This is a genomic window from Embleya sp. NPDC127516 (genome assembly GCF_044765325.1).
GTDB lineage: Bacteria > Actinomycetota > Actinomycetes > Streptomycetales > Streptomycetaceae > Embleya.
Window position 1 is genome coordinate 131,201 of the sequence record NZ_JBIWJT010000001.1, and the last position, 57,553, is coordinate 188,753.

Here is a 57,553-nt window from a genome sequence, read left to right on the forward strand (position 1 = left end):
GTCGGGTCGGTCGGGTCGGTCGGGTCGGTCGGGTCGGTCGGGTCGGTCGGGTCGGTCGGGTCGGTCGGGTCGGTCGGGTCGGTCGGGTCGGTCGGGTCGGTCGGTGACGTGCCGTCAGGGCCCGGGTATCCCCCTCGGATACCCGGGCCCTGAGGGTGTGTCAGGCCGCAGGGCACCCCTGTCGGACGCCGACCGACGCGACCGGGTCGACCCGTTCGGTGGCGGCCGATCGCTAGTGCAGCAGGCCACCCGTGGCGGGCTTGCGACCGTGCTTCATCACCAGGGCGATCACGAGCGCCAGCACGCCGCACACGATCAGGACCCAGAACCCGGTGGTGAAGGCGTCCGTGGTGTACGTGCAGCCCCGCTCGTTGCACGCGTCGTTGGTGGCCAGGCCCTGGCCGCTCGGTGCCGGGCCGGTGATCTTCAACCGGTTGTCGGTGAAGATCGGGGACAGCAGCGCGACCCCGACCGACGCGCCGAACGACTGGGCGACGACCAGCATGCTGGATGAGATGCCCTGCTGCTCCTGCGGTACCGCCTCGATGATCAGGTTCGGCGCCGCGGCGTAGTACATCCCGAAGCCGATGCCGTAGACCACGCCGCAGAGCAGCATCAACTGCCACGAGTCGTGCAGGAACAGGTACATGAAGCCGGCGACGGTCAGCGTCCCGACGCCGACGATCATCGGCATCCGCAGCCCTCGGCGCTGGCCCCACAGCCCGGCCAGTGGGCCGGCGATCATGCTGGACATCGACTGCCAGATCAGCACGTGCAGGGCGAGCCCGAGCAGGGTGAAGCCGAGCGCGTAGTCGAGCGAGTCGTTGAACGAGACAGCCGCCTTGACCTGGTCGGCGATTCCGGCCCACATCGCCTCGGGCGCGCCCATCGCCTTCGCGCCTTGGACGGCGCCGTCGGCGTACTGGTCGAGCGTGCTCTGCTTGACGTTGTCCGGGGTCAGGCCCATGTAGCTGGTGAGGTAGTTCTGGATGCCGATGATCATGTTCGCCAGGAACGCGATCCCGAGCACGAGCGCCACACGCGGGGCGGTGAGCAGCTTCAGGTCGATGATCGGGTTCTCCACCCGCTTCTCCCACAGTGCCCACAGCGCGATCACGAGCACGCCCAGGAGCGCGTATCCGAACGCGGAGGGCTTGCTCCAGCCCCAGGATTGCCCTTGGCTGATGTAGAGCAGGATCAGCGCGAGCCCGACGCCGAGGATGACACCGCCGACGTAGTCCACCTTCTGCGGAACGCGCAGCTTGGACTCCGGCACCACGACCAGCAGCAGCGGGATCAGCACGAGCATGTAGACGACCAGGAACCAGAACAGCGAGCGCCACGAGTAGTGCTCGGTGAGCAGCCCGCCGACCACCGGCGCGAGCGCGGCCGAGAGACCGAGGCCGGTGGCCGAGATGCCGATCGCGACCGGGATGAACTTGCGCGGCATCAGGTCGCGGATGAGCCCGTACACGACGGCGGTCATCCCGAACGCGACCGCCTGGAGCGCACGGCCGACCAGGAACAGCGGCCACGAACTGGTGAGCGCGCAGACCAGCGAGCCGACCAGGAACGAGACGCTGGTCGCGAGCAGCAGTCGCTTCTTGCCGTAGACGTCGGAGAGCTTCCCGATCAGCGGGCTCACCGCGCCGCCGACCAGGCCCAGGATCACCACCATCCACGAGATGCTCTCGCCGACGGACCGGAACGACGGGGCGATCTCGGGCACGGCAGAGGAGATCATCGCGTACTGGAGCGGCACGACCTCGGAGAACATGACCACGACGGCCAGAACTGCGAAGACCCGGCCCTTGGACACCCCTTCGAGTCGACCGGTGTCGACCGAGGACGGGTCCGATTCGGGCTCCGGCGGCTTCGCGGGTACTTCAACGGTCGCAGACATACCGGTACTTTCCGTTCTGTGCAGAGGCGCGCGCCGGACACGTGTCACCACTGCGACACGTCCGGTTTTGTACGGAATCTTTGGGGGCAAAACGCCGCTCGGCCTCGATGGGGCGGGCGCGTCTCGTGGACGGTGCCAACCGGATCGGTGCACTCCAGCCGAACTGATTGACAGTGTTTAGCACGGCGCACGGGCACGGGGAAGAGTGATCACCAGGAGTGCGTACGTTTTGAGGTCATTTGTGATAGAAATTCCCTGACGGCCCGTCAGCTAACTGTCGCGGTCGAAGGGTTGGCCCAAGTCGGGAATCGGGGCGCGAGTCGGGGTCGTCGCAAGGGTTGGAAAAATCCGGCGAGGCGAGGCGGGGCGAGGTCGCAGCCGGGCAGAAAAGCGACCGTCGGTGGCGGGAGAGGGCGAGACTCCGATTGGGCCCGCCGAGGAGCCTCCCGCGCGAGTGACCCATGCTCTCCACAGAGAGCACTGCTCTCGGCCTTCGTTGCGCGATGGCCGGGCCGGGGGCTGCCGGCTTTGCGCTCATAGGTTGGCGGCAGCGGCCGGTGTCGATCAGCCCTGTTCCAGGTCACCGGTGGTCTGGGGCCCGAGTTCTCGCCGGCAAGACGCGAGCTCGCTCGCGGGAAAGGCACCCGCAACGACGGCGGGGGTGGGTGGTCGGTGAGGTTCGTCGAGGGCCTTGCCGAGTGGGTCGGCCGGTCGAACCATGCGCCGAGCCTCGGTGGGAGCAGGCATGGGCGGCCTTGTACGCACCGATCGACGTACGCCGATGCCGGTCGGCCCGGCCCCAGGTCACCGGCGCCAGGAGCCATGGGCCCTCCGGCGAGACGCGGGCCTTGCTCGTCGGGAGGCGCCCGCGACTACGGAGGGAGAGAGCGGTCCGGTGAGGTTCGCCGGGGCGCCTTCCCGGGTGGGATGGGGCGTTTTGGGTGCGGCGAGTGGAGGTGACGAGGTGTCACGAAGCCGGATGGCGTTGCAGGTTGCGGCTTCACCCGGGTTGAAACCGCAGGTCCGGGTGAGCGCGGAGCGAGACGCGGACGTCGGGATCCGGGTTTTGATCCCTGCGGCGGTACTTGCTCGGGTGTAGCGGTGAGTTGTGCCGACGGTGCGCGAAGCCGGCACTCGGCAAGTTCTTGTTTGCGCCGTCCCACCGAAACCGGAGGTCGCGCAGGCTCGCAATGTCCGCAACCGTCACCGTGATCCGGGTCGAGATCGCCGCCGGCCCGGGCTCGGGTGATCTGGTCGCTGTCACGGATGGGTTGTGCCGAGTTGTTCGTAGTCTCGGGTGACGGGCTGTCGGCGTGCTGTCTGTGGCACTGGACGCGGGAGCCGGCCTCGGGCGTGGCCGAGGCGCGGGCTTGGCCGCGTATGCGTGTGGTGCCGGTCGTCCCGCAGGTGCCGGATGTGGGACCAGCGGGACGGTTTGGTGGCGGTCAGTTCTGGTCGGCGTCCTGGAGGATTCGGTCGATCAGGGCTGCGGCCTGCTCCGGGTGCTGTTCCAGCCACCTGGCGAGGTGTTCCCGGACGGCCTGTGCAACGCAGGCGCGTACTTCGGCGTTGCCCAGTACGCCGCGCGTGGAGCCCTCGAACTCGGGATGGTCCAGCTTCACCGACACGACCGCAGTCAGTCCCTCGCCGATCCGGTCGGCGCCGAGATCGGGATCCGTCGCCGTCAGGAGTCGCCGTGCCCGCGCGTACGCGTTGACCGCAGCGGCCAGTCCATCACGCAAGCCATTCGCGTGGGTTCCGCCGCAGGAGGTGGGCCGGCTGTTGGCGAAGCTCCGGATCCGCTCCTCGCCGGAGCCGCACCACCGGAACGCCACCTCCATCGTCCCGGCCATCCGTGGGTCTTCCTGTTCGAAGCCGATGATGTCCGGGTAAGCGGGTGCCGCCTCCTGTGCGTCGAGGAAGGCGACGAACTCCCGTGTGCCGTCCGAGGACCGGAATCGAACCGACCGGGACTCGGCCGGGCGGCGCAGATCTGTCAGCGAGATCTCCAAGTCCCGGTTCAGGAAGGCCAGTTCCCTGAAGCGGTCCGCCAGGGTGTCGAACGAGCATTCCGCCGTCCCGAAGATTTCGGGGTCCGGTCGGAAGGCGATGGTGGTGCCGCTTCCGGTCGACGGCTCCGCGTCGGTGAGCGCCGTGATCGGGACGCCGCGCGCGTACTCCCATCCCCAATGGACCCCTTCGCGCCACACCTCAGCCGTCATTCGACTCGACAGGACGTTGGCGACGAAGAGCCCGATACCGCCGTAGAGGGGCATCACGTCGTAGCGGCCACTGGGCCCCGGCCCGCAGTGCATGCGTGTCAGCAGGGCTTCGAGATTGGGACCGCCGGTGTCCTCGCCGTCCTCGATGGACAGAGCCGGCCCGTCATCAGCGACGCGCACGCCGCCGTCGGGTGTGAGCGTGATGTCGACGCAGCCGGCACGGTCGGTCAGGACCTCGTTCACCGCCCGGTCGACGACATCGAACACCACGTGGTGCAGACCATGTTCACCGGTCGAGCCGACGTACATACCGGGTCGCTTCCGAACGGCTTCCCGCGGCTCCAGCACCTGGATGTCGGCTGCGTCGTACCTGATCGCTTCCCCACTCACGATGTCCCCTCCGAGGGTGTGCGGCAGAAGTCATCAGCCTAGGTAAGCTCCGGGAAACCAGCAGCTCAGAGCCGGTTTACCGAAGGTGTGGACGGCTGCGTGAACGCCTGTCCGAAGGCCGTCGACCCTGGGTTCGAGACCCGCCTCCAAATTGCGACCGGGGGCCCACCGAGCCCGCGCACGACGCCATTCCCAGCGACCTCGAGGCCACCAATCTCGATGCATTTCGCCGGAGCGTCGTGGGCTCCCGAACCGCTGGTCACCCGGGACCGGCCGACCAACACCGGCCAACGCCGCCCGGTGAGTACAAAGCCACCCGCAGCCGTTCTCGGCTTGGCGCGACGCATACCGCGGGCACCGCACTCCGCAACCACCCGACCCACCCGGGAAGGCACCGGCCAACCGCACCGGACCACCCGCTCCGGCGCCTCCCCGGCGAGGCAAGCGGGCATCTCACCGGAGAACTCAGGGCTCCTGACCGCCGACGTCCCGAGACCGGGCCGACGGACAGCGCCCAACGCCAACCTGTGGGCACGAGGCGGTCCCGCGGCCGACCCCACCAAGGCGCGACGCACGCCGAGAGCAGTGCTCTCCATGAAGAGTCGGGCCACTCGGGAAGGCGTTTCGGGGAAACCTCGGCGGACCAGCCCACTCCCTCCGCCGCTGCGGGTGCCTTTCCTGCCGAGCATCTCGCCGGAAGGCTCAGGCTCCACCAGCGGCGACCTGCAACCGGGGCCGACCGACACCGCCAACGCCGACCGGCGAGCACAAATCCACCCGCACCCAGCCCCCCAACACGCGACGCATACCGAGAGCACTGCTCTCCGCAAACAATCAACCCACTCGGGAACGCGCCCCGGCCGGCCCCACTGGCCTACCCACCCCCGGCGTTGTCGGAGCCTTCCTGCCGAGCAAACCGCGTCTCACCGGAAAACTCAGGCTCCACCACCGGCGACCCAAGGCCAACCGACGTCGGCCAACGCCAACCCATGAGCACAAAGCCACCCGCATACCGCCCCACCAATGCGAAGTGCACACCGAGAGCAGTGCTCTCCGTCAAGAGCACTGGTCACTCGCGAACGCGCCCCGGCCGGCCGCACCGGGCCGCTCACTCCCTCCACCGTCGCCAGCGGCCGTTCCTGCCAAGCAAAGCCCGCATCTCGCCGAAGAACTCAGGCCCCACCACCGGCGACCCGGGACCGGACGACCGACACCGGCCAACGCAGACCCTGAGCAAAAGGCCGGCCCGCTCGACCCCGCCGACGCGCAACGAACGCCGAGAGCAGTGCTCTCTATGAAGAGCACTGGTCACTCGGGAGGCTGCTCGACAAAAGCTCGACCGAAGACCCGCCCCTCCTGCCACCGTTGGTCGCTTTTTCTGTCGGCTCAGCCCCCGGCTCGCCGGACGACGCAACATCCTCGACAACCCCAAGCAGGCTTCATCCCGAGCCGCCCCGGCCGCGCGCACCGCGTCTCAGGACCACCTGCCCCGCCCAGCCGGGTGAAGCGCCTCGGCCTTGCGCCGCCGCGACCGGCCGCTCTCACGCCAGTTCGTGGAACGCGGCTGCGACCTCCGTCCAGCGTTCCACCGCGCCGGTGTCCTCGCGCCAGGTGCTGACCGCCGAGTACGCGACCACGCGGGTCGCGACGCCGCGGTAGCGGTTCATCAGGGCTTGGGCCAGGCCGTCCCACGGGGCGCTCACCGTCAGGCTGTCCAAGACCTCGTCGTCGATCGCGGCGGCCATGCCCGCGCGGTCCTTGGCGGCGAAGAGGCGGTTCAGGCGGGGTTGGAGGTCGTCCCAGCCGTGGGTCTCGAAGACCTTGGCGTAACCGGGCGTCGAGCCGTAGAAGGCCAAGCGCAGGCGCAGCTTCTCGCGTTCGGCCTCGATCTCCTCGTCGGTGTCGCCGGTCGCGGTCATCACCGGGCAGACCAGCGCGAAGTCGTCGGCCGCGCCGCCGGCGGCGAGTTGGGGGCGGACCACCTCCTCGATGTAGCGCACGCTGTGCAGCGGGTGGACGTGCAGGCCGTCGGCCACCTCGCCGATCATCCGCAACATCCACGGGTTGACCCCGGCCAGGTAGATCGGCGGGTCGGCGATCGAGCCGCCCGGCGTCCACTCCGGCGTCATCAGCGTGAAGCGATAGAAGTCGCCCTTGAACCGCAGTCGTTCCTCACCCCGGAAGGCCGCCCAGATCGCCCGCAACGCGCCGACGTACTCGCGCAGTCGCGGCCCCGGCTGGTCGAACTCGGCCGAGTAGCGCCGCTCGATGTGCGGTCGTACCTGCGTACCCAGGCCCAGGACGAAGCGTCCGCCGGTGGCCTCGGCGAGTTCCCAGGCCGCCGACGCGGTGACCATCGGGCTGCGGGCGAAGGCGACCGCGATGCCGGTGCCGATGGTCAGGCTTTCGGTGGCCAGCGCCGCGGCGGTCGCGGCGGTGTACGCGGTGCGGCCGCCTTCGGTGAGCCATAGCCCGTCGAAGCCGGCCCGCTCGGTGGCGGCTGCGGCGCGTTGCATGCCGCGCAGGGTGAGGCCGGCTGCCATGACATCGAGCTGAGGGGGCGTCACTTGTTCTCCTGTACCGAGGATTTCGCGGTTTCCGCTTCGTGTACACGGTCCCACGCGCCGGTGACCGTGCCGGTCCAGCGCGGCGCGCGCCGTTCCGACCAGGCGCGCGGGCCCTCGCGCGCGTCCTCGGTGCCCATCAGGATGCGGTGATAGGCGGTTTCGAGCCGCTCGACCTCGTCCGGGCCGGCGTCCGCCCACAGCAGGCGTTTGGTGAGCGCGGCCGACACCGGGTGCACGTTGGTGGCGATGTCGCGGGCGATCTCCAGCGCGGCGGGCAATACCTCGGCCGCAGGCAGCGCGCGCGAGGCGAGCCCCAGCGCGAGTGCCTCGCTCCCCCGGAACGTACGCCCGGTCAACAGGATGTCGGCGGCCACCGCTCGCGAGGTGGCGGTCGGCACCGTCCAGTGCGACTGCGCGTCGGGCACCATGCCGCGCCGCACCTGGGGAATCGCCAACTTCGCGTCCTCGGCCACGATCCGGATGTCGCACTGCATCGCCAGCGTGAACCCGATGCCGATCGCGTGCCCGTTGATCGCCGCGATCACCGGCTTGCGCACGGCCCAGGCGGGCGGCCGAACCGGCGACGCGCTGAACTCCCGCGCACGCGCAGGCGCACGCCCACCGGACCCCGGCTTCGGCTTCGGCTCCGGTCCGTGCGCCGACCCCGGCGCCGCCGTCGACCCCGGCCCGGACCCTGACCTCGGCTCCGGCCCCGCAAAAGTGTCCGCAGCCGGCGACATATCGGCCCCCGCGCAGAACGCCCGCCCCGCGCCGGTCAGCACCACAACCCGCACCGCGTCGTCCGCATCGCAGCGCGCGTACGCGTCTCCCAGGGCGATGCCCATCCCGCCGGAGAACACGTTCAGCTTCTCGGGCCGGTCAAGCGTGATGACGGCGATGCCGTCGCGAATGGCGAACTGGATCACTCTCGGACGGTAGGCCGATTCCTTGACAAGGTCAAGCGAAGGCTTCGAGGTCGACTCACCAGATCGTTGACCGAATCAAGGGATGCTCCTTAGGGTCTGACCAACCAATGTCACGAGGGGACTCCACACCATGACCAACCCGTTCGGGTTCGAAGGTAAGCGCGTTGTCGTCACGGGAGGCTTCTCGGGTGTGGGAGCCGCCCTGGTCGAGGTGCTGGCCGAGCAGGGCGCCGAGCACATCACCGTGCTCGACCTCAAGGAGCCGACCGGCTCGGCGCACACATTCATCCGGACCGACCTGTCGGACGCCGCGTCGGTCGACGCCGCCGTCGACACGATCGACGGCCCGGTACACGCGCTGTTCAACAACGCGGGCGTGGCCGGCACGCTGCCCGCACCGGCGGTGTTCGCGATCAACTACCTCTCGTTGCGCCGGTTGACCGAGGCGCTCGTGGCCAAGGGTGCACTGCCCGAGGGCGCGGCGATCGTGAACACCGCATCGATCGCGGGGATTTCGTGGCCGGCCCACCTGGAGGCGATCAAGCAGTTGATCGCGATCGAGGACTGGGACGCCGCGCAGGAATGGCTCGCGAGCAACGAACTCGGCAGCGACGCCTACAGCTACAGCAAGGAGCTCGTGCAGGTTTACACGATGCACTACGCCCGTACGGCCGCGGCGAAGGGCCTGCGGATCAACAGCGTGTGCCCCTCGCCGATCGACACCCCACTGCTGCCGGACTTCCGCAAGACGATCTCCGACAAGGTGATCGACTGGAACATCTCCCAGGGCAACGGACGCCTCGCCACCGGCCGTGACGTCGCCCTCGCGCTCGCGTTCCTGGGCGCGGACGCCTCGGGCTTCCTCAATGGCGTGAACATCAACCTGGACGGCGGCTTCAACGCCGGCCTGACCGTCGGCAACCTCGACTTCTCCGGCCTGGCGTAGCGCGCGCGACACCCGACACGACGCCCCGTCACCCGCCGAACCGGGCGACGGGGCGTGCCTCCTAGCCTCTGGTGCGCGGGGCCGGCAAGGGGGCGCCGGCTCGGCGGCGAAATCGTCCCATCAGGTTCACGTCGCCGGCGCCATCCGTACGGCCCGAGGCAAGGCGCACGAGGTGCCGGGGCCGGCGTTCGAGCCGGCAGGGTTCCGTGGCACTCGGACGATGCCTGATCTGCGGTGTCCCGATCCACACCCGAATACTGAACACCCGAACTACTGTGGATGTCATGCCGACGGCTTACGAGGACGTGCCCTTCAGCGAGCTGCTCCACCATCCCGCCGCGACCACGCGCAGGCTGGACTCCGTCCGCGCGCTACGACTGCGCTGACGCGACGCCGGGGACCTCGCCCTGATGCGTGTCGACCAGATGGAGCAAGACACCTCGGTGATGGGTTTCGCGTCACGCCTGCCGGCCGGTCTGGCGCGAACCGAGAACGTCGCCGCCTTGCGCCAGGCACTACCCGAAGCCCTGCCGTGGAGCACGTTCCTACCCGCCGACGACATAGACACCCTGCTGTCCGAACTGGTGGATACGGCGCGCGGCGCGGTGGCCCTGGACAACCTGGCCCCGATCGCGCTCCTGCTCACCCAATGGCGGCACAGTGCGGAGATCCACGCGGATCCCACCCTGCTCTCGATCCTCACCCGCGAGCCGGATGGCGACCTCGGACCGGTGCCCATGCCCGAGGCAACGGGGTGAGCCCGAAGCGCGGAGCCCGCGCCGCGCCGCCGCCGTTCGGTGACGAAGACGACCTTCGCTTCGCCAACGGCGAGGCAGCCGACGGCTGGGAACACACTCGAGCCGCCAGGCAGCGGGCAATGTGCGCCGCGCGTTCGAGAAGATCCGGGTCGCTCCCCGCGCCGTCGACAACCCCAACCGTCAGCACCGCCTCAAGGGCAAACTAGGCATCAGCACCTTCAAAGGCCACGAACTGGAACGTTGGCGATACGAGGTCACCGGCGGTGGACGTATCTGGTATCTCCTCGACGACGTCAACCACATCGCGTGGATCACCTACGCGGGTACGGGCCATCCCAAGGCCACGGACTGAAGCCGTTCCACACTCACAACCACCGCGGGATCGAACCGCGTTGGGGGTGTAGACGTGATGTCGAGCCGCGGATTCGACGTCGAATGGGCCGTCGAAGCCTCGACCTCTCCGGACACGCCTGGACGGCGGGTTCAACGCCGGACTGACCGTCGGAAACCTCGACTTCTTTGGTCCGGCGTAGCGCGAGCCGCGCACCGACGGGACGATGCCCCGTCACCCGCCGATTCGGGCGACGGGGCAGGCCGATTGCCTCAGCCGCGCAACGACGCCGTGAGCACACCCCACGAACCCGCAGACACGACCAGGCAACCCATGCTGGGGTCCTTGCTGTCGCGAACGGGGACGAAACCCGGGAAGCCATCGGCCACTTCGACGCACGCACCTTGATCCGAGTTGCTGTGGCTCGACTTGCGCCAGGTCGCGGCGCTCAGGTCGGGAGTTGTGTGCATGCCTCGTGCTCCTTCCGGACGGCGGTTCAACGCCGGACTGACCGTCGAAGACCTCGACTTCTCCGGCCTGGCATGGCGCAGGCCGCACCCCGACACGACGCCCCGCCACTCACCGAACCCGGCAACGGGACAGACTGATTGCCTCAGCCGCGCAACGCCGCCGTGAGCACACCCCACGAAGCGACAGGAACAACCAGACACCCGACGCTCGGGTCCTTACTGTCGCGGACCGGGACGGCGCCGGGAAAGTCGTCGGAGACCTCGACGCACGCGCCCTGGTCAGGGTTGCTGTGGGTCGACTTACGCCATGTGAGTGCGCTTATGTCGGGAGGTGTGAACATCCTTCGTACTCCTTTAGAGCTGCACGGATCATGACCGCCGATTCCCTCGGGTCAAGGGCGTAGGCGCATGCGCGATCGTAGGCCAGCCGACGTACTCGGATGGTGTCCGGATCTTCAACGATCTGTCCGAACATGCCCCCCTCAACATAGACGACAGTCACGTCTTCCAACTCGACCACGATCTGGGTTACGTCACTGATGCCAAACCCGGCATTGCGGTAGGGCAGCACCCTGATCATCCCGTGTTCGTGATCCATGAGCGCCAGGAGAGATTCGAGTTGTGCGCGCATCACCTCCGCTCCGCCGATCCACCGGTATAGCACCGCCTGATCGATGAGGGCCATGAAGTAGGAGCCGCTCTCCCTGTCGAAGATGTGGCGTCTACCCATTCGTGCGGCTACACGGACGTCAAGCTCCTCGTCGGTGGCTCCCAAGTCCGCGTTTTGGAACAGGGTACGAGCGTAGGCCGGCGTCTGAAGCAGTCCGGGGATGTACAGCCCCGCCCACTCGCCGAGGCTCAGTGCCTCGTTCTCCAGGCTCATGTACTCCAAGTACCGATCCGGGAACCGCACTCCGCGCAGCATCTCGAACAGAGCGGTGAACAGGCCGTTCGTACCGAACGCCGCGTCGAGCTTCGGGCACAGTTCTTCCGGGACCGGACTGTCGCACGTCTCGAATCGGCTCATCGACGCCTTGCTGTAGCCAACGACGTCGGCCAACTCCGTTACGGACATGCCGGCTCGCGTTCGATGCTCGCGAATCTGGGCGGCCACGCGCTGACGAGGTGATCCGTTTGTCGGATCGGTCCGATGCTCCCGGAATCGCACACCCGTACCCCTCTTCGTTCCAATTGCATCCGCAACGGTGGCCTTCTTCAAAGACTAGGGCGATTGGCCGATCCTGAACCACAGAGTGGCCGAATAACCACCCACCGCAACCGCTGGGGTCACTCCGGCGCGGGATGGACTTCCGCGTGCGTCAAAGACCGTCCCGACCGACCGTGCGGGGCGAGGGAGTCGGCACAGCCGTTCCGTGGTCGAGCGGCGGTCCGACGAGGGATGGGAGGTAGGGGGCGAGTGAATGCCTGGACAGCGCCTCGCCCCCTGCGTGCCCCGAAACGAGAAAGGACACGTCATCACGATGACAGATCGCATCGGATGGACCCAACGAAGCTCGACGCTCGTGTCGACACCGGAACGCGACGCGCAAGACGAGCAGTTGCGCCTGCTCGTCCGGAAGTGGGTCGACGAAGCGGACTTCTGCGCTCTCCGACCTGCCCCGCGTGCCCCGCACCCGACGCCGGTCCTTCGGCACCTGCGTTCTCAGCGTCGTTGGTGGAGGACTTGGCGGACCTGGCAGACCCGGCGGGTCTCGCGGTTGACGGTGCGGTTTCGCACGTCGCGCTCGGGTGGACGGGACGGGCGATGACCGCCTCGTCGAAGCGGAAGCAGCTTGCGGGGAGCACGCAGCGGGACCTCGACAGAGGCCGCGCGTTCTTCGAGCGCTACCGGCACGCGTGGTGCCGCGACGCCTACTCCGGTCGTGAAGGCGTGCTCACGGATGTATGGGGCCGGCAGGTCCACCTGCGCCTGCGAAGCGGCATCGAATTCACGTGTCGAATCCGGGACCTGGTCATTCTCCGGCTCCCCCGGCCGGTCCTGTACGAGCGCGTCGCGTACGTCGGAGCGGAGGACGCGAAGGAGCGGCCGGTCGGCGCGGTCATGGAGTTGTGGGCCGTGGACAAGGGCACATTGGCGATCGTGCAACCGCCGACCGGTCCCGCCTGGTTCGCGCTGTCGGCGGACCTCGAACCGGTCGACCGCCCTATGGGCCTCGTGGCGGATTGGGCGAACCCCCCGTTTCCGAATGGAAGCCCGAGAGCCGTGGACAACGTCGCGCCGTCCCCGATCGGCGGCGAATACGGCCTCGACCGCACCGATATCGGGGCTACCGACGGCACGTAGGACTTTGCCGGCGGTCCGATCCCGAACCCGGGCGTCGGATAGCGGACAGTCGAAACCCGGATACGGATGCGGCCGGCTTTGTGGACAAGTCGATGGCTCACGCAAATTGCCGGGGCTTCTCGCAACGAGAAGCTCCGGCAATTTGGGGTATGACGAATTGTCAGGCACGCCACCCGAAGGCGTCGGTCGTGCTCAGACGGCGGGGTCCTCGACGGCGGCGGGAATCTCGCCCTCTGCCATCTCCTCGACGAATCGCTGCAACAGGGTGGCGAACGTCTCGCGGTCCGTGTCGCTCCAGCGGTCGAGCATCTCGCTCATCCGCCGATCCATGACGTCGTTGAGCCGGCGCCGGACCGAGTCGCCGCGCGGCGTCAGCGAGACGAGGCTGACCCGCCCGTCGTCCGGGCTGGGCGAGCGCCGTACGTAGCCGTCCCGCTCCAGTTGGCCCACCTGGCGGGCGGTAGCGCCCGGGTCCATGTTGGTCATGCGCGCCAACTCCCCCATGGGGAGCGGACCTTGCTTCTCGATTCGGCGCAGCAGCACATAGGCGGGCTGCGAGATGGTCGCGCCCGCCGCGGCGGCCTGGCCCGCGTACACTCGGCGGCTGGCGTGGCGCCGAAGCAGGGCCTCCAGCGCCCGCTGGATCGCTTCGACGTTTTCGGTGGAGTTCACCCGACCATGATAGCAGTCCTTGACTGCGTCAATTTAATACTGTGCGATAACGTGCATATCTCGGGCCGGATTTCGAAGCCGGGTCGGGTTGGGTTGTACACCGCGACTAAAGGCTCGGCATTGCGAACCCGCGAACGGGGCTTCACATCCAGGGAAGGCTCACGGAGAGCCGAGGAGCGGGGTCTGCGATACGTACGCGACGCACCCGCGATCATGTGTGATCACACATGTTGCTTTCTGCGGCCCGGCGGCGGGCCTAAGCGACTCGGCTAAGCGGTCGCCTCGGTCCCGACGGAGGAAACGAGACCGAGACGACCTGCCCATGGACTATGTCAGTCGTCAGACGATCAGACAATGGCAACCGGATTGATGGGGCTACCCGTTGCGCCGGTGACCGGAAGCGGCGCGACACACAACAGGCACGAATAGGCGCCCTCCTCCGCCATCGCCTCGGCGAGCTCGCTCAACCACAGGTGTTCGAGAAGCGGGACTCCCGATTCGACCAGCAACGCGATGTGTACCGACAGGAACCGATCGTCGAACGGAATGCACTCGATCGCACTATTGTCCGCGCCCACGACGCTGATGTCCCGCGCCCGGACGTACTCCACCGCGTCGAGCGACAGGCCCGGCTGCGCGAACGACGGTTCGCGGCCCGAGGCCGTGATGGCGCGGTACTCGTCGAGGTAGCCGGTGCGGACCAGCAGCGCGTCGCCGGGGCGGACCTCGACGCCCTGTCGCTCGGCGCAACCGGCCAGGTCGGCGCCGGTGATCTTGTATCCGCCCTCCAGATACTCGATATCGAAGTACCGAGGCAGGTCCAACAGCACCGCCCGAGTCGCGAAGGCGCCGAGCTTGTCGATCCCGCAGCGGCCGGCGCCGGTGTGCGAGCGGAACGTCTCGGCCGGGAAGCCGTTGTAGAAGCGGCCCTTGGCCTGCACGTGGCACAGCGCGTCCATGTGCGTGAGGTTGTGCGACGGGATGATCAGCACGTCCTCGTTCGAGCCGACGTCGTCACCGCCCTCGAACCCCTCGAACATCGCGTCGGTCTGGCTGACCAGGGTGAGCCGCTGCGGTGAGCCGCGGAAGTCGAAGGCGGGCTGGTTGCCGCGCGTGATGGGCAGCGCGAGCGAGTACGAGCGCCCGGTCCGAATCTCGTGCGCGGCGGCCCGGACGCCCGCCGGTTCGATCAGGTTGAGCGCCCCGCGCTCGTCCTCGGGGCCCCAGCGGCCCCAGTTCCCGGCGGCGGGCACCGGCTCGTCCGTACCGGGTCGGGTGTCGTCCGTCATGGGTCGGCGGTCCTCTCGGGCGGCCGGCCGGATCGGCGATCCGCAACCGGCGGGCGGGCCGGTCGGATCGGCGATCCGGCCGGTCGATCCGGGCCGGGCGGGCCTCAGAACGCGATGACGCCGCGCGCGATCCGGCCGTTGTGCATGTCGTCGAGCACGTCGTGGAAGCCGTCGGCGGGATAGACCTTGGAGACCAGCGCGTCCAGGTCGAACTTGCCCTGGCGGTACAGCTCGACGATCGCCCGGATGTCCTCGTGCGGACGCACCCCGCCTGCGCGCGTGCCCAGGATGCCCCGGTCGCACTGGAGCAGATTGGCAATCCGGATGTTGGCGGTCGCGGTCTGCGCGGGCTGGCCGACGGCGATCAGCGTGCCGCCCCAGTCCAGGGCCTCCATGGCGTTCTCCAGTACCGACGGGATGCCGGTGCACTCGAAGATCCAGTCCACGCCGCCCGCGCCGAATACGCCGACTTTGACCTCGTCGCTGTACGGGAACAGGGTGCGGATCTCGTCCGCGACGTCCACGTCCTTCCCGGACTTGACGAAGTCGGTCGCGCCGAACTTGCCGGCCAGTTCGAACTTGCCGGGCACGGTGTCGATGCCGACCACGCGGCCGGCGCCCTTGAGCCGGAGCGCCTGGACGGCGGACAGGCCGACGCCGCCGAGGCCGATCACGGCCGCGGTCTGACCGGGCAGTACGTTCGCCCGGTTGAGCACCGCGCCCGAGCCGGTGACCACGCCGCACGGCACCAGGCACGCGGAGGTCAGCGGCACGTCCTTCGGGATGGTCACGCACTGGATTTCCTTGACCAGGGTGAGCTCGGCGAAGGTGGACGCACCGGCGAAGTTCCACACCGGCTCGTCGCCGATCGCGAACGGCGTGCCCCGGTTGCCCAGCGTCTGGCGGCAACGATTGGGGTGGCCGGTCTGGCAGTGCCGACACATCCCGCACGCGGCGATCGTGGTGATCACCACGTGGTCGCCGGGCGCGACCGTACCGACGCCCGCGCCGACCTTCTCCACGATCCCGGCGCCCTCGTGCCCGAGCACGGACGGCGTGGGCCACTCGATGACGCCCTCCAGCACGCTGACGTCGCTGTGGCAGACCCCGGTCGCGACGATCCGTACCAGAACCTCACCGGCCTCCGGGTCACGTACGGTGACATCGTCCCGGATCTCGGCGCCCGTGGCGGTGTGCAGGATCGCGCGCATGTACCGTCTCCTCGTTCCGGGCGGACGGCCCGCCGCGAGGTGTGTTCGCCGCGCACCGGACCGGCCCACCCCAAGCCGAACTTCCACATCCTTGATCACTACAACGATGTCGATTATTCACCGCGCGCCGAAGAGGTCAAGGCATAGCGGGCCTGGGATCTGACGACCCGTCGGACGTTTGACGACGGCGGTCGCCGGGCGCGGAGGCGGGCGCGAGCGGCGATCGTGGGCGCGTCGAGGGCGCTCCTCGAAGGGCGCGCCCCGCCGACCGCGATCCGTCGGATGCACGTCTTGCTCGACCCGCCGCGGTCCGGAGCCGTGCGCGTCCCGCTCGAACCACCCGCGGCACGGAGCCGTGCGCGCCCCGCTCGACCCACCGCGGTCCGGGGGCACCTCTGGCCCGCGACCCGCCTCGACCCACCCCGACCCTCAAGCGCGCGTCCGCTCAGTCCACCGTCGGACTGCGGCGTTCCAGGAGGATGACATCGCGCCAGCGGCCGTGGTGCCGGCCGACCCGCTCGCGGGTGCCGATGGTGCGGAAGCCCAGAGCCGCGTGCAGGGCGAGGCTGCCGGTGTTCTCCGGGAAGACGCCGGCCTGGATGGTCCACACGCCGGCCGCCTCGGTCGAGGCGATCTGCGCGCTCAACAGGGCGCGGCCCACTCCCCGGCCCGCCGCGTCGGGATGGACGTAGACAGAGGTCTCCACCACACCGCGATAGACCGCGCGCTTGGACGTCGGGCTCGCGGCCACCCAACCCAGCACCGTGCCGGTCGCCCCGTCGAGCGCGACGAAGCGGTGCTCGGGCAGTTTGCCCGCGTCGAATTCGGCCCAGTCCGGCGCGCTCTCCTGGAAGGTGGCGTCCCCGCCGTCGATGCCGAGCTGATAGATCGCGAGCACCTGGTCGGCGTGCTCGGCACGCATCGGCACGATGGTCGCGGTCGTGGTGGCGGTGGTCATGATGCTCTCCGGGGACGCGGTGGCCGGCAGAACCACCATCCTCACCGAATGGACATGCGCCTTCGCACCCGCCCCGGTATAAATCGCCGAATGGGATCACAGGCTGCACAGGACGTGGAATCGACGGTCGCACACGCCGTCGCGGTGTTGACCGAGGCAACCGAGAGCGAACGGGACTGGTCACGCCCGGCGGGCGAATTGGAATGGGACTGTCGTTACACCCTGGTCCACATCGTCGGCGATCTGTACGTGTACGCCGGCCAGATCGCGTCGGGCCGGATGGACGACTACCTCCCGGTGGACATCGAGGCCGACGCCGACGCGACGCCGGCCGAGATCCTGCACGCGGTCCGGGCCGGCGGGGCGCTCCTCACCGCCATGGTGGCCACCCGGCCCGACTCGGCCCGCGCGTTCCATCCGTACGGGATCTCCGACCCGGACGGCTTCGCGGGAATGGGCATGATCGAGGTCATGGTCCACATGCACGACCTGGCGGCCGGGCTCGACCTGGCCTACCGGCCCGATCCGCAGATCTGCGCCCGCGTGCTGGCACGGATGTTCCCCGACGCGCCGACCGGTTTCGACGCCTGGCCCACCCTGTTGTGGTGCACCGGCCGTACCGAACTCCCCGGTCACCCGCGCCGGGTCGGCAAGTGGCGCTGGCAGGGCCTCCCCGCGACGTAGGCCGGGGCCGTCGAATCCTCCGGGTGGAGGACGTCGATCCAGGCGCCCCGCGTCTACGCTGCTCGCGTCCGAGCGCCGCATCGCACGCCCGGAGCCGAGTACCGCACGCGCGGTGCCCGGCGCCGACACCGGGTACCCGTCGCGCGTCGCATACCCGACCGCACACGCCCGTCGGAGGTACGCACCATGCCCGCACCGTCCCTGGATGGACTCGGCTTCGCCCCGCTCGATCGTCCCGAGCACGGCGAGGTGGACGCTTCCACGTTCTTCACGTACCACGAGCGCGACGGCGTGGTCTGGGCCGAATACAGCGGCGGCGACATCGTGCGGGGCCACCTGATCGGCACTCGCGAAGCGGACACGCTGGACTTCCGCTACACGCAGCTCAACCGGTCCGGCGCCACCGCTTCGGGGCACTGCCTCAGTGCCGTGGTCGTGTTGCCGGACGGGCGGATCCGGCTGGAGGAGACCTGGGAGTGGGAGTCCAGGCCGGGCAGCGGTACGAGCGCCGTGGAGCAGGTCCCCGAGGCGCGGACCTGACACCCGGTCGGTTGTCGGACGCGGTATCTACGTTGAACCCCGACGGACATCGCGACCGAAGGGGTGGGCCATGGGATTCAACGGGGACATCGTCGTATTACGCGCACAGACGCCGTTGACGGACCTGGCCCCCTTCGTCGGCGGAAGCGGACATCCGGTCTACGGCGAGTGGTCCTACCTCGACGGCTGGCGTGCGGTGCACGTGCGGCACTTCGAGGATCCGTACGCCTTCCAGGGGCCGTGGCTGACCGACTTGGCCGCCCGGACCGGCTCTCCCGTACTGGTCTGCGGCGTGTTCGAGAGCGATGTCGCGCACGTCCAGGGGCTGAGCGGGACGCACTTCTGGGAGGGCTGGCTCGACCCCGGCACCGCCGCCTCGCGGTTGGCCCAGGACCGGTGGGAACGCGCGGGCGGGCGGGGCGACTTCGCCCGGGTCCGGGACGAGGCCGCCGCGTGGCTGGAGGAGGATCGGCCCCGCGTCGCGGAGGCCGCGGTCCGGTGGGCCGCGGCGGCCGGGTACCAGGTGCGGCCCGAGCCCGTCCTGGAATTGTTGGCCCTGAAGCGGGATCCGTTCGTCGAGCGGTTGTTCTTCGAACTGCTGACCCGCCTCGGCCTGGTGGCGGCGCCCGCGCGGTAGGTCGATCGCGGTCCCGGGGCGCTCGCGGCTCACGCGGCCCCGGGCCGCTCGCGGCTCATTCGACCTTGCGCACCTCGGTATCCTCCGGCCGGATCCGCCGGCCGTCCGCGGCGTGCACCTCGAGCGCCCGCAGCGGCCGGCCGTCGCGGCGGTCCAGCAGGCTGGACTGCGGCTCGGCCGGCTCGAACCAGTGCGCCTCGCCCCACTGCCGCAGAGCGACGATCACGGTGAACAGGTCGCGGCCCTTGGCGGTCAGCACGTACTCGCCGTAGGCGCTGCCGTCCGACGCGGGCACCACCTCCATGATCCCGCCGGCCACCAGCGCGCGCAGTCGTGCGGTCAGGATGTTCTTGGCCACGCCCAGGCTGCGCTGGAACTCGCCGAACCGCCGGCTCCCGTCGAACGCGTCGCGCACGATCAGCAGCGACCACCAGTCGCCGATCGCGTCCACGGACCGGGCCACCGGACACGTGCTGTCGTCGAACCGCGTGCGCTGCACCATGCCTCGTCCTCTCCTGCCGGGCGATCACCCACCATCACCCTGGTTGCAACATGCTACCAAGCTCGTCTAGCGTGCATCTGGTGGCAATTTGCAACCAGATGCACGAGGGGCGGGACATGGCAGCCGAGCACGACGTGCCGGAGCACACCGAGGAGCGGAACGAACACAGCACCGCGGAGAGGACCGAAGCGCGCACCGGGAAGGGAACCGACGCGGGAACAGGGAAGGGGACCGAAGCCCGAACCGGCGCGCGAATCCGGGAAGCCGTGGGCACCGCGTCGACCGCCGGATCCGGCTCGCTCTCCCGTGCGCTCACCCTCGTCTTCGCGATCGCCGCCGGCGTCGCCGTCGCGAACGTCTACCTCGCCCAACCGCTCCTGGTGACCATGGGGCACGACCTCGGCCTCGCCGCAGGCACCGTCGGGGTCGTGGTCACGCTGACCCAGGTCGGCTACGGATTCGGCCTGTTCCTGCTGGTCCCGCTCGGCGACCTGGTCGACCGTCGCCGGCTACTCGTCGGCCAATTCGCGCTGCTGGCCGCCGCGTTGGCCGGTGTCGGGCTGGCCGGCAACGCCGCATCGCTGTTCGTCGCGATGATCGCCGTGGGCCTGCTCGCGGTGGTCACCCAGGCGGTCGTCGCCTACGCCGCCGCACTGGCCGCGCCGGCCGAACGCGGTCGCGTCGTCGGTTCGGTGACCAGCGGCGTGGTCACCGGCATTCTGCTCGCCCGAACGGTCTCCGGCACGGTGGCCGACCTGGCGGGCTGGCGCGCGGTGTACCTCGGCTTCGCCGCGCTGACCCTGGCGCTGGCCGGGACGCTGTACCGAGTGCTTCCGCGTCGGCGCGACGATCGGGTGCCCGCTTCCGTCGACACGCCGCCGTCCGACCGCAAGGCGCCACCGTCCTATCGCAAGCTGCTCGTCTCGACGGTGACGCTGTTCGTCGAGGAACGCCTCTTCCGGGTCCGCGCGCTCTTCGCGCTGCTGATCTTCGCCGCCTTCAGCACCCTGTGGAGCAGCGTCGCGCTCCCGTTGAGCGAGCCGCCGCTGTCGCTGTCGCACACCGCGATCGGCGCCTTCGGCCTGGCGGGCGCGGCCGGGGCGCTCGGCGCGATCCCGGCCGGGCGGCTGAGCGACCGAGGACACGCGAACCGGGTCACCGGAATCGCGCTCGTGCTGCTCACCCTGTCCTGGCTGCCCCTCGCCTTCACCCGCCAGTCGCTGTGGGCACTGGTCCTGGGCACCATCGTGCTCGACCTCGCCGTACAGGCGGTGCACGTGACCAGCCAGACGTTGATCCACCCGCTGCGCCCGGACGCCGGCAGCCGGCTGATCGGCGGCTACATGATCTTCTACTCGATCGGCAGCGCGGGCGGCGCGATCGCCTCGACCACCCTGTACGCGGCGGCCGGCTGGCTCGCGGTGTGCGCACTGGGCGCGGCCTTCGGAGCGCTGGCACTGCTGGTGTGGGTGCTGGAACTGGTGCGCGCACACCGGATGGAGGGCAGGTCCGCGGCACCGCCCGTCACACCGTGATCAGTACGTTCACGACCACGCCGACGACGAGCAACAGCAGCAGCCAGGACCACGGCGGACGCAGCGCCGGACGCGGTCGGGAGGATCGGTCGCTCACGGTCGACTCCTTCGTCGTTGCCGCCGACCGCTCCGGGTGAGCCGCCGACCTGCACAAACGTAGGATTTCGTGGCGGTGTCCCGGCAGCCCGCACGCGCCCGTTCCGATGGTGGTGCGCGCACCACCATCGGGACACCCGCGGCTCGGCTACCTCTCGCGCGCGGCGGCGGAGACCATCGAACGAGCCCAGGAAAGGGGTCGAGCGGTGCACACGAAACCCGAACCGCCCGAAGCACGCGCCGCGCTCCCCACAGGGCGAGCCGCACTCTCCGGCCTGCCCGCAGCCCGCGCCGCGCTTCGCGGCCTGCCCACCCGGCTGGGTCTGCTCGCGCGAGCCGGCGGCACCGGCCTCCTCGCCCTGCTCGCGCTGCCCGTGGTCCTCATGTGCGCGTGCCTGTACGTCGCCGGCTTCGGCCTGCCCCTGCTGACCCCGCTGCTGCGCGGGGTGCGGCGACTGGCCGGCGCCGAACGCCGTCGGGTGGGCGTCGTGCTCGGCGGCCCACCGGTGCCCGAGCACTATCGCCCCCTCGACGGCCCCCTGCTCACCCGCGCGCGCATCGCGCTGACCGACCCCGCCGGCCGACGGGACCTGCTGTGGCTTCCGGTACACGGCCTGAGCGGCACCCTCGCCGCCGTGCTCGGCCTCGGCCTGACCATCAGCGCCGTCAACAACCTCACCATGCCGCTGTGGTGGTGGGCCGTGCCGGGTCGGGCGCCGTCCGGCGTCGGCTTCGCGGTCGATTCGTGGTGGAAGGCCGCGGCGATGCTCCCGATCGGCGCGGCGGTCGCGGTGCTCGCGGTCGCCCTGGCCGCACCGCTGCTGCGCGGCCAGGCCCGGCTGACCCGGCCGCTGCTCACCCCGCCGGACGGGTCGGTGGTCGAGCGGCTGGCCGAGGTCACCGCGAGCCGAGCCGCCGCACTGGACGCGCACGGCGCCGAACTGCGGCGGATCGAACGGGATCTGCACGACGGTACGCAGAACCGACTGCTCGCCGTGGTGCTGCATCTCGGGCTGATCGAACGGGCCCTGGAACGCGATCCGGAGCAGGCGCTGCCGCTGGTCCGACGCGCTCGACGGGCGGCCGGCGACGCACTGGACGAGTTGCGCGACGTGGTGCGCGGCATCCACCCGCCGATCCTGGCCGAACGCGGCCTGGACGGCGCCGTCTCGGCCTTGGCCGCCCGCTGTCCGGTGCCCTGCGTCGTGCACACCGCCGGGCTGACCCGCACACCGGCCGCGGTGGAGACGGCCGCGTACTTCGTCGTCGCCGAGGCGTTGAACAATGTGGCCAAGCACAGCCGCGCCGCACACGTCGAGGTCCGGCTGACCCGCGAGGAGGACACGCTGGTGATCGAGGTCGAGGACGACGGGCGCGGTGGCGCGGACGAGCACGCGGGCAGCGGCCTGGTCGGCATCAGGCGGCGCGCGGCCGCGCTGGACGGCCGGTTGAGTGTGCACAGCCCGGTCGGCGGACCGACCCGACTGCGCGCGGAGTTGCCGTGCGGGTGGTGATCGCGGAGGACGACGCGCTGCTGCGCGAGGGCCTGGTCCTGCTGCTGACCGGTGAGGGCTTCGAGGTCGCGGCGGCGGTCGACAACGGCGCCGACTTCCTGGCCGCCGTCGCGGCGCACGGCCCGGACGTCACGGTCGTCGACGTGCGACTGCCGCCGGACTTTCGCGACGAGGGGCTGCGGGCCGCGATCGAGGCCCGGCGGCGCCGGCCCGGGCTGCCCGTGCTGGTGTTGTCCGCCTATGTCGAGGACCGGTACGCCGCGGAGTTGCTCGCCGACGGCAAGGGGGCGACCGGCTATCTGCTCAAGCAACGGGTGGGCGACGTCGACGAGTTCGCCGACGCGCTGCGTCGGGTGGCGGCGGGCGGCACGGTGATGGATCCCGAGGTGGTGGCCCAACTCCTGGTCCGGCGCCGCTCCGACGACCCGCTGCGTGAACTGACCCCCCGCGAGCGCGAGGTGCTCGCACTGATGGCGGAGGGCAGGTCGAACACGGACATCGGCCGGCTTCTGGTGATCAGCGAGGGCGCGGTGAACAAGCACATCCGCAACATCTTCGCGAAGCTCGGGCTGGCCCCCGACGACGCGGGGCATCGACGGGTGCTCGCCGTACTCGCCTATCTGAACGGCTGAGCGAACGAGCACCCGCCGACCGAGTGCCGGGAGGCCGGGGAGGCCGCGGCCTCACGCGTCGAAGGACTCCTTGCGGGTGCGCGGGCGCTTGCGCGCGGCCGGGATCGCTCGCGGTGCGGCGCCCTCGACCACGGTGTTGGTCAGCGTGCCGATTCCCTCGACCGTGAGCGCGACCGTGTCGCCCGGTCGCAGCGGCGGCAACTCGCGTCCCAGACCCCACAGTTCACCCAGGCAACCGCCATTGCCGCAGGTGCCGGTGCCCAGTACGTCACCGGGTCGGACCCAGGTGCCACGCGACGCGTAGGCGACCAGTTCGGCGGGCGGCCAGCCCATGTTGACCAGTGAGTCCCGGCCGACCTCGACGCCGTTGACCGACGCGCGCATGGCCACGTCCAGGAAGCCGTCCGCGTCCCGGTGGACCTCGAACTCGTCGGCGGTCACCAGCCACGGGCCGAGCGTGGTCGCGGTGTCCTTGCCCTTGCACGGACCCAGGCCCACCCGCATCTCACGGGCCTGGAGGTCGCGCGCCGACCAGTCGTTGAAGATGGTGTAGCCGATGATGTGCTCCGCCGCCTGCTCGACCGTCAGGTCCTTGCCCGCGCGGCCGATCACGATGCCGACCTCCAACTCGAAGTCGAGCACGTTCGACCCGGGCGGCATCGGCACCACGTCGCTCGGGCCGATGATCGCGTAGGGGTTGGTGAAGTAGAAGGTGGGCAGCTCGTACCACTCCGGCACCACGGTCGCGTCCGGGCCCTGCACGGTGACCGCGACGCCCTCGACGTGTTCCTCGAACGCCACGAAGTCGCGGACGGTGGGCGGCTGTAGCGGCGGCAGCAGCCGCACCTCGGCGAGCGCGACCGCCGGCTCCGACAGAGCCCGCTCGCCCGCCGCGCGCAATTCCTCGGCGCCGCGCTCGATCAGGCCGAGCAGCGTGACGCCCACCGGCAGCGGGTGCACGACGGCGTCGCCCGCACCGGCCACGACTCCGCAACGGGTCGAGCCGGCCAGGTCGAAGGTGGCGAACTTCATGCGATTGCTCCCTGTTCCGATACGTGCCGAGCACCGGCGACGCGGCGTCGGTATCGCTGAATGATCACAGGTAAATGATCACTGCCCCATGATCATCGCCACATGATCACAGAGCCACAGGGGTCGGCCCACCGTGTCAGGACAGCAACTTCGCGCCGGTCTTCGCGCGCACCTCGTCCTCGGTGACGTCGGGAGCCGTCTCGACCAGGAGCAGGCCGCGGTCGGTGACGTCGATCACCGCGAGGTCGGTGACCACGCGCTGGACGCAGCGCCTGCCGGTGAGCGGCAGCGAACACGTCTCGACGATCTTGTGCTCGCCCTTCCGGGACACGTGCTCCATCAGCACGATCACCCGACGGGCGCCGTGCACGAGGTCCATCGCGCCGCCCATGCCCTTGATCATCTTGCCGGGGATGGTCCAGTTCGCCAGGTCGCCCACCGCGCTGACCTGCATCGCGCCCAGGATCGCGGCGTCGATGTGACCGCCTCGGATCATCCCGAAGGACAGCGCCGAATCGAAGAACGAGGCACCCGGCAGGACCGTGACGGTCTCCTTGCCGGCGTTGATCAGGTCCGCGTCGACCTCGTCCTCGCGCGGGTAGGGTCCCACTCCGAGCAGCCCGTTCTCCGAGTGCAACACCACGTGCACGCCGGCCGGGATGTGGTTGGGCACCAGCGTGGGCAACCCGATGCCGAGGTTCACGTACGACCCGTCGGCCAGCTCGGCCGCCGCCCGCGCGGCCATCTCGTCCCTGGTCCAGGCCATCAGTCGCGCACCGTCCCCCACGCCGCCGGCGCGGTGATCGTGGTCTTCTCGATCTGCTTCTCGGCGGCCTGGGCCGCGCTCAGGACCACCACCCGTTGCACGAACACGCCGGGCAGGTGCACCTCGTCCGGGTCGAGTTCGCCCGGTTCGACCAGTTCCTCGACCTCGGCGACGGTGATCCGCCCGGCCATCGCGGCGAGCGGGTTGAAGTTGCGCGCCGACTTGTCGAACACCAGATTGCCGTGCCGATCGCCCCGGGCCGCCCGGACCAGCGCGTAGTCGGTGGTGATCGACTCCTCCAGGACGTACTCGACCCCGTCGAAGACCCGCACCTCCTTCCTCGGCGAGGCCACCACGACCGCGCCGGCCGCGTCGTAGCGCCACGGCAGACCGCCCTCGGCCACCTGGGTACCGACGCCGGCCGGGGTGAAGAAGGCCGGAATGCCGCACCCACCGGCCCGCAGCCGTTCGGCGAGCGTGCCCTGCGGGGTGAGTTCGAGCTCGATCTCACCGGACAGGTACTGCCGGGCGAACTCCTTGTTCTCACCGACATAGCTGCCGGTCGCGCGCGAGATGCGCCCGGCGTGCAGCAGGATGCCGAGTCCCCATCGGTCCACGCCGCAGTTGTTGGAGACGACCCGCAGATCGCCGGCGCCCTGCGCGTACAGGGCCCCGATCAGCACCGAGGGAATCCCACACAGCCCGAACCCGCCGACCGCGATCGAGGCCCCGTCCCCGATATCCGCCACCGCCGCCTCGGCCGTACCGACCACCTTGTCCACGCCATCTCCGATCACCCACCACCCCGACCCCCCGAAGCTATGCGCCCACCCCCCGCCCCACCCCCCAACCTTCCACCCACCGGAAACCCACCAAAAGCGCCGGCCAGGCCACCCCACAGCCCAACCGGCGCTCCCACAACCACCCAACCCGCCCGCAACCGACCACATCCAACTCGGCCGACCAACCCAGCCCGGCCGGCGCCTGAGGCCACCCAGCCCGGCCGGCGCCTGAGGCCACCCAGCCCGGCCGGCGCTTGAGGCCACATAGCCCGTGCGGCGCTTGAGCACACCAGCCCGGCCGGCGCTTGAGGCCACCCAGCCCGGCCGGCGCTTGAGGCCAACCCAGCCCGGCCGGCGCTTGAGGCCACCGGACCGCAGGTCGACCAACCCCCGTCACGCGAAGCGAAACCGCAGGTCGGCCAACCCCGTCACGCGAAGCAAGAGAGCGGCTTGCCGTCGTTGAACGTCACCATGTCCCCGAGCGCGCCGTATATGTCGATCGCCCCCGCCCGCTCGACCCCGTTCAACTCCGCGTACGCACGATGCAGGTTGCCCACGATCCGCTCCGGGTCGGACAACGCCGCATACTCGCCGAGGTCCGTCTCGCGCGCCACGCTCAACGGGTCCAGCCCCGCGTCAAGCCCCTTGCGCGCGGTCTCCAGCACGAAGTTCGTGTACCCGATCGCGTAGTCGATCTGCTCCGGACCACACACCTCGCCGTGTCCGGGAACCAGCGTGGTGGCGCCCAACTGCTTCACCCGCTCCAGCACTTCGAGGTAGCCGGCGGGCGAGCCCATCAGCAGGAACGGAGTGCCGCCGTTGAAGATCAGGTCGCCGGTGTACAGGACGCCCTGCTCCTCGAGCCACACCACCGAGTCGTTCGAGGTGTGTGCGGCGCCGAAGTGCCGTACCTGCGCGCGCAGATCGCCCGCGTACACGGTGACGCCGTCGGTGAAGGTCAGGAACGGCGGGACCGCGCGCACTCCGCCCCAGCCGACGCCCGGCCAGATCGATTCGACCTCCATGATCCCCAGATTCAGGATCTCGGTCCGGGTGTTCTCGTGCGCCACGATGGTGGCCGACTCGAACAGGTAGTTCCCGTTCGTGTGGTCGCCGTGGTGGTGGGTGTTGATCAGCGTGCGCACCGGGGCGTCGGTGTGCTTCGCGATCGTCTCCAGGAAAGTGCGGGTCCGGGCCTCGGTGGCACAGCCGTCGATCGCGACGACGCCCTCCGGACCGACCAGGAACCCGGTGTTGTTGATCCACCAGGTGCCGTCCGGCTGGATGTACGCGTACGCTCCGTCGGCCACCTCCTGGACGCGAGGCGGATCCATCCGGCCGTGATCGTGCTGCGACGTGCTCATCGATACTCCCGATCGACTGGGGGTGTGCGTTGACGTGCATACACCGCCGACCACCCCGTGCGCAGCCTGACGAGCCGTCAGGTGCCGCGTCCGGTAGGGCTTGTCCGGGATGTCCCGGGCCCGGCGGGCGATTCGGGGTCAGTTCACCGCGCGGCCGGTGAACGCGGCGAGCCGGTCGGCGGGCGGCGCGTCCGCGGCGACCGGCTGCTCCGGGCCGAACGCGCGACCCTCCCCGCGCGCGGCGTCCGGCAGGGTCTTGCGCATGCGCTCCAGGAGCACCTCGGCGAGCTCGGGGTCCAGATCGGTCGGCTTGCCCAGGGCGCGGGCCAGGTCCCACGCGTGCACGAAGATGTCGCCGGTGGCCAGGCCGAGCAGGAAGCCGCCGCTCTGCTCGCCGAACGGGGTCTTGATCGCCGCGGCGATCCGCTCCGGGGTGAAGGTCGCGAGCATCGTCTCGACGACCGCCTCGAAGTCCTCCCGGGGATCCTCGGAAACCGGCTCGGTGGGCCCGGCCAGGGCCGCCGCCAGACCGCGCTGCGCGCCGGTGGCATGCGTGAGCAGACCTCGTACGTCCCACTGATCACACGGACACTCGAGCCCCAGCTGTTCGTCGCCGACCTCGGCGAGCAGCGGACGGAAGGCGTCGACGGCGCGCCTGTACTGGGTTATCTGGTCCACGAGGACTCCTCGGGCAGGTGACGCCGCGCGGGCACGGCATGCGTTCCGGGTGACGGACGACGAGCAGCGGTCAGATTACGCCCGGGTCCCCGGCGGCGATACGGCCGGTTGGGGAATGTTTGGCGCCTGCACGTATGTTTCACATCCGGTGCGTCCGCCGCCGTGACCGTCGGTACGTCCGTCCTTTGTATCGCCCCAGGGCGTGTCTTCGATCCCGTGCGTCCCGGGACGCCGCCGCCGAGCGTCGCGTGCCCCCGACCACCGAGCAAGGAAGCTGGAGAGCAAGTGAAGGTCGAGATCTACAGCGATATCGCGTGCCCGTGGTGCTACGTCGGGAAGCGGCGCTTCGAGCGCGCGCTCGCGGCGTTCCCGGGCGCCGAGGACATCCAGGTCACGTACCGTCCCTACGAGCTGGACCCCACCACTCCGGCCGAGCCGGCGCCGCTGCGCGAGCGACTGGCCGCGAAGTTCGGCGCGGCGAACCTCGACGGGATGAACGCGCGGCTCGCCGACGTGGGCGCCGGCGAGGGCATCACCTTCGACTTCACCCAGGCCCTGGCGGTGAACACGCTGACCGCGCACCGGGTGTTGTGGCTCGCGCTCACCGAGTTCGGTCCGGCGGCCCAGGCCGCGCTCAAGGACCGGCTGCTCGCGGCGTACTTCACCGAGGGCGAGAACGTCGCCGACCACGACCGGTTGACCGAGTTCGCGGTCGAGGCCGGCCTGGACCGGGACCGCGTGGTCGCCTTCCTCGCGTCCGACGAGGGCACCGACGAGGTCCGGCGCGAGATCGCCGAGGCGCGGGAGATGGGCGTCACCGCGGTGCCGACGTTCGTGTTCGAGGGCAAGTGGGCGGTCCAGGGCGCGCAGGAGGCGTCCACGTTCCTCCAGGTCCTGGAGCAGGTGCGGGATCAAAGCGCCGAGTCGGCCGCGCCCGCGGGCGACGGCGACGCGTGCGCCGACGGCTCCTGCGCGGTGTGAGCGTCTCGGGGGGAACGACCCGGGAACTCTCCGCCGAGCGGTTGCGCGGTGCGCGACTGGCCGCGCTGTTCGTGTTCTTCGCGTTCAGCGCCGCGGTCGCGGACTTCCTGGCCCGGATCCCGCAGTTCAAGGAGGATCTGGAACTCGACGACGCCCAGTTGGGGCTGGCCCTGCTCGGCTCGCCGGTCGGCGCGCTGGTGGCGGTGCAACTCGCGGGTACCGCCGCCGGGCGATGGGGCAGCAAGCGGGTCGCGCGGGTGTCGGTGATCGGCGGCTGTCTGGCGCTGCTCCTGCCGGCGTTCGCGTGGGACCTGCCCTCGTTGGCGGTGGGCCTGCTGGTCCTGGGCATGCTGATGGGCTTCACCGATGTCGCGGTGAACGCGCAGGGCGTGGCGATCGAGCAGCACTTGCGCCGCCCGATCATGAACAGCCTGCACGGCGGTTACAGCCTCGGCGGGCTGTTCGGCGCGCTCGTCGGATCCGGCGCGGCTGCCCTGGGGATCACTCCCCGGGTGCATCTGTCGGTGATGGCGGTGGTGCTCGCACTGGCCGTATGGGCGGGTTCGCGTGCGTTGCTGGGCGTCGCGGACGACCCGCATGTACACGCGCCGGTCGAGCCGGCGGATCCGGCGCGACCGGCCGCGCCGGCCGCGGGCGGTGGTCTGCTCCGGTTGCTCGCGGGCTATCGCGCCGTGGTGTTGCTCGCGCTGATCGGGCTGTGCTCGTTCGTCGGCGAGGGTGCGGTGGCGGACTGGAGCGGCGTACATCTGCGCGAGACGCTGGACAGTTCGCCGGGTGTCGCCGGGTTGGGCTTCGCGGGCATGTCGGTGGCGATGGCCGCGGGCCGGTTCGCCGGTGACCGGGTGGTGGAACGGTTCGGCCCGGTCGCGGTGTTGCGGGTGGGCGCGCTGATCGGCGCGCTCGGCATGACGCTCGCGTTGGCCACGCCGTGGCCGGCGGTCTCGGTGCTCGGCTTCACGCTGTTCGGCGTCGGGGTGGCCCCGGTCGCACCGGTGACGTTCAGCGCGGCCGGCAACACCCCGGGAGTGCCCGCCGCGTGGGCCATCTCGCGGGTGACCGGCATCGCCTACATCGGGCTGCTCGCGGGCCCGCCGATGATCGGCTTCATCGCCCACCACACCAGCCTGACCACGGCGTTGGCCATTCCGGCGGTGCTGGTCGCGATCATCGCGCTCACCGCGGGGGCGGTCCGCCGCTGACTGCTCCGTTCCCGGGTACCGGTCCGCCGATCGATCCGATCGGCGGACCGGTACCCGGGAACGGATCCGAGGTGGGCCCGGGCACGGGGTGTGGGCACGAGGTACGAGCCCGAACCGGAGCACAGGCCCGAGCACAGGCCCCGGGCACCAGCCCCGAGCACAGACCCCGGGCACAGGCCCCGAGGGCCGAACCCACCCACGCCGGGCGCCCGCGTCAGGACAACTTCCGCGCGTAGTTGATCCCCCGCGCCTGCCACCGCGCCTCGTGCGTGCCGATCCGGGTCCTGAAGTCCGCCCAGTCGCGCCGCTCCGGCCGGGACCAGGCCGCCTCGGCGACCGCCGCGATCCGTGGGAAGAGCAGATACTCGGCGTCCGCGACGCTCTTGATCGTCTCGCCCCACAACGCGCCCTCGACCCCGAGCACCGCGTCCGCGGGCAGCCCCGGCAGGTGCGTCGAGGGTTCCCAGTCGTAGGACGTGCGCACATCCACGGTGCCCGCCCAGGTCACCCCGAGCCGCTCGCCCCCGGCGTACTTCATGTCCAGGTAGGCGTGGTCGGCCGGGGCCATCACCACCTTGTGCCCGGCCCGCGCGGCGGCCGCGACCGCGGCCGCGTCCTGCTTGGACGCGCCCCAGTACTCGATGATCGCGCCGGGCACCGGGTCGCCCGCGGCGAGTTGGTGCCATGCGATGAGTTGCTTGCCGTGCCTGGCCACGATCGGCTGCGCGCGGGCCATGAACGCCCGGTACTGCGCGGGCTTGAGGGTGTGCGTCTCGTCGCCGCCGATGTGCAGGTAGGGGCCCGGGGTGAGTTCGGCGAGCCGGCCGAGCACCTCGTCGAGGAAGGTGTAGGTCGCCTCGCCGTCCACGCACAGCGCGGAGAAGCCGACCTGGGTACCGGTGTAGGGGGCGTACTTGCGTCCGTCGCACGCCAGTTCCGGGTAGGCCACGATCGCCGCGTTGGTGTGTCCGGGCATGTCGATCTCGGGCACCACGGTGATGAAGCGCTCGGCCGCGTAGCCGATCACCCCCTGGTAGTCGGCCGCCGTCCAGAAGCCGCCCGGCCCGCCGCCGACCTGGGTCGAGGCGCCGATTCCGGTGAGTCGGGGTCGGCCCTCGATCGCGATCCGCCAGCCCTGGTCGTCGGTCAGGTGCAGGTGCAGGTGGTTGAACTTGTAGGCGGCGATGTGGTCGATCAGTCGGCGCATCTCGGCGGGCGGATAGAAGTGCCGGGCCAGGTCGATCATGATGCCCCGGTACGGATACCGCGGCGCGTCCCGGACCACGGCGGGACGCAGTTCGAACGGTGCCCGGGCCGGGACCAGTTGGCGCAACGTCTGGGCGCCTCGATACAGGCCGGCCGGAGCGCTCGCGCGGATCGTGGCGCCGCCCGCGGTCACGGTCAACGCGTACGCCTCGTCGCCGGCCGGCCGGTCCGCCGGCGTCGTCCCGGGCGGGTCCGGCACCAGGGACAGGTCGGTTCCGGCGTGGGCGCGGGCATCGACCACCACGGGCAGGGGCAGGCCGGTGGCGGTGCGCAGTTCGGCGGCGACCACCTCGGCGACCGCCCGCGCGGCCTCGGTCGCGGCCCGCACCCTGGTGTCCCGGGACAGCGTCCAGCCCGCGCCCTGGGCGCCGAGCGCCTCGATCGGGATCGGGACCAGTCCTCGGGCGTCGGCGGCGAGTGGTCCGGGCGGCGGCTCACCGGCCTCGGCAGCGCCGGGCTCGGCACCACCGGGGTCCGGTGCGCCCGAGCCCGGGGCCGCGCCCGGGTCGGTCCCGGGGTTGCCGTCGGAGGAGGACGAGTCGGTGACCCATACGGCCGTCCCCGCGGCGGCGGCGATCGGCACGGCCAGGAAAAAAGCCAGGGCGCGTCGGCGCTGCATGTGACTCTCCCAATTCGGTCCGCCGGGATCGGTCTCGGCTCAGTCTAGGCAGTCGGGGTCGACTATCCGGTTGGTCGACACTTCGAAACCGGAGGGCAACGATCCGGTATATCCCAACGAATGGTTGGCAAACGGGCACCCGGAGGTGGGGGTCAAAATACGGATAAAGACGTCCGACGGGAGAAGTCGGAGCCAAATCAGGTGATATGCGTCCGTGTATTGCCATGACCGACCATGCATATTCCTTCGCAGAGTTAACTTACGGATGTCAACATTCGCCGCCGTATGCGGGGCGCGCGATGCATTACCCACCGGCCACTGCGAGCACACGTGCGAATGCCGCTAGGCTCTGCCCGTCGTGCACGGAATAGGACGCGATCCGCGTCACCGAAAGCGCAAGACCGGAAAGTGCGAATCATCGGGAAAATGACGTACTTGACAAGCGGAATACTCGACTCCGTATCCCTGCCTCGCTCCACCCCGGCACCGACCTGGTGGTGGACGACCTGAACATCACTCGGAAGCTCGTCCTGCTCGTCGCCGTGCCCCTCACCGTGATGGTGGGGTCCGCGGGACTCGCCGTGTCCACCACGACCGGCGAGGCCCTCGACGCGAACCGCCTTCGCTCGCTGACCAAGGTCTCCGCGGAGGCGGGCGAGCTCGCGCACCGCCTGCAGAGCGAACGCGCGGCCGCCGCCGCGGTGCTGTGGCCGGACGCCGGCAGCAACGCGCTGGTCACGTACCACCAGCGCACCGCCGCGACGGACGAGAGCGCCACGCGCTACCGCAAGTTGCGCAAGGACCTCGGCTCGATCCCCGGCAACACCAAAGAACGCCTGCGCAGGCTGGACGCGGGTCTGACCGACCTGACCGCGCTGCGCGAGCAGGTCCAGGCGCCCAAGGGCACCTCGCTGACCGCCGTCGTCTTCCGCTACCGCATCCTGATCGCGGACGCGCTCGACTACCGCGACAGCGTGGCCCAGGCCGGCGGCGCCGGCCCCGACAACTCGGACCGCCTGCGTGCCGCCGCCGCGCTCTCGCACGCCACGGAGTGGCTGGGACAACAACAGACGGCGGTCCTGCGCGCGTTGTCGTCCAACCGGATCTCGCCGTCCCAACAGCAGGACATCCTGGCCACCCGGACCGGCTACGACGAGAGCGAGACGTCCTTCGAGTCGCTCGCCGACGAGGAGTGGCTGGGCTGGCTGGAACTCGCCCAGACCGGCCCGGAGATCCTGGCCGTCCACCAGCTCGAGGACGCCGTCTCCCGGGCCAAGGTGGACACACCCATCCTGATCCCTCAGGACGTGTGGACCAAGGCGACCGCCGACCGGATCGCCCGGATCAGCGACGTCGAACGACGCGTGGACGCGTCGGTGCTGTCCTCGGTCAGCGACGAACGCGACAGCCGACGCTGGTGGGCGATCGGACAGGCCGCGGCGGTGCTGCTCGCGCTGGCCGCCGCCGTGATCCTGGTGCTGCGCCTGGGCCGGCCGATGACGCGCGAACTGCTGCGCCTGCGCGACACCGCGCACGAGGTGGCCTACACCGGTCTGCCGGACGCGGTCGCCAAGCTCCAGCAGGGGCGTTCCCTCGACGGCGCGACCGCCGACGAGATCGCCGAACGCGCGGGGACCCCCATCGAGGTGCGCGGCAAGGACGAGATCGCCGAGGTGGGCTCGGCGTTCAACACCGTCTTCACCGCCGCCGTCCGCATCGCCGCCGAACAGGCGGTCCTGCGAGCCGGTATCGCCACCGTGCTGGTCGCGCTCGCCCGCCGTAACCAGCGGCTCACCGACGGCCTGGTCAAGGTCCTCGACGAGGCCGAGGCGCACGAGCACGACCCGGACCGGCTCAAGCGGCTGTACTCGCTCGACCACCTGGTCCAGCGCATGGGCCGCAACAACACCAGTCTGCTGGTGCTCGGCGGCGAGGGCACCGCGCGCGTGCGCGAGGACGCGCTGCTCCTGGACGTCGCGCGTGCGGCGATCGGCCGGATCGAACGGTTCACCCGGGTCGACCCCGGCGCGGTGGACCCGCGCATCCTGATCGCCGGACGGGCCCGCGACGACGTCGCGCACCTGCTCGCCGAACTGCTGGACAACGCGACCAAGTTCAGCCGTCCGGAGACCTGGGTGGTGCTCCAGGCGAACCGTCGCGGCGACGGCGCGGTGCTGACCGTGACCGACTCCGGCGTGGGCATCACCCCGGAGCGGCTGGCCGGGTTCAACGAACGCCTCGCGTCGCCGGCCCAGTTGGACGTGCACGCGGTGCGCGCGATGGGTCTGACCGTGGCGGGCCACCTGGCCACGCGCTACGGCATCACGATCACCCTGACCCCGGGCCCGCAGGGCGGCACGGTCGCCGAGGTCGGCCTGCCCGAGGACATCGTGGTCTTCCGCGATCGCCCCGGTCGGCACCGCGGCGTGCCCAAGGCCGAGGTCGCGCAACTGCCCCCCTCGGGTCGGGCGCCGGACGTCGGCGTGCGCGCCGGCGGCCATCCCGACCCGGGTCCGTTCGAGCCGGTGCCGAGCGTGTTCACGCCCACCCGGCCGCAACCGGTCAGCGACGCGAGCGCTCCCGGACCGCGTGAACCCGCGCCCTCGGGACTGCGCTTCACCGGTTCTCGGCCGCCCGTGCCCGCCGCCCCGACCCCGCCCGCGCTCGCCCCGCCGGCCCCGCCGGCGCAGGTCGAACCCGAGCGGCGTCCGGAACGGTCGCTGCCGTCGGCTCCGGAACCGACGGAGTCCGGCCGCACCACGAACACGGGCCTGCCGCTGCGGGTTCGCCGGGACACTCCCACCGTGCACCCGGGCAGCCCCGCCGCACCCGCCGCGCCGCTGGTCGGCTCGGCCGGAACGCCCGCCCGGGCGAACAACACGCCGGACCGCCGGGACGCCCGCCAGGTGTCCGCGGCCATGTCCGCCTTCGCGCAGGGCATCGGGCACAGCCGGGCCCGCCGCGCCCCCTCGCCCCGCCCCGGCGGCGGCGAACCGGATCACAAGGAGAGATCGTGACCCACCCCACCGCAGCCGATCTCAGTTGGCTGCTCAACGATTTCGCCACCCGGGTGCCCGAGGTGCTGCACGCCGTCGCGGTCTCCGCGGACGGACTCGTGGTGGCCAACACCAGTTCGCTGCCGCAGGACCGCGCCGACCAGCTCGGCGCGGTCGCGTCCGGCCTGGTCAGCCTGCTGGCCGGTGCCGCACGGCTGTTCGGCACCGACCCGGTGGCCAGCAACCTGACCGAGATGAACGGCGCGTTCATGTTCTCGATGCAGGTCAGCGACGGTGCCTCGCTGCTGGTGCTGGCCTCGCGGGAGTGCGACATCGGTCAGGTCTCGTTCGAGATGGCCGAGCTGATCAACCAGGTCGGCCCGGCCCTGACCCCGGCCGCCCGCGAGCGCTTCCTGCACGTGCAGCGCGGCGCGCTGGGCTGACCGAAGCACTCTCGCGTCCCTCCCGACGCAGCCCTCCCTCTGCTCGATCGCTCTCCCACGTCCACACCCTGGAGCACGTCATGACCCCGGCAAGTCCCATAACCCGACGCACGTTCCGCGTCACCGCCGCCGGCCTGATCGCCGGCGCCCTCGCCTTCACCACCGCGTGCAGCGGCAGCGCGGCGGACGACAAGAAGGGCGGGTCGTCCTCCGGCACGATCAAGATCGGCCTGACGATCCCGCTGACCGGTGTCTACGCGTCGCTCGGCCCGGACCTGCAGAACGGCTTCCAGACCTACCTCGACCAGCACGGCGGCAAGCTCGGCGGGCACAAGATCGAGCTCGTGATCACCGACGAGGGCGACGGCCCGCAGACCTCGGTGCCCTCGGTCACCAAGCTGATCAAGCAGGACAAGGTCACCGCGGTGGTCGGTCTGTCCAACGCGGCCACGGTGGCCGCCAACGTGCAGATCGTCAACGACAACAAGGTGCCGATGATCGGCGCCGTCGGTCGCCCCGGCAAGATCGACAAGCCGGACTACGTCTGGCACACCAGCTACCTCTCCGAGGAGCCGGGTGTGGCGGCGGCGCCGTACATCAAGGAGAACGTGGCCGGCTCGGTCTACGCGATCGGCCCGGACTACCAGGGTGGTTGGGACCAGCTCGGCGGCTTCACCAAGACCTTCGATCAGGCCGGCGGCAAGTTGGCGAACCCGGACGGCAAGACCAAGTGGACGCCGTTCCCGGCCACGACCAACTTCCAGCCGTACTTCACCGAGATCAAGAACTCGGGCGCCAAGGCCGTCTACACGTTCTACGCGGGCACCGCCGCGGTGAACTTCGTCAAGCAGTACAAGCAGTCCGACGTCAAGGACATCCCGCTGTACGCCGCGGGCTTCCTGACCGAGGGCGCGGTACTCGGGGCCGAGGGTGATGCCGCCAAGGGCGTGTTCACCTCGCTCAACTACACGCCCACCCTGGACATCCCGGCCAACCGCTCGTTCGTCGCGGCCTACCAGGGCAAGTACAACACGCTGCCGACGATGATGTCGGCGACCATGTACGACGCGGCCGCCGTGCTGGACAAGGCGATCGCCGCCGCGGGCGACAAGGTCACCCCGGAGGCGGTCAACGCCGCGATCGCCAAGACCGGCAAGGTCGACAGCCCGCGCGGGTCCTGGGAGTTCAACCCGAACACGCACGCTCCCGTGCAGAAGTGGTACCTGCGTGAGGTCAAGCAGGACGGCACCGCGCTGAGCAACGTGATGGTCCGCGAACTCGGCACGCTCGGCTAGCGGCGGATTCGGAGCGAAAGGGAGCGTGCCGTGGGCTGGTTCGACGACAATTTCATCCCCGCCCTGGACGGAGTGGCCTACGGGCTGCTGCTGTTCGTCGTGGCCGCGGGCCTGACTCTGGCCTTCGGCTCGGGTGGAGTCCTCAACCTCGCGCACGGCACGCTCTACGCGTTCGCCGCCTACACCGCGACCGCCGTCGCCGACGGCTCGTGGGTGGGTCTGGCTCTCGCGGTGCTCGCGGGCATCGGGGCGGGCGCGGCCGGTGGCGGGGTGCTCGCGGCGCTGACCGCGCCGATCGCCGGCAGAGGTCATATGGCGCAGGCCATGCTGACCTTCGGCGTCGCGCTGGTCGGCAGCGATCTGCTGACCACCACGTTCGGCAAGGACGACCCGCAGGTCTCGGTGCCCGGCGCACTCGAGGAGCCGGTGTCGATCCTGGGCCACAACTACCCGGGCTACCGACTCGCGTTCATCGTGGTCGCGGTCGTGCTCGGGGTCGCCGGCTGGTACGTGCTCTCGCGTACCCGCGTGGGCGCGGCCGTGCGCGCGTCGGTGGACGACCCCGAGATGCTCGCGGCCGGCGGCATCTCGCCGGCCCGGGTGCGCACGGGCGTACTGATCGCCGCGGGCGCCCTGGCCGGCCTCGCGGGCGGTCTGGGCGCGCCGATCATCGGCCCGTCCACGTCGGTGGCCAACACCGTGTTGCTGCAATCCCTGCTGGTCGTGGTGATCGGCGGGCTGGGTTCGGTCGGCGGTGCGCTGTTGGCGGCGATCCTGGTCGGCGAGGTGCAGACGCTCGGCGTCACGCTGATGCCCGACCTCGCGCCCTATCTGCTGTTCGCCACGATGGCCGTGATGCTGATCGCGCGCACCGCGCGCTTCGGCCCGACGGGGAGCCGAGTATGACCACCCTCGCCCTGCGCGCACGCACCGCGCTGCGCTCGCCGCGCGCGGTCCTGGTGGGCCGAATTTTGGCCGTCGCCGCGATCGTGTGGTTGTTCGCGGCGCCCTACCTGGTCGGCCTGTTCACCCTGATCCTGCTGTCCCAGGCGCTGTCCCTGGGCGTGCTCGCGGCCAGCGTCGCGGTGCTCGGCGGCGGCGCCGGACTGCCCTCGCTGGGCCAGGTCGCGCCGTACGCGGTCGGCGGCTACACGGCGGCGATCCTGGCCGAGCACGGCATGCGGATCGGCGTCGTGCACACCCTGGTCGCGGCGGCGGCCGGCGCCCTGTTCAACGCGGTCACCGCGCCGATCGTGGTGCGCACGCGCGGCGTCACGGTGCTGATGATCACCCTGGCCGTCGGCGAACTGGTACGCACCGCCGCGGAGAAGTGGAAGTCGGTCACCGGCGGCACCGACGGCAAGTCCGGTGTGCCGCCGATCGAGCCCTTCTGGGGCATGGGCGACCTCGTCGACGACGTGGACACCTACTGGTACGTGCTGATCACCACGCTCGTGGTGATCGGGATCACCGCGCTGGTGCTGCGCTCGCCGGCCGGTCTGCTGCTGGACGGCGCGCGCGAGAACGAGACCCGGATGCGCGCGACCGGCCACCCGGTGACCCGCTACCTCTCGGTCACCTACATCGGGGTCGGCGCGCTCGCGGGCGTCGCCGGCGCGTTGCTAATCTCGGTGCAGCGCTACATCTCGCCCGCGCACATCGGCTTCGACACCTCCTCGCTGGTGCTGCTCGCGGTGGTCATCGGCGGCGGCGCGTCGCTGGTCGGCGCGATGATCGGCGCGGCGCTGATCGTGTTCACCAGGGACTGGCTCTCCGGTCCCTGGCCCGGGCACGGCCCGCTGCTGCTGGGCGTGCTCTTCCTGATCGCGGTGTACACGCTGCCGGGCGGCCTGGTCGGATTGACGGCGGGCGGCCCACGCGCCGCGTGGCGCGCCCTGGCCCGAGCCGGCGGAGCGGCGGAGAAGGAAGGGCAAGAGGGGGAAACCGAGAAGGCGGTGGCGGATCCGGTCACGAAGCCGGAAACCGTCGCCGACCCGGAGGCGCTGCTCACCATTACCGGCCTGACCCGCCGCTACGGCGCGCTGGCGGCCGTGGACGGCCTGGATCTGACCGTGCGCCGCGGTGCCCGGCACGCGCTCCTCGGTCCCAACGGCGCGGGCAAGTCGACCGTGCTCGGCATGGTCGCGGGCGCGATCCCGGTGACCTCGGGCAGCATCGTGTTCGCCGGTCGCGACATCACCCGGCTGCCTCCGGCGCGCCGCTCCCGGATCGGCATCGCGCGCGCGTTCCAACAGCCCGCGGTGGTGCCCTCGCTCTCCGTCCTGGACAACGTGACACTGGCCGCGTGGCGGCACGCCCGGGTCACCGGCACGGCGTGGCGACCCACCCGCTACCGCGCGTTGGCGGCTGAGGCGGCGACCCATCTGGAGACCGTCGGCCTGACCGACCGCGCGGACGAGAACGCCGGCGAACTCTCGCACGGCTCACGGCGGTTGCTCGACATCGCGATGGCCCTCGCGGGCCATCCGAAGCTGCTGCTGCTGGACGAGCCGGCCGCGGGTCTGACCGACACCGACATCGAGCGGCTGGCCGCGGTGCTCAAGGCGCTGCCGGCCGAGGTGACCATGGTGCTGGTCGAGCACAACTTCGCGCTGGTGCGCGAGGTCACCGACACCGTGACGGTGCTGGCGTCCGGACAACTGCTGGCCACCGGCACGCCCGACGAGATCGCGGCGGACCAGGCGGTACGCGACACGTATCTGGGCGCGTCCGAGCCCGAGCACCAGGAAGTGGGCTGAATCGTGCTGGAGATCGGCGAACTGACGGCGGGCTACCAGGGCGGCTCGGTGCTGCACGGGGTGGACCTGAGCATCCCCGAGGGCACGGTGCACGCGCTCCTGGGCGCCAATGGAGCGGGCAAGTCCACCCTCATCCACACCGTCGCGGGGCTGCTCAAGCCCTCCGGCGGCCGCGTGACGCTGGACGGTGGCGACCTCACCGGGCGTCCCGCGCACCGCGTCTCGCTCGCGGGCATCGGCCTGGTGCCGCAGGGTCGGCGGGTGTTCGCGAGCCTGACCGTGGCCGAGCATCTCAAGCTGGCCCACCGCAAGCACGCCGCGTGGACCCCCGCGCGGGTGCTGGAGCTCCTGCCGCGCCTGGGCGAGCGCGCGGGCAATCGGGGTTCGCAACTCTCCGGCGGCGAACAGCAGATGCTGGCGATCGCCCGGGCACTGCTCGGCGGGCCGCGGCTGATCCTGCTGGACGAGCCGACCGAGGGCCTGTCCCCGGTGATCGCCGAGCAGATCCGGGCGTTGATCACCACGCTCGCCGACGAGGGTCTGACCATCCTGGTCGCCGCCCCGCAACTGGGCTTCGTCCAGGGCATCGCGGATCATCTGACGGTGTTGTCCACGGGACGCGTCACCGCGCGGCTGACCTCGGCCGAGGCTGCCGCCGACCCGGGCCCGATCCTGGCCGCCCTGGCCCCGGGCGTGGCCGCGACCGGCTGACCGCACCGGCGCCGGTCGGCCGTGGGGCGTGCCCCCGGGTCCGACCGGCGTCGCCGCGCCGGCGGCCTCACAGTTCCACGCGCCGGATCTCCAGCGTCGTCCAGGCCCCCACGTGCACGCGGTCGCCGTCCTCGAGGTGCACCGGGTCGCGGCGGACCCGGTCGAAACCGGCGTTGATGGTGGTCCCGTTGGCCGATCCCAGGTCCATCACCTCCCACGTGCCGTCCCCGCAGCGCAGCAACATCGCATGGCGGCGGGAGACTCCCGGGTCACCGATCGGAATCTCCGGCGGGGCCGAGCTCGTGCTGGAGTTGCGCCGGCCGATGCGCATCGACTCGCCGGTCAACTCCAGCGTCCACGGCTCCTGTTCGTGCGGGAAGCGCATGCTGTGCGCGTCCGGGCCGTCCCATTCGAGCACCCGCAGGAAGTAGTCGTGGTCGGGCACCACGCGGGCCGTCCACACCGTGCGGGAAGGCGGCGGGTCCTCGGTCGGCCCCGGCCCGCCCTTCGTGCCGTTGCCTCCGTTCCCGTCCTTCCCACCGCCCCCGGTGTTCCCGGTGTTCCCGTCGTCGTCCACGCCGCCGGGCTGGTTCGACCCGTGCGTCAACTCGTGCCCGCAGCCCTCGCAGAACTGGTCGTTTGGCGTGTACTCGGTCGCGCAGAAACGACAGGTCAGCACGTTCCCGCCCGGCCCCGACCCGTCCGGGCCCGACCCGCTCGGGCCGTCGGACGGATCGCCGGCGGTGGGCATCGTACGTCCGCACTCGTCGCAGTAGTCCGCGGCGGTGGACTCATGACCGACCGGACAGATGTGCATGAGCGGACCTCCTTCCTGTTCCCCGTACCCAGCCCGACGCGTGCCGGCAACCAGGCTCAGCCCTCGATCGGCGGTCCCACCCGGGCAGTCTTGTGCGACTCGACGTCGATGATCATCATGCCCTCGTCGTCGTCGTTGCGGAGCCTGCTGGTGCCGTCCGCCTCGACCTCCACGACTCGGCCGAGCAGCCGCGCGGTGTGCTCGTCACCCGCCTCGTTGGCCAGCTCCAGGGCCTGCACCAGCCGCGCGGTCGCGGTGGTCTCGTCCCCGTCGCGACGGGCCTGCAGACCCTCCTGGACCGCGTTGGCCAGCTTCTCCCGACCGGTGACCTTGGCCACCTCCTGGTTGATCCGGGTGGAGAGTTCCTCGTCGTCGGTCCACTGCGCGAACACGCCGGCCTTGGCCAGTTCCAGACCGCCCGCGCCGTCCGGCAGCACCACCGAGATCTGACACGGACGGCGCTTGCCGCCCGGGTTGACCTCGTCCGGCTCGACCTCCAGGCACACGTGGTAGTGCTTGCTCTCGCCGCCCCACGAACCGGTCGGGTAGTCGCCGACGTTGGGCCCCACCTCGGTGCGCCGCGCGGTCAGGTCGTCGATCACCGGGTAGGTCTGCTTGACGTACTTCACCCGGGCGTTGTTGATCGTGCGCACGCGCAGGGTCACGTCGGCCACCGACTTGCCCATCGCGTTCTGCATCATCCTGGTGAAGTCGGCGACCAGGTCCGCCGGTTCGCTCACCAGGCCGATGTCGCCCAGCAGCGCGGTGGAGATCTTGCGCACCTCCTCCACCCGCCAGTCCAGGCCGATGCCCCGGCAGTCGCAGACGAACACACCCTCGCAGTAGGCGATCGCCTCGGCGAGGTCCTGCTCGCGCTCGCTCTCGTTCTTGCCGTCGGTGAGCAGGATCGCGTGCCGGATCGCGTCCTTGTGCGGTTCCAACAGGCGACGGGCCATCAGCAGCCACTGCCCCATCGCGGTGCCGCCGCGCGCGCGGAGCTTGTCCACCTCGCGCTTGGCCTCCTTGCGGGTGCGCTCGTCGGCCGCGACCAGGCCCTCCTCGAACGGATACACCATCGACGCCATACCGGTCCCCGAGACCACCGCGAACAGTGTGCCGTCGCGCAGCGTGTCGATCGCGGCCTTGGTGGCCTGCTTGGCGGCCTTGAGCTTGGTGGACGGGAAGTCCATCGAACCCGAGCTGTCCACCATGATCACCTCGGCGCCGCGAGCGCCGGCCCGCACTCCGGTCGGCGGCCCCGAGGCCCGGATGTGCGCGACGGCGTGGACCTCGTGACCTCCCATCGGGAGGTAGGGGTTCTGGTTGATCTCGATGGTGAATTCGGGGGCGCCTGACATGAATCCGACTCCTTCGTTTCCGGCTCAGACGTGGTCGGGGCCGCGCACCGGATCCCCGGGCGGGTTGAACGGGATCAGCGCGACGGTGATGTTGTCGGCACCGCCGCGGTCGAGCGCGAAGCCGGTGAGCATCCGCGCGGCGGCCAGCGGCTGTTCCAACGCGCCGGGCAGCACCATCGCGGCCAACGTCGGCGCGACCGAGAGGTAGTTCCACAACCCGTCGCTGCACAGCAGCAGGACTCCGGGGCCGGACGGGCGCAGACTGGTCACCCGGGGCCGCACCTCGCCCGCGTCCGCGCCCAGCCAGGACACGATCGCGTGCGCGCGTCGGTCCGCGTACGCCTCGGCCTCGGTCATCGCGCCGAGCGCGATCATCCGGGTCGCCCAGGAGTCGTCCTCGGTCAGCAGCGCGGAGGGGGTGCGCCGGGCCTCGTCCGACCCCGTGTCGTCCGCGTGCGGCTCGCCGACCGCCCCACGAGGCAGCGTGCTCGCACCGGGCAGCGTGTCGTCGCCGTCCGCGGCGTCGTCCGCGCCGCTGTCCGGATCGGCCAGCCAGTAGGCGCGGCTGTCACCCACCCAGCCCACGGTGATCTCGCCGGGTGTCATGATCGCCGACACCAGGGTGCATGCCGGGGCGTTGCCCGCGTCCTCGGCCCCGGGCATGCGGGCCACCGCGCTCGCCGCGGCGGCCACTCCCGCGCTGGTGGCCTTGGCCGGTCCGCATCCCTCGACCAGCGTGGCCGCCATGGTCGCGCACGCGGTCTCGGCGGCGGTCGCCGACGCCTCGTCGGGGCGCGGCGAGGAGGACACCCCGTCGCACACCACCGCGACCACGTGATCGCTGCCGTCCGGCATCCGCAACACCCGCAGTGCGGCGGAGTCCTCGTTGCGCCGGTGCCGCAGACCCCGGTTGCTGACCATCGCGACCAGCCCCAGGTCGCTCTCGACGTGATCGCGCGGGTTGAACGGCCGCCCGCACGCGTCGCACCACCCGTCCGAGCCGATCGTCGCGGTACCGCACGCGGAGCACACCGGGCCGTGCCCGCTGGGCGTCACCACCCGCCTGGGCGGCGGCCGTTCGGCCACCGGCGGCACCGGGATGTCCAGGTCGTAGCCACAGGACTCGCAGTACCGGTCATCCGCGTCGCCGGCGAGCCCGCACGAGGGACACGCCCCGCCGGCGGCCGTCGGCGGCTCGGGCGGGGCGGCCTCGTCCCCGTCCGGGGCACCCCCGGGCCCGGCCGCGTCCAGTCGTCCATATCCAGCCACTCTGATCACACCCACGTCCACGGTCGCACCTCGTTCGCCCGGTCGACGAGCGCGATGCGCTCCGCATGCGTCGTCACGTGCCGGGCCAGATCGCGGTAACACTTTTCCAAGGCGAACCGCAGAGGCTTTTCCTTCAACTCGCTGCCGAGCACCTTCGCGGTTCCACCCGCGTCCCCGGTGCCCGGATTCCCACCCTTCGCGCCCGCCTTGACCCACTCCAGCGCGGTCTCCAACAACTCGACGGCGAGCCGATCGTGCGCCTCCCCCTCCAGGCGCAACGCGCCCAGCCGGTCGGACGCCGCGGTCAGGTCGGGACCCAACTCCTCGCCCGCGCCCCGCCCGCTGATCCGGGTGCGCAACGCCGCGGTCTGTGCCGCGACGTGGTTGGCCGAGGTGTCCGGCACGCTCTCCAGGGTGCGTACCGCACCCGCCCGGTCGCCGGTGGCCAGTTGGCATCGGGCCAGTCCGAACGCCGCCGCGACGTAGGCCCGGTCGGTGGCCCACACACCGCGATACTCGGCGGCCGCCTCGTCGTGGCGGCCCATCAGTTCGCGGACCGCGCCGAGCGCGATCCGCGGCGCGGGCTCGCCGGGCAGCGCACCGCGCACCCCGTCGAAGCACTCGTGGGCACGCGGGAGATCCTGGTCGGAGAGCGCGGCAAGGCCCTCGAACCAGGGCAGTCGCCAGTCGTCGGCGTCGATGTCCGCGAGGAAGGCCCGGGCACGCACCACATCGCCCTGCTCGATGCACATCCGGACCAGCCGCAGCGTGCCCTCCGGCGAGGAGATGCCCGCGGCGGTGAGCGCGGAGAGCAGCTCGTCGGGATTGGTGGTGGCCACCGTGGCCAGCAGGTTCGCGGCCGGATCGGCGGCGTCCACCCGGGGCACCGGCAGCGCGCCGGCGATCACCGCCGGGTCGGGGGCGGGCGCGAGCAGGCCGGGCTCGGTGTTGCGCGCGGCCACCTCGGCGTGCACGACCCGGGTCTCCGGCCCGAACAGGCCGGACACGCCCGGACGCGGCTCGCCGGAGCGGATCGCGACCACCTCGCGCAGCACCGCGACGCACTGCTCGGCCATGTCCGCCGCTGAGGCGAAGCGCTGCTCCGGCTCGGGGTGCGTGGCCCGCAGCAACAGCCGGTGATAGGACTCGAATTCGGTGAACAGCGGCACCTCGGAGGCGGGTGGCAGGCCCGCCTTGTACTTGCGGGTGTAACCGGCGAAGTAGAAGCTGAGCACGGCCATCGTGCGGCCGATGGTGAACAGGTCCGACTCGACCGAGGGTTCGGCCCGGACGGTCTCGATCTCGGGTGCCTGGTAGCCGACCGTGCCGTAGGTGAACTTGCCCGGTCGGGCCAGGTCGGTCACCGCGCCGAGGTCGATCAGCTTGAGCTGGTCCTCGGTCTGGATCACGTTGTCCGGCTTGAAGTCGCAGTAGACCAGGTTCTGTTGGTGCAGGTAGCCGAACGCGGGCAGGATGTCGATCGCGTAGGCCAGCACCTGCTCGACCGGCAGCACGGCCTTGGGGTCGCTCTCGCGCATCGACTTGAGCCGGTCCATCAGCGACAGGCCGCCGACGTACTCCATCACCAGGTAGGTCTCGTCCTGGCCGGTGAGCGGGTCCGGGTGCTGCACGACGGTCTGGATGTGCACGATGTTGGCGTGCTGGATCTGGGTCAGGATGCGCTGCTCGGCCAGGGCCGCGGCGCGCGAGTCGGCGTCGTCGCTGCCGAGCAGGCCCTTGAGCACGACCCACATGTTGTGCGCGGCGGTGTCCTGGGCGAGATAGACCCAGCCGAAGCCGCCGCGGGCGAGGCAGCCGATGATCCGGTACTGGCCGACCATGTCGTCGCGCTGGAGCTTGGGCGCGAACGAGAACGGCGTGCGATCGCGCGGGCAGAACCCGTTCGCGACGCCGGGCCGACCGCCCCGGCCGCGGCCGACCGGCTGCTCGCACTTGCGGCAGAAGCGCTTCTCCTCGGGAATCACCGGGTTGCGCGCGAGCGCGGTCTCCGGGTTGCGGCGCGGCACGTTGGGCATCTCGACCAGACCGCCGCCGAGCCGACGGCTGGTGCCGGTGCTGCCGGAGCGCCGCGAGCTGCGCCCGGAGGCGCTGCGCGCGGACGAGGAGCCCGCGGTGCCCGCGGTGCCGGAGACGCCGGACCTCGCGGACCGATTCGGGTCGTGCCCGGGATCCACCGGGGCCGGGCCGGCGGCCAGCGGTTCGCGGCCGCATTCGGTGCAGAACCCGTCGTCGATCTCGCCCGGGCAAGGCGGGCGATTGCACTTGGTCATCTCTGTTCCCCCTTGTCGTCCGGACGATCCTCGCGGTGCGCGGCGATCACCGCCTCCTGATAGCGGGTCACCACCCGTACCGCCACTTCGAGTTCACACGGCGCTCGCCACAACAACTCCTTGGCGTGGCTGTACAGCGACTCCAACGCGGCGTCCTCGCCGTGTCCGCCGCGTGCCGCCATCGCCCGGTAGGACTGCACCAGGCCGCGCAGTTCGTCGCGCCGGGCCAGTGGCGCGTCGATGTGCGCACGGGTGGCCGCAAGCCGGTCCCGGGCACCTTGTACGTCGTTCTCCAACGCGCTCAGCTCCCGCGAGACGCGCGCCCAGTCGCCCTCGCCGCCGAGCATGGTGACCGAGGCCAGCCGATCCCGCAACGTGGCCGCCCGCAGCGGCACCTCGGGCACCCGCTTGTCACCGATCCGGCCGAGCACGTGCGCGCGTCGCCGAATCGTGTCGCCCTCCTGGTACCCCAACTCGTCGAGCATGCCCGCCAGTCGGCGGATCCGTTCGTCGAAGCGACCCCGGACGATGAGCAAGTGTCGCACTGTGTCGTCGACTTGGCGCAGGTCGGCCTCGATGGCAGAGACGTCCACGGTGCCGATGCGGCGCTCGTTCGCACCGGTCAGCGCGAGCGGATCGCCGGCCACCAGGGTACGGGCTGCCTCGAGGCGGCGGCGGATCCCGTCCAGCGCCGCAGTCTGCTCGGGCACCGCGTCCGGGCCGCCGAGTTCGGCGACCCGGGCCTCGGCGGCCACGATTCCCGCGTCCACCCGGTCCAGGGTGGGCACCAGGCGGGTCCACACCGCGTCCGCAGCCTCGACCACCGCGGTCACCTCGGTCCACGCCGGCGCCATGTCCGCGACCAGTTCGGCCAGGCTCATCCGGCGTGCCTGGGTCGCCGGGTCGGTCAGCCCGCGCCGGCCGATCGGGATGTCGCGCGCGGCCAGTTCGGCGGACTGTCCCAGCAGCAGGAAGGACAACTCCTCCAACTCCGGCCGCAGCGGCTTGCCGCGCCGACCGCGCAGCGCGCGCAGCCGATCCAGCACCGCGCCGTACGCCTCGCGGTGCCCCCACAGCAGGGAGATCGCCCGACGGCCGGTCTCCCACTGCTCGGCGGTGCGACCGGTGAGCGGACCGCCTTCCAGGAGTTGTCGTCCCGGGTGGCTCTCCAACTCCATCAGACCGGCCGTGATGCCGTCGTACTCCGCTTCGTGACGAGCCATCAGTTCGTCGATCTCGTCGCGGCCCAGTACGCGGGGGGCTCGGTTCACGCGCTGTCCCGGTATTCGGCCGCGGGCGGGTCGGGTACCTCGGCTGCCAGGGAGTTGCCCAGGTACTCCCGGTACAGCTCCTTCCACCGGCCGTTCCGGCGGGTTCGCTCGAGCACCGCGTTGACGAACCGGACGAAGTCGGGACGATCCTTGGCGATCGCCATGCCGTACGGCTCCAACGTGAGGTTGCCGCCGACCACGACGGTGAAGACGCGGTCCTGCGCCTGGAGACCGGCCAGGATCGTGTCGTCGGTGGTGATCGCGTCCGCCTCGCCCTGTTGCAGCAACACCAGGCAGCCCGCCCAGGTGTCGCCCTCGACCACCTTCACCTGCGGCGCCTGCTCGCGCAGCAGGGTGATCGAGGTGGAACCGGGCACCGAGCACACCCGCATCGCACGCGGCAGTGCGGCCAACCCCGCGCCGTAGTCGGCGCGATCGGCGGTGCCGTCGCGCTGCACCAGCAGTCGCTGGCCGGCGTTGAAGTAGACCGAGGAGAACTCGACGCTCTGCTTGCGCTGACAGTTGATCGTCATGGTCTCGGCGATGATGTCCACGTCGCCGCGCGCGACCGCGATCGTGCGCTCCTCGTTGCGCACCACCCGAAACTGGATGCGCTGCGGGCCGTCGTCGCCGAAGATCGCCTTCGCCACCTCGCGCAGCAGGTCGATGTCGAAGCCGCGGAGGGTGTTCGACTTCGGGTCCACGAAACCGAACGGGAAGCTGCTCTGATCGATGCCGGCGATCAGGAAGCCGCGTCGGCGCAGCACCTCCATCGTGCTGCCGGCGGGCAGCGCGGTCGGCGCGGGCAGCGCGCCGGTCGGGCGCAGGCTCGCGGTGACGTTCGGACACGAGGTGTCGGGTCCGGGGGTCGCGCGCGGCGCGGCGGCGGGCGGCGGGGGCTGCCCGGTGCCGCGCTGGTCGACCCCGGCGCCGCAACCGGCGAGGGTCAGCACGAGGGCACAGACCGCCGCGGGCAGAGCGATACGGGTGTTCATGGCCGGTTGTACCTCCCGACCTCGCGACGGACGCCGTCCACGGTCGCGGCGGCGGCGATCAGCGCCAGTACGCCCAGGCCGACGTCGAGACCGGTGAGCGCGTCCCGACCGGCGGCCACCGAACGTTCGAAGTCCTTCTGGTCCTTGTCGACCGCGGCCGCCAACGCCTCGTCGATCTTGGTGAAGGCCACTCGCGAGGCGCCGTCGGCCTTGGTCACCTGGGCGACGGCCTTCTCGAACTCGCCGTTTCGGTACAGCGAGACGACGTCCCCGTGCGCCTTCTTCCAGTCCGCGGCGGCGGCCTGCGCCGCCTTGACCTTCGCCAGCGTGCTCGCGTCCGAGCCGGTGACCTGCTCTGCGCGGGTCAGCATGCCGGTCACCGCGGGTTTGCCCCCCTCGGCCGGGACGCCGACGAGCTTGCCCCACACCTCGTTGAAGTCGTTCTCGTACTGTTCGTTGTCGCTGCCCCGCATGACCAGGGTCAGGCTCTCGTCGCCGTGCGCCTGCAAGGTCAGGAAGCGGGCCTGGGCGAGCGTCTCGACCGGCCCCCAGCCTCCGCTGCGGCTGCGGTCGAGGTCGGTGCGCGAACTGTCGGTGCCGGCCCACAGCCACCCGATGGACACCAGGGTGGCCAGTCCCGCGATCAGCAGGCCGATGTTGATCCGACGGTGCGTGCGCAGCGCGAAGAACCACAGGGCGGCGGCGAACGCGGCCAGGCTGACCAGCAGCAGGCTCAGCGGCACCCACGGGGTCGAGGTGGCGTCGCGGTGGTCGCCGGCGAGGCGCTTTTCCACCATGTCGTGCAGCGTGGTGGCGGCGGGCAGGATTTTGCCGCGCATCACGTTCTTGGAGGCGGAGCGCAGGTAGGCGGCGCCGACCGTGTTGCCCTGCCGGGTCTCGGCGCGGGCGCGCTCGACCAGGCGGGCGTACTCGGGCAGTTGCACGCCGATCACGGCGAGTTGTTCGGCAACCTTGCCGGTGGCGCCGGCGGCGGTCGCGGAGATCAGCGTGCTCGACGCGGTCTGGATGGCCCGCTGGTAGCGCTCGCGCACATCGGCCGATTCGACGCCGCCTTCGAGCAGCCCGGCCGCCGCGGTCGCGTCGGCGTCGGCGAGTGCCCGGTAGATCTCCTGGGTCTTGACGCCGAGCGGTTCACTGCCGGTGGCCACCGCCTTGGCCGCGTCCGCGCGGTCCCCCACCGCGAGTACGGCGAACAGTCCGGCCAGCAGGCTGATCAGCACCAGCACCACGCCGGTGACGAGCATCAGGCCGGGAGTGGTGGCGCCGGCGCGAACCAGTCGGCGCACGGATATGCCTCGTGATCGCATCATCCCGGCCGGACCGCTCGTACCCCGTGCGGGCACTCCCGGGCCCGGTGCCTGCGAAATCGGAACGGCTGCCGCCAACGCTCTGCCTCCCCCACTGTCGCGTGTGCCCCTTGTCGGTCGACCCGACCCCACGTCCGCCGCCCCCGACCGCCCGCGTGCTCCGCGAACGCTGTCACCTCGAAGTTATCGCGAGCATGTGGCGGCTCCCGATGGTCTTCCCTCGTTCTCCCCACGCGGACCCTCAAGGCCAGGACATTACCGCTGCGGGCGCCGGGTCGGTGGCGGCACCGTGTCAGGCCGGTGCCGGCGGTGCCGGCGGCGTGTGCGCGCGATATCAGCGGGCCCGGTGAAGCTGATCGCGCCACACGACGAAGACGTCGAACACGGACGACGAACACCTAGCGGGGAGCGACCCCAATGACATACGCGATCGAGACCGAGGGTCTGGTCAAGCGGTACGGCACCACCACGGCGTTGGCCGGGGTCGACCTGCGGGCCGAGGCCGGCACCGTGCTGGGCCTGCTGGGCCCCAACGGCGCGGGCAAGACCACGATGGTCCGCGTACTGGCCACGCTGATCAAGCCGGACGCGGGCATCGCCCGGGTCGGCGGGTTCGACACGGTCCGGCAGGCGCACGACGTGCGCGGCCTGATCGGGCTCACCGGCCAGTACGCCTCGGTGGACGAGGAGATGACCGGCTTCGAGAACCTGCTCCTGCTCGGCCGACTGCTCGACATGCCCCGCAACGAGGCGAAGGCGCGTGCCCGCGAACTGCTCGCCCGTTTCGACCTGACCGAGGCCGGCGGTCGCACCCCGGGCACCTATTCGGGTGGTATGCGCCGCCGGCTCGACCTGGCCGCCTCGCTCGTGGGTCGCCCCGCCTTCCTGTACCTGGACGAGCCGACCACCGGGCTCGACCCGCGCAGTCGCGGCGACGTGTGGCAGATGTTGCGCGAACTGGTCCGCGACGAGGGGGTCACGGTGTTGCTGACCACGCAGTACCTGGACGAGGCCGACCAGTTGGCGAGCGACATCGTGGTCATCGACCACGGTCGGGTGATCGCCAACGGCACGGCCGACCGACTCAAGAGCCAGGTCGGCGGCCAGAGCCTGGAGGTCCGGCCGGCCGACCCGACCCGAATGCCCGACGTGGTCGAGTTGTTGCGCGAACTCACCGGCCGGGATCCGATCGTGGAGAGCGAGCGCGGTCAGGTCACCGTCGCGGTCTCCGACGAGAACCTGCTCCCGGTGGTGGTCTCCCGGCTCGACCAAGCCGGTATCCGGGCCACCGAGTTCGCCCTGCGACTGCCCAGCCTGGACGAGGTGTTCATGACCCTCACCGGGCACCGCAGCCAGGACTCGGCCGAACGCGACGACGGGGCGACCGACCGGGGCAAGGCCGCGTGAAACACCGTCCCGACGTCTACGGCACCCGGGTTCTGCCGCTGCTCGCCGTCCTGCTGCTGACCATCTCCCATCTGGCCCGTGTCCTAGGAGCCTCCCGATGACCACGACCACCGTCCGTCCCGCCGACGACACCGCCGCGCGCCCGCCCGGGCAGCCGGCCGGGCACCTACCGCACCGCAACGCCCCGAGCGCCGCGCTGCGACACACGCTCACGCTCACCTGGCGCAGCCTGGTGAAGTTGAAGAAGCAGAGCGAACAACTGATCGACCTGACTCTGCAACCGATCCTGTTCATCGTGATGTTCGTGTACCTCTTCGGCGGCGCGATCGAGGGCAGCACGCACGACTATCTCCAGTTCGTGCTGCCCGGGATCCTGGTACAGACCGTGGTGTTCGCGTCGGTGGGCACCGGAGTCGGGCTGTGCACCGACATGTCCACGGGTGTGTTCGACCGGTTCCGCAGCCTGCCGATCTCGCGGATCGCGCCGCTGGCGGGCACCGTGCTCGGCGACGTGCTCCGGTTCCTGGTGGCCGTCGCGTCCGTGTTCGTGTTCGGCACGATCATCGGCTTCCGGTTCCACACCAACGTGTTCGCGGTGATCGCCGCGGTCGGCCTGGTGCTGCTGTTCGCGTTCGCCATCTGCTGGGTCGTGGCGTTGCTCGGGGTGACCTTGAAGCAGCCGCGCACCGTGCAGGGCGTCTCGTTCCTGATGATGTTTCCGCTGACCTTCGGCTCGAACCTGTTCGCCAAGACCTCGACGATGCCGGGCTGGTTGCAGGCGTGGGTCAAGATCAACCCGGTCACCGAGGTGACCAACGCCTCGCGTGGTCTGCTCACCGGCGGGCCGGTGGCCCATCATGCGACCGTGGCGGTGATCTGGGCGTTCGCCCTGATGGCGGTGTTCATCCCGTTGACGCTTCGCCAGTACAACCGCCGGGTCTGACGCCTCGCCGGTACGACCGCCGGAGCCGACCCTCCGGCGGTACCGCCCCACCGCCGGAGCCGACACCGGCCGGCTCGCGCTGCGAACCGCCCCGGCGCCCTCAGGGTTCCGGGGCCGCGAGCGGTTCCGGCCGGACCAACGCGGTCACCTCGTCCACCCCCAGCGCCGCGCCGATCGCCCTCACCCGGGTGAATTCCTCGACCCCCATGCTCACTTCCAACCGTCGCGCGACCCGGTCCGCGTCGATGTCGCCGAAACCGGGGTGGCCGCGCACCACCTGCGCCGCGCCGAGCAGCAGCGCCGCGCTCTCGAGGTCGCCGTTGGTCAGGGCCAGCACGGCGAACCCCTCGACACACGACGCGAACACCGGCATGTCCTGGCTCTCCAGCGCGTACGGGAGCGCGGCATCGAGGTGGTACCGGGCCGCCGCCACGTCGCCGCGGCCGCACGCGACGTGGGCCCGACCGACGTGCAGGCTGCCGATCAGTTGCGGGGGCAGCAGGGAGGTGTTCGGCAGCTCCGCGAAGGCGCGCCGATAGTGCTGCTCGGCATCCTCGAAATCTCCCGTGTAGCGCGCGAGTTCGCCCAGTCCGAGCTCGGCGAGCAGGAGTGAGAGCGGAGTCGAGTGCACATCGACCCGCTCGACGAGATCGTCCATCACCCGCCGCGCGGACTCGATGTCGCCGGACCGCGCGTGGATCATCCCCCGGCGGACCAGCAGTTGTGGGATCTCGTCCTCCGCCTGCAACTCGTACAGCAGCACGAGCGCCTCGTCCACGGCGGCCAAAGCGCCGTCGAAGTCGGCGGTGTACATCAGCAGTTCGGCCAGCCCCGAGATCGCGGACGCGCGTCCCCACCGGTCGCCCATGGCGGCGAACCGGTCCCGGGCGTCGTTCAGGAAGTAGACCGCGCTCTCGGGGTGGCCGAGATTGACCGCGAAGTGCCCACGCATCAGCCGGGCCATCGCCTGGGTCCACGGGTCGTCGAGCGTGTCGGCCGCCACCAGCGCCGCGCTCATCGCCTGGTTGTCCCCGCGCACCACGTAGCCCAGCATGTCGAGGAAGACCGGCAGCGATTGCGGTGCCTCGGGTCCGAGTCGACGGACGATGATCCGGGCCCCGGCGTAGGCGCGGATCGCGTCCCACCGCTCGCCGGCCGAGAAGGCGTGCAGCGCGTGGAACGCGAGCGCGGTGGCGCGCTTGTCCTGCGGCGCGGGTCCGGGCACCGCGAGCCCCTCGTGGCCCCACGCGTGCCCTTCGCCGTGATTGCCGCGTATCGCCCAGAACCAGGACAGCGCCTCGACCAGTCGGGTGGCGATGTCCGCGTCCCCGTGCTCGACCGCGTGGCGCAGCACGACCGCGAGGTTGTCGTGCTCGGCGGCGATCCGGTTGATCGCCTCGATCTGTCCCGGCCCGCGCAGCCGCGCGTCCTCCGCCTCGGTGTAGCGGATGAACCAGCGCGCGTGCCGCTCCGCGGTCGCGTCCACCTCGCCCGCGTCGGCGAGCCGCTCGCTCGCGTAGGCCTGGATCGTCTCCAGCAACCGGTAGCGGGTCTCGGTGCTGCCGATCACGTCCACGAGCGACTTGTCCACCAACCCGGCGAGCAGGTCGAGCACGTCGGCCGCGGCGAAGTCCTCGCCCGGCAGCACCGCCTCGGCGGCTTCCAGCGTGGTGCCGCCGGCGAACACCGACAGTCGACGCAGCGCGACCCGTTCGCGCTCCTCCAGCAGGTCCCAGCTCCACTCGACCACCGCGCGCAACGTCTGGTGCCGGGGCAGCGCGGTCCGACTCCCGCCGGTCAGCAGCCGGAACCGGTCGTCGAGCCGGTTCGCGATCTGCGCGGGGGTGAGCGAGCGGGTGCGGGCGGCGGCGAGTTCGATGGCGAGCGGTTGCCCGTCCAGCCGCCGGCAGATCTCGGCGACCGCGCCGATGGTGGCGGCGTCGACCACCAGGCCCGGGCGGACCGCGCGGGCCCGGTCGGCGAACAGCCGCACCGACGCGTAGGTCATGCCCTCGTCCACGCCGACGTCGACCGGGGGCAGCGCGAGCGGCCCCAGCGGGCACAACATCTCGCCGTCGATGCCCAGCGGTTCCCGGCTGGTGGCCAGGATCCGCAGGTTGGGTGTCTGGGCGAGCAGTCGGCCGGCGAAAGTCGCGGCGGCGGCGATCAGGTGTTCGCAGTTGTCCAGGATGAGCAGGATGGGTCGGCCCGCAAGCAGCTCGGCGATCCGGTCCACGACATCGCGGCCGGGGCCGGGCAGGTGGGTGTCCAGCAGACCCACCTCACGTCGTCCCAATGCGGCCAGCACCGCCTGTGGGACGTCCAACGGGTCCAGCACCGGGGCGAGTTCGACGAACCAGATGCCGCCGTCCACACCCTGACCGCGAGCCGCGAGCCGGGCGCCGGCCTCGGTGCTCAGTCGGGTCTTGCCCGCGCCTCCCGGGCCCACCACGGTGACCAGGCGCGACTCGTCGAGCAGCCGGTCGACCCGGACCACCTCGTCCTCGCGGCCGACGAACGTGGTCAGCCGCGCGGGCAGATTGCCCGGCGCCGGGCGGGGCTCGGCCGGGGGGTGGGGCTCGGCCGGCGCGGGCGGGGTCGCCCGAGCCGTCGGGCGCGGGTCGCCGCCGCGCAACACCGCGAGGTAGGCCGCCTCCAGGTCCGGCGAGGGGTCGATGCCCAACTCGTCCGCGAGCCGCTCGCGCAGGTCCTGATACAGCGTCAGCGCGTCCGCCCGGCGGCCCTCTTCGTGCAGCGTGCGGATCAGCAGCCCGTACAGTCGCTCGCGCAACGGGTGTTCGCGGGTCAACTGTTCCAGTTCGGCGGCCAGTCCCTGGCTGCGGCCGAGCGTCAACTGGGCCTGCACCCGGTCCTCGATCGCGCCCAGGCGCTGCTCGGCCAGCCGCGCCGCGGGGCCGATCGCGAACGGCGCGTCGGCGGCGTCGACCAGCGCCGGGCCCCGCCACAGCGCGAGCGCCCGGCCCAGGGTCTCGGCGGCGCTCGCCGGATCGCGTTCGCCCAGCATCCTGCGACCGCGGACCGCGAGTGTGCCGAACACGTGCGCGTCCACGTCCTCGGGGCGAATCCCCAGCACGTAGCCGGCCGGCCCCGAGTCGAGCTCGGCGGGCAGTTGTCGACGCAGCCGGGAGATCAGCGACTGGAGCGCGTTGCCGGCCCCGGCGGGCGGCTCGTCGCCCCACACGGCCGCGATCAGCCGGTCCGCGGAAACCGGCTTGCCGGGGTCCAGGGCAAGCCGGATCAGCAGCGCACGCAACCGCGCGCCGCCGATCGTCACGGATCGACCGTCGTCGTCCCACACCTGGAGCGGGCCAAGCACCGAGATCTGCACCCCACCACTCTTCCACCCCGATGCGCTGCCGGAGCGAACCGGAGGGCAGCGCACGGAGTGGAGTAAGGGGTCGGCGACGGAGAGTTGCGCATTGGGAGCGTCCCGGGGCACGGGAACCCGGGACGATCATCGGGAGAATTCACTCTTTCGTGGGATTAATTCCCACTCCTGGGAGTGAGGAGCGCGAACAATCAACCGTTCGGTATCGGAACGGGACTCGACTCAGGCGCCGATCCCACCGATAAAGGTCTGCCACGCGCCGGCTTCCAGTTCGAGCACCGGACCGGCGGCAACTTTCGAGTCGCGCACCAGGACGGCGCTCTCGACGGGGGCCGTCTCGACGCAATTGCTGGTGGCGCCGCTGTATGTGCTCCGCCGCCACGCGTGGCCCGCGACAGCGCTGTGACCTGCATCTTTCCCATCGGGGTAGGAAACCGCAGTGATACTCGGGGAATCGAACCGGAAAAGCGAACCCGGGTTTGTGTTGCTCAAGACAATTCCTTTGCTGCGAGCTCGATCATGGACAAGGATTCACCGTACGACAGCGCCGAAGCGCGGATGTCCTCAAACAAACGCTCATAGACACTGACGTGTTCGGGCTCCTCCAGATAGAGGCTACTCGTATGCGTGTCGAGTACGACCACATCCAGATCGGAAAGCGCGGGGAATCCGATGATCGCGAATGAACCCTCGATCGCCGGGTGTGCGCCCGCCGAGAACGGGAGGATCTGCAGGCGCACGTGCGGCCGCGCGGCGGCGGCCATCAGGTGTTCCAACTGGGCCCGCATCGTCTCCCGACCGCCCACCACGGTGCGCAGCACGGACTCCGAGATCACCACGGTCAGCCGGAACGTCGCCTCGCCGTGCGGCCCGACGCGGTCCAGCACCGCCTGCCGCTCCTGGCGGACCCGAACGAGCATGTCCACCTGCTCGGCGGACATGTCCTCGCGCACCGCGGCGATCACCGCCCGGACATAGTCCGGCGTCTGCAACAGGCCGGGGATGAGCGAGAGTTCGAATCCCCGCATACCCGAGGACTCGGCCTCCAGGCTGAGCAGTTCGGCATAGGAACTGGGCAGGATCGACGAGTAGCTGTGCCACCAGCCGCGCTTCTTGGCCTCGCGCGCCAGGGTCAGCAGCGAATCGCGCTCCTGCTCGTCCGCGACCCGGTACAGGTCCAGCAGGATGCGCAGGTCCACCGGTCGTACGCCGCTGCGGCCCAATTCGATCCGACTGACCTTGGAATCCGAGCACTCCAGGCGCACGGCGACATCTTCGAGGCTGAGGCCGCGCGCTTCGCGCAACCGGCGCAGTTCGGTCCCGAGCCTGCGCTGCCGAACGGTCGGATTGGGCGCCATGGCCACGCCGCACCTCCACTTACACGCTGTTCACGCACCGAACCGGAACGTCGGCGCGTCCGATCGGGGGACAGTGTGCCCTACTGCGCGTGGAAGTGTGGTTACTACCGGAAACTTCCCGTCGATCCAAGATTGGGAGTTGCACACTCATTCACGGCCGGGCACGCTCCATGTCCGTCATGACTTAATGTTGTCCACGGGTCGCTCTGGGTGCATGTCTCGGATCGCGCGACCCCCTGCCGCACGTCCGGAGGTCGACATGCCGGTGATGGCGGAGGACGTCCGTCACTATTGCGTTCAACTCGCCGCTTCGGCCCTGGGGGTGGGCCGGGCCCGCCGGACCACCGGCAAGGTTTTGCACGACTGGGGCCTGGCCGGGTTGGTCGACGTGGCGGAGGTACTGCTGACCGAGCTACTGACCAACGTGCTCGTCCACGTCGGGCCCGGGGCCTGGCACGCGCTGACCCTGCTGCACGACGGCGACGTGCTGCGGGTGGAGGTGCGCGACTCGTCGCCGCGCATGCCGATCGCCCGGGTCGGCGACTGGGACGAGGAGTCGGGTCGGGGGTTGCGGATGATCGACGGCCTGGCGCACGCGTGGGGCGCCGATCGACTCCCCCCGGGCAAGGTGGTGTGGTTCACCCTGCCGGACCGGCCGTGACCGGCGACATCCGGGCGCCGGATGGGCCGGGGTCGGTCGGTCCGGCGGCGGGATCGGCGCCGCCGGCTCCCCCGCAGTCGGTGCGTCAGCCGTCGGCGGGGCTCGCGAGCAGGCATTCCTCGGCGAAGGCCAGCACCCGCAGGTGATACGCGCGCGCGGCGTGGTGCAGGCTGATGTTGTGCCCGACACCGCGCTGCGTGTGCGTCTCCACCCAACCCGCGGCGGCGAGCAACTCGCGTGCCTCGTCCGGCACTTCGGGACCGGCCGGCTGGGAGCGCTCGAACTCGGCCACGGTCCAGTGCACCGGCGGCACCACCCTGGCCAGCACCGCGGGCAGCGTGTGCGGGGTCTCCCGTACGTCGAGGAACTCGGCCATCGGCACCGCCGCCGCCACCCGCCCGGCCCGGGTAAGCAGCGCCGGGTCGTAGGACCCGGGTGGCCCGAAGAAGGTGTCCGGAGTGCCGCCGCCGGTCGACGGCACGAAGTCGCCCTCGGTGGGGACCGAG

General features: G+C 70.9%; 50 protein-coding genes (1 of these 50 only partly in view). 21 read left to right on the forward strand and 29 right to left on the reverse strand.

Features of this window, described 5'->3' with window-relative positions; genetic code table 11:
- Positions 1-232: 232 nt before the first annotated feature.
- From ACIRL2_RS00580 to ACIRL2_RS00595, 4 genes are all read right to left on the reverse strand, one after another.
- On the reverse strand, positions 233-1,903 hold the full coding sequence (locus ACIRL2_RS00580; protein WP_395859690.1) for an MFS transporter: 1,671 nt from the start codon (positions 1,901-1,903) through the stop codon (positions 233-235).
- A 1,445-nt stretch (positions 1,904-3,348) separates the two neighbouring features.
- Positions 3,349-4,515, reverse strand: coding sequence for an ATP-binding protein (locus tag ACIRL2_RS00585; protein WP_395859691.1), 1,167 nt, complete (start codon positions 4,513-4,515; stop codon positions 3,349-3,351).
- A gap of 1,541 nt (positions 4,516-6,056) precedes the next feature.
- Complete coding sequence (locus tag ACIRL2_RS00590) at positions 6,057-7,082, reverse strand: TIGR03617 family F420-dependent LLM class oxidoreductase (RefSeq protein ID WP_395859692.1); 1,026 nt, start codon at positions 7,080-7,082, stop codon at positions 6,057-6,059.
- Positions 7,079-8,008: an enoyl-CoA hydratase/isomerase family protein gene (locus tag ACIRL2_RS00595; RefSeq protein WP_402229119.1), complete on the reverse strand. Its 930-nt coding sequence runs from the start codon at positions 8,006-8,008 to the stop codon at positions 7,079-7,081. The genes ACIRL2_RS00590 and ACIRL2_RS00595 overlap by 4 nt, the downstream gene beginning before the upstream one ends.
- Before the next feature lie 130 nt (positions 8,009-8,138).
- On the opposite strand from ACIRL2_RS00595, the gene ACIRL2_RS00600 reads away from it, so the two are divergent.
- The 3 genes from ACIRL2_RS00600 (at position 8,139) to ACIRL2_RS00610 (ending at position 10,064) form a co-directional block, all read left to right on the forward strand.
- Positions 8,139-8,954 (forward strand): coniferyl-alcohol dehydrogenase, encoded by an 816-nt coding sequence (locus ACIRL2_RS00600; protein WP_395859694.1) that lies wholly within the window; start codon positions 8,139-8,141, stop codon positions 8,952-8,954.
- Positions 8,955-9,364: 410 nt separating this feature from the next.
- Positions 9,365-9,712, forward strand: a complete 348-nt coding sequence (locus ACIRL2_RS00605; protein ID WP_395859695.1) for a hypothetical protein — start codon at positions 9,365-9,367, stop codon at positions 9,710-9,712.
- Positions 9,713-9,833: 121 nt separating this feature from the next.
- Complete coding sequence (locus ACIRL2_RS00610; RefSeq protein ID WP_402229122.1) at positions 9,834-10,064, forward strand: hypothetical protein; 231 nt, start codon at positions 9,834-9,836, stop codon at positions 10,062-10,064.
- A gap of 251 nt (positions 10,065-10,315) precedes the next feature.
- Here ACIRL2_RS00610 and ACIRL2_RS00615 read toward each other — a convergent pair whose 3' ends face one another.
- The 3 genes from ACIRL2_RS00615 to ACIRL2_RS00625 form a co-directional block, all read right to left on the reverse strand.
- On the reverse strand, positions 10,316-10,513 hold the full coding sequence (locus ACIRL2_RS00615) for a DUF397 domain-containing protein (protein WP_402229125.1): 198 nt from the start codon (positions 10,511-10,513) through the stop codon (positions 10,316-10,318).
- A 143-nt stretch (positions 10,514-10,656) separates the two neighbouring features.
- A complete protein-coding gene (locus ACIRL2_RS00620) occupies positions 10,657-10,854 on the reverse strand; it encodes a DUF397 domain-containing protein (RefSeq protein WP_395859698.1) in 198 nt (65 codons plus the stop codon).
- Positions 10,833-11,627 carry a Scr1 family TA system antitoxin-like transcriptional regulator gene (locus ACIRL2_RS00625; RefSeq protein WP_402229127.1) on the reverse strand — a complete coding sequence of 265 codons (795 nt, stop codon included), beginning with the start codon at positions 11,625-11,627 and terminating at the stop codon, positions 10,833-10,835. The genes ACIRL2_RS00620 and ACIRL2_RS00625 overlap by 22 nt, the downstream gene beginning before the upstream one ends.
- A gap of 651 nt (positions 11,628-12,278) precedes the next feature.
- On the opposite strand from ACIRL2_RS00625, the gene ACIRL2_RS00630 reads away from it, so the two are divergent.
- The gene (locus ACIRL2_RS00630; protein WP_402229130.1) at positions 12,279-12,818 is read left to right on the forward strand and encodes a hypothetical protein; all 540 of its coding nucleotides are present in this window, start codon (positions 12,279-12,281) and stop codon (positions 12,816-12,818) included.
- A 192-nt stretch (positions 12,819-13,010) separates the two neighbouring features.
- Here ACIRL2_RS00630 and ACIRL2_RS00635 read toward each other — a convergent pair whose 3' ends face one another.
- The 4 genes from ACIRL2_RS00635 to ACIRL2_RS00650 all read right to left on the reverse strand — a co-directional run bounded on the left by ACIRL2_RS00635 (position 13,011) and on the right by ACIRL2_RS00650 (position 16,948).
- On the reverse strand, positions 13,011-13,490 hold the full coding sequence (locus ACIRL2_RS00635; RefSeq protein ID WP_395859701.1) for a MarR family winged helix-turn-helix transcriptional regulator: 480 nt from the start codon (positions 13,488-13,490) through the stop codon (positions 13,011-13,013).
- Positions 13,491-13,837: 347 nt separating this feature from the next.
- Positions 13,838-14,779, reverse strand: a complete 942-nt coding sequence (locus ACIRL2_RS00640; protein WP_395859702.1) for a cyclase family protein — start codon at positions 14,777-14,779, stop codon at positions 13,838-13,840.
- 104 nt (positions 14,780-14,883) lie between these two features.
- Positions 14,884-15,990: an alcohol dehydrogenase catalytic domain-containing protein gene (locus ACIRL2_RS00645; protein WP_395859703.1), complete on the reverse strand. Its 1,107-nt coding sequence runs from the start codon at positions 15,988-15,990 to the stop codon at positions 14,884-14,886.
- Positions 15,991-16,435: 445 nt separating this feature from the next.
- A complete protein-coding gene (locus ACIRL2_RS00650) occupies positions 16,436-16,948 on the reverse strand; it encodes a GNAT family N-acetyltransferase (protein WP_395859913.1) in 513 nt (170 codons plus the stop codon).
- A gap of 90 nt (positions 16,949-17,038) precedes the next feature.
- On the opposite strand from ACIRL2_RS00650, the gene ACIRL2_RS00655 reads away from it, so the two are divergent.
- The 3 genes from ACIRL2_RS00655 to ACIRL2_RS00665 all read left to right on the forward strand — a co-directional run bounded on the left by ACIRL2_RS00655 (position 17,039) and on the right by ACIRL2_RS00665 (position 18,809).
- Positions 17,039-17,632 carry a maleylpyruvate isomerase N-terminal domain-containing protein gene (locus ACIRL2_RS00655; RefSeq protein ID WP_395859704.1) on the forward strand — a complete coding sequence of 198 codons (594 nt, stop codon included), beginning with the start codon at positions 17,039-17,041 and terminating at the stop codon, positions 17,630-17,632.
- Positions 17,633-17,818: 186 nt separating this feature from the next.
- A complete protein-coding gene (locus ACIRL2_RS00660) occupies positions 17,819-18,172 on the forward strand; it encodes a hypothetical protein (RefSeq protein WP_402229134.1) in 354 nt (117 codons plus the stop codon).
- A 70-nt stretch (positions 18,173-18,242) separates the two neighbouring features.
- Positions 18,243-18,809, forward strand: a complete 567-nt coding sequence (locus tag ACIRL2_RS00665; protein WP_395859706.1) for a hypothetical protein — start codon at positions 18,243-18,245, stop codon at positions 18,807-18,809.
- A gap of 55 nt (positions 18,810-18,864) precedes the next feature.
- On the opposite strand, the gene ACIRL2_RS00670 is transcribed toward ACIRL2_RS00665, so the two are convergent.
- On the reverse strand, positions 18,865-19,311 hold the full coding sequence (locus tag ACIRL2_RS00670; RefSeq protein ID WP_402229137.1) for a winged helix-turn-helix transcriptional regulator: 447 nt from the start codon (positions 19,309-19,311) through the stop codon (positions 18,865-18,867).
- Positions 19,312-19,391: 80 nt separating this feature from the next.
- Here ACIRL2_RS00670 and ACIRL2_RS00675 point away from each other — a divergent pair, with 80 nt between their 5' ends.
- The 3 genes from ACIRL2_RS00675 (at position 19,392) to ACIRL2_RS00685 (ending at position 23,088) form a co-directional block, all read left to right on the forward strand.
- Positions 19,392-20,846, forward strand: coding sequence for an MFS transporter (locus tag ACIRL2_RS00675; protein WP_402229140.1), 1,455 nt, complete (start codon positions 19,392-19,394; stop codon positions 20,844-20,846).
- A gap of 302 nt (positions 20,847-21,148) precedes the next feature.
- Positions 21,149-22,456 (forward strand): sensor histidine kinase, encoded by a 1,308-nt coding sequence (locus tag ACIRL2_RS00680; RefSeq protein WP_402229142.1) that lies wholly within the window; start codon positions 21,149-21,151, stop codon positions 22,454-22,456.
- Positions 22,444-23,088: a response regulator gene (locus ACIRL2_RS00685; protein WP_395859711.1), complete on the forward strand. Its 645-nt coding sequence runs from the start codon at positions 22,444-22,446 to the stop codon at positions 23,086-23,088. The genes ACIRL2_RS00680 and ACIRL2_RS00685 overlap by 13 nt, the downstream gene beginning before the upstream one ends.
- A 51-nt stretch (positions 23,089-23,139) precedes the next feature.
- Here the strand turns inward: ACIRL2_RS00685 and ACIRL2_RS00690 are convergent, their stop codons facing one another.
- From ACIRL2_RS00690 to ACIRL2_RS00710, 5 genes are all read right to left on the reverse strand, one after another.
- Positions 23,140-24,120 carry a fumarylacetoacetate hydrolase family protein gene (locus ACIRL2_RS00690; RefSeq protein WP_395859712.1) on the reverse strand — a complete coding sequence of 327 codons (981 nt, stop codon included), beginning with the start codon at positions 24,118-24,120 and terminating at the stop codon, positions 23,140-23,142.
- 136 nt (positions 24,121-24,256) lie between these two features.
- A complete protein-coding gene (locus tag ACIRL2_RS00695) occupies positions 24,257-24,886 on the reverse strand; it encodes a 3-oxoacid CoA-transferase subunit B (RefSeq protein WP_395859713.1) in 630 nt (209 codons plus the stop codon).
- Entirely contained in the window at positions 24,886-25,668 is a 783-nt protein-coding gene (locus ACIRL2_RS00700; RefSeq protein WP_402229145.1) for a CoA transferase subunit A, read from the reverse strand. Before ACIRL2_RS00700 ends, ACIRL2_RS00695 begins: the two co-directional genes overlap by 1 nt.
- A 428-nt stretch (positions 25,669-26,096) precedes the next feature.
- The gene (locus tag ACIRL2_RS00705; protein WP_395859716.1) at positions 26,097-27,032 is read right to left on the reverse strand and encodes an MBL fold metallo-hydrolase; all 936 of its coding nucleotides are present in this window, start codon (positions 27,030-27,032) and stop codon (positions 26,097-26,099) included.
- A gap of 138 nt (positions 27,033-27,170) precedes the next feature.
- A complete protein-coding gene (locus tag ACIRL2_RS00710) occupies positions 27,171-27,710 on the reverse strand; it encodes a TIGR03086 family metal-binding protein (RefSeq protein WP_395859717.1) in 540 nt (179 codons plus the stop codon).
- 285 nt (positions 27,711-27,995) lie between these two features.
- On the opposite strand from ACIRL2_RS00710, the gene ACIRL2_RS00715 reads away from it, so the two are divergent.
- Together ACIRL2_RS00715 and ACIRL2_RS00720 are read left to right on the forward strand one after the other, a co-directional pair.
- Positions 27,996-28,691, forward strand: coding sequence for a DsbA family oxidoreductase (locus tag ACIRL2_RS00715; protein WP_402229147.1), 696 nt, complete (start codon positions 27,996-27,998; stop codon positions 28,689-28,691).
- A complete protein-coding gene (locus tag ACIRL2_RS00720) occupies positions 28,688-29,911 on the forward strand; it encodes an MFS transporter (RefSeq protein ID WP_395859719.1) in 1,224 nt (407 codons plus the stop codon). The genes ACIRL2_RS00715 and ACIRL2_RS00720 overlap by 4 nt, the downstream gene beginning before the upstream one ends.
- Before the next feature lie 214 nt (positions 29,912-30,125).
- On the opposite strand, the gene ACIRL2_RS00725 is transcribed toward ACIRL2_RS00720, so the two are convergent.
- Entirely contained in the window at positions 30,126-31,796 is a 1,671-nt protein-coding gene (locus ACIRL2_RS00725) for a family 20 glycosylhydrolase (protein ID WP_402229150.1), read from the reverse strand.
- A gap of 497 nt (positions 31,797-32,293) precedes the next feature.
- On the opposite strand from ACIRL2_RS00725, the gene ACIRL2_RS00730 reads away from it, so the two are divergent.
- From ACIRL2_RS00730 to ACIRL2_RS00755, 6 genes are all read left to right on the forward strand, one after another.
- Complete coding sequence (locus tag ACIRL2_RS00730) at positions 32,294-34,813, forward strand: nitrate- and nitrite sensing domain-containing protein (RefSeq protein ID WP_395859722.1); 2,520 nt, start codon at positions 32,294-32,296, stop codon at positions 34,811-34,813.
- Positions 34,810-35,235, forward strand: coding sequence for a roadblock/LC7 domain-containing protein (locus ACIRL2_RS00735; protein ID WP_360314312.1), 426 nt, complete (start codon positions 34,810-34,812; stop codon positions 35,233-35,235). Before ACIRL2_RS00730 ends, ACIRL2_RS00735 begins: the two co-directional genes overlap by 4 nt.
- An 80-nt stretch (positions 35,236-35,315) precedes the next feature.
- Positions 35,316-36,530: an ABC transporter substrate-binding protein gene (locus ACIRL2_RS00740; protein WP_395859723.1), complete on the forward strand. Its 1,215-nt coding sequence runs from the start codon at positions 35,316-35,318 to the stop codon at positions 36,528-36,530.
- Between the two features lie 30 nt (positions 36,531-36,560).
- The gene (locus tag ACIRL2_RS00745; RefSeq protein WP_395859724.1) at positions 36,561-37,436 is read left to right on the forward strand and encodes a branched-chain amino acid ABC transporter permease; all 876 of its coding nucleotides are present in this window, start codon (positions 36,561-36,563) and stop codon (positions 37,434-37,436) included.
- Positions 37,433-39,289, forward strand: coding sequence for an ATP-binding cassette domain-containing protein (locus ACIRL2_RS00750; RefSeq protein ID WP_402229155.1), 1,857 nt, complete (start codon positions 37,433-37,435; stop codon positions 39,287-39,289). Before ACIRL2_RS00745 ends, ACIRL2_RS00750 begins: the two co-directional genes overlap by 4 nt.
- A 3-nt stretch (positions 39,290-39,292) precedes the next feature.
- Entirely contained in the window at positions 39,293-40,000 is a 708-nt protein-coding gene (locus ACIRL2_RS00755; RefSeq protein WP_395859726.1) for an ABC transporter ATP-binding protein, read from the forward strand.
- A 67-nt stretch (positions 40,001-40,067) separates the two neighbouring features.
- Here ACIRL2_RS00755 and ACIRL2_RS00760 read toward each other — a convergent pair whose 3' ends face one another.
- From ACIRL2_RS00760 to ACIRL2_RS00790, 7 genes are read right to left on the reverse strand one after another with little or no spacing between them, the layout of a single operon-like run.
- Positions 40,068-40,817, reverse strand: a complete 750-nt coding sequence (locus ACIRL2_RS00760; RefSeq protein WP_395859727.1) for an FHA domain-containing protein — start codon at positions 40,815-40,817, stop codon at positions 40,068-40,070.
- Positions 40,818-40,873: 56 nt separating this feature from the next.
- Positions 40,874-42,175, reverse strand: a complete 1,302-nt coding sequence (locus tag ACIRL2_RS00765) for a VWA domain-containing protein (RefSeq protein ID WP_395859728.1) — start codon at positions 42,173-42,175, stop codon at positions 40,874-40,876.
- A gap of 24 nt (positions 42,176-42,199) precedes the next feature.
- Positions 42,200-43,453, reverse strand: coding sequence for a protein phosphatase 2C domain-containing protein (locus tag ACIRL2_RS00770; RefSeq protein ID WP_402229158.1), 1,254 nt, complete (start codon positions 43,451-43,453; stop codon positions 42,200-42,202).
- The gene (locus tag ACIRL2_RS00775) at positions 43,450-45,735 is read right to left on the reverse strand and encodes a tetratricopeptide repeat protein (protein ID WP_395859730.1); all 2,286 of its coding nucleotides are present in this window, start codon (positions 45,733-45,735) and stop codon (positions 43,450-43,452) included. The genes ACIRL2_RS00770 and ACIRL2_RS00775 overlap by 4 nt, the downstream gene beginning before the upstream one ends.
- Positions 45,732-47,006: a hypothetical protein gene (locus tag ACIRL2_RS00780; RefSeq protein WP_395859731.1), complete on the reverse strand. Its 1,275-nt coding sequence runs from the start codon at positions 47,004-47,006 to the stop codon at positions 45,732-45,734. The genes ACIRL2_RS00775 and ACIRL2_RS00780 overlap by 4 nt, the downstream gene beginning before the upstream one ends.
- Positions 47,003-48,001: a glutamate ABC transporter substrate-binding protein gene (locus ACIRL2_RS00785; protein ID WP_402229161.1), complete on the reverse strand. Its 999-nt coding sequence runs from the start codon at positions 47,999-48,001 to the stop codon at positions 47,003-47,005. Before ACIRL2_RS00785 ends, ACIRL2_RS00780 begins: the two co-directional genes overlap by 4 nt.
- Positions 47,998-49,308: a hypothetical protein gene (locus ACIRL2_RS00790; protein WP_395859733.1), complete on the reverse strand. Its 1,311-nt coding sequence runs from the start codon at positions 49,306-49,308 to the stop codon at positions 47,998-48,000. Before ACIRL2_RS00790 ends, ACIRL2_RS00785 begins: the two co-directional genes overlap by 4 nt.
- A gap of 438 nt (positions 49,309-49,746) precedes the next feature.
- Between ACIRL2_RS00790 and ACIRL2_RS00795 the strand changes: the two genes are divergently transcribed.
- Positions 49,747-50,736 (forward strand): ATP-binding cassette domain-containing protein, encoded by a 990-nt coding sequence (locus ACIRL2_RS00795; RefSeq protein WP_395859734.1) that lies wholly within the window; start codon positions 49,747-49,749, stop codon positions 50,734-50,736.
- Positions 50,737-50,833: 97 nt separating this feature from the next.
- On the forward strand, positions 50,834-51,679 hold the full coding sequence (locus ACIRL2_RS00800; RefSeq protein WP_395859735.1) for an ABC transporter permease: 846 nt from the start codon (positions 50,834-50,836) through the stop codon (positions 51,677-51,679).
- 100 nt (positions 51,680-51,779) lie between these two features.
- Here the strand turns inward: ACIRL2_RS00800 and ACIRL2_RS00805 are convergent, their stop codons facing one another.
- The 3 genes from ACIRL2_RS00805 to ACIRL2_RS00815 all read right to left on the reverse strand — a co-directional run bounded on the left by ACIRL2_RS00805 (position 51,780) and on the right by ACIRL2_RS00815 (position 56,386).
- Positions 51,780-55,028 (reverse strand): BTAD domain-containing putative transcriptional regulator, encoded by a 3,249-nt coding sequence (locus tag ACIRL2_RS00805; protein WP_395859736.1) that lies wholly within the window; start codon positions 55,026-55,028, stop codon positions 51,780-51,782.
- A gap of 222 nt (positions 55,029-55,250) precedes the next feature.
- The gene (locus ACIRL2_RS00810; protein WP_395859737.1) at positions 55,251-55,520 is read right to left on the reverse strand and encodes a DUF397 domain-containing protein; all 270 of its coding nucleotides are present in this window, start codon (positions 55,518-55,520) and stop codon (positions 55,251-55,253) included.
- On the reverse strand, positions 55,517-56,386 hold the full coding sequence (locus ACIRL2_RS00815; protein WP_402229602.1) for a helix-turn-helix domain-containing protein: 870 nt from the start codon (positions 56,384-56,386) through the stop codon (positions 55,517-55,519). The genes ACIRL2_RS00810 and ACIRL2_RS00815 overlap by 4 nt, the downstream gene beginning before the upstream one ends.
- Positions 56,387-56,645: 259 nt before the next feature.
- On the opposite strand from ACIRL2_RS00815, the gene ACIRL2_RS00820 reads away from it, so the two are divergent.
- Positions 56,646-57,047 (forward strand): ATP-binding protein, encoded by a 402-nt coding sequence (locus ACIRL2_RS00820; RefSeq protein ID WP_395859738.1) that lies wholly within the window; start codon positions 56,646-56,648, stop codon positions 57,045-57,047.
- 85 nt (positions 57,048-57,132) lie between these two features.
- Here the strand turns inward: ACIRL2_RS00820 and ACIRL2_RS00825 are convergent, their stop codons facing one another.
- Positions 57,133-57,553 carry the 3' portion of an alpha/beta fold hydrolase gene (locus tag ACIRL2_RS00825; RefSeq protein WP_402229164.1) on the reverse strand. It continues 527 nt past the right edge of the window, so 421 of the gene's 948 nt are visible here — the last part of the coding sequence; its start codon lies beyond the right edge, outside the window; its stop codon occupies positions 57,133-57,135.

Excerpts from the sequence above, each read along its gene's own strand:
- ACIRL2_RS00655 (WP_395859704.1), top strand. The coding sequence starts at position 17,039 with ATGGGATCACAGGCTGCACAGGACGTGGAATCGACGGTCGCACACGCC.
- ACIRL2_RS00815 (WP_402229602.1), bottom strand. The coding sequence starts at position 56,386 with ATGGCGCCCAATCCGACCGTTCGGCAGCGCAGGCTCGGGACCGAACTG.
- ACIRL2_RS00640 (WP_395859702.1), bottom strand. The coding sequence starts at position 14,779 with ATGACGGACGACACCCGACCCGGTACGGACGAGCCGGTGCCCGCCGCC.
- ACIRL2_RS00645 (WP_395859703.1), bottom strand. The coding sequence starts at position 15,990 with ATGCGCGCGATCCTGCACACCGCCACGGGCGCCGAGATCCGGGACGAT.
- ACIRL2_RS00695 (WP_395859713.1), bottom strand. The coding sequence starts at position 24,886 with ATGGCCTGGACCAGGGACGAGATGGCCGCGCGGGCGGCGGCCGAGCTG.
- ACIRL2_RS00775 (WP_395859730.1), bottom strand. The coding sequence starts at position 45,735 with ATGACCAAGTGCAATCGCCCGCCTTGCCCGGGCGAGATCGACGACGGG.
- ACIRL2_RS00615 (WP_402229125.1), bottom strand. The coding sequence starts at position 10,513 with ATGCACACAACTCCCGACCTGAGCGCCGCGACCTGGCGCAAGTCGAGC.
- ACIRL2_RS00760 (WP_395859727.1), bottom strand. The coding sequence starts at position 40,817 with ATGCACATCTGTCCGGTCGGTCATGAGTCCACCGCCGCGGACTACTGC.
- ACIRL2_RS00795 (WP_395859734.1), top strand. The coding sequence starts at position 49,747 with ATGACATACGCGATCGAGACCGAGGGTCTGGTCAAGCGGTACGGCACC.
- ACIRL2_RS00650 (WP_395859913.1), bottom strand. The coding sequence starts at position 16,948 with ATGACCACCGCCACCACGACCGCGACCATCGTGCCGATGCGTGCCGAG.
- ACIRL2_RS00665 (WP_395859706.1), top strand. The coding sequence starts at position 18,243 with ATGGGATTCAACGGGGACATCGTCGTATTACGCGCACAGACGCCGTTG.
- ACIRL2_RS00580 (WP_395859690.1), bottom strand. The coding sequence starts at position 1,903 with ATGTCTGCGACCGTTGAAGTACCCGCGAAGCCGCCGGAGCCCGAATCG.
- ACIRL2_RS00620 (WP_395859698.1), bottom strand. The coding sequence starts at position 10,854 with ATGTTCACACCTCCCGACATAAGCGCACTCACATGGCGTAAGTCGACC.
- ACIRL2_RS00600 (WP_395859694.1), top strand. The coding sequence starts at position 8,139 with ATGACCAACCCGTTCGGGTTCGAAGGTAAGCGCGTTGTCGTCACGGGA.
- ACIRL2_RS00670 (WP_402229137.1), bottom strand. The coding sequence starts at position 19,311 with ATGGTGCAGCGCACGCGGTTCGACGACAGCACGTGTCCGGTGGCCCGG.
- ACIRL2_RS00820 (WP_395859738.1), top strand. The coding sequence starts at position 56,646 with ATGCCGGTGATGGCGGAGGACGTCCGTCACTATTGCGTTCAACTCGCC.
- ACIRL2_RS00660 (WP_402229134.1), top strand. The coding sequence starts at position 17,819 with ATGCCCGCACCGTCCCTGGATGGACTCGGCTTCGCCCCGCTCGATCGT.
- ACIRL2_RS00725 (WP_402229150.1), bottom strand. The coding sequence starts at position 31,796 with ATGCAGCGCCGACGCGCCCTGGCTTTTTTCCTGGCCGTGCCGATCGCC.
- ACIRL2_RS00740 (WP_395859723.1), top strand. The coding sequence starts at position 35,316 with ATGACCCCGGCAAGTCCCATAACCCGACGCACGTTCCGCGTCACCGCC.
- ACIRL2_RS00785 (WP_402229161.1), bottom strand. The coding sequence starts at position 48,001 with ATGAACACCCGTATCGCTCTGCCCGCGGCGGTCTGTGCCCTCGTGCTG.
- ACIRL2_RS00630 (WP_402229130.1), top strand. The coding sequence starts at position 12,279 with ATGACCGCCTCGTCGAAGCGGAAGCAGCTTGCGGGGAGCACGCAGCGG.
- ACIRL2_RS00705 (WP_395859716.1), bottom strand. The coding sequence starts at position 27,032 with ATGAGCACGTCGCAGCACGATCACGGCCGGATGGATCCGCCTCGCGTC.
- ACIRL2_RS00750 (WP_402229155.1), top strand. The coding sequence starts at position 37,433 with ATGACCACCCTCGCCCTGCGCGCACGCACCGCGCTGCGCTCGCCGCGC.
- ACIRL2_RS00690 (WP_395859712.1), bottom strand. The coding sequence starts at position 24,120 with ATGAAGTTCGCCACCTTCGACCTGGCCGGCTCGACCCGTTGCGGAGTC.
- ACIRL2_RS00800 (WP_395859735.1), top strand. The coding sequence starts at position 50,834 with ATGACCACGACCACCGTCCGTCCCGCCGACGACACCGCCGCGCGCCCG.
- ACIRL2_RS00765 (WP_395859728.1), bottom strand. The coding sequence starts at position 42,175 with ATGTCAGGCGCCCCCGAATTCACCATCGAGATCAACCAGAACCCCTAC.
- ACIRL2_RS00605 (WP_395859695.1), top strand. The coding sequence starts at position 9,365 with ATGCGTGTCGACCAGATGGAGCAAGACACCTCGGTGATGGGTTTCGCG.